At 39.7% G+C, this 57,671-nt stretch carries 56 protein-coding genes (2 of these 56 cut by a window edge); 26 read left to right on the plus strand and 30 right to left on the minus strand.

Annotated elements, in window-relative coordinates; translation table 11 throughout:
• From folK to DIZ80_14110, 4 genes are all read right to left on the minus strand, one after another.
• Positions 1-7, minus strand: the beginning of a protein-coding gene (gene folK / locus DIZ80_14095) for a 2-amino-4-hydroxy-6-hydroxymethyldihydropteridine diphosphokinase (protein ID RDH81691.1). Its footprint begins 494 nt before the window's first position; the window shows 7 of its 501 coding nt (coding positions 1-7); it begins with the start codon at positions 5-7; its stop codon lies off the left edge, out of view.
• Positions 8-35: 28 nt separating this feature from the next.
• Positions 36-1,331, minus strand: coding sequence for a polynucleotide adenylyltransferase PcnB (locus DIZ80_14100; GenBank protein RDH81233.1), 1,296 nt, complete (start codon positions 1,329-1,331; stop codon positions 36-38).
• Between the two features lie 226 nt (positions 1,332-1,557).
• A complete protein-coding gene (locus DIZ80_14105) occupies positions 1,558-2,859 on the minus strand; it encodes an ammonia channel protein (GenBank protein RDH81234.1) in 1,302 nt (433 codons plus the stop codon).
• A gap of 96 nt (positions 2,860-2,955) precedes the next feature.
• Positions 2,956-3,294: a P-II family nitrogen regulator gene (locus tag DIZ80_14110; protein RDH81235.1), complete on the minus strand. Its 339-nt coding sequence runs from the start codon at positions 3,292-3,294 to the stop codon at positions 2,956-2,958.
• Positions 3,295-3,763: 469 nt separating this feature from the next.
• Between DIZ80_14110 and DIZ80_14115 the strand changes: the two genes are divergently transcribed.
• Positions 3,764-4,273 carry a hypothetical protein gene (locus tag DIZ80_14115; protein RDH81236.1) on the plus strand — a complete coding sequence of 170 codons (510 nt, stop codon included), beginning with the start codon at positions 3,764-3,766 and terminating at the stop codon, positions 4,271-4,273.
• A gap of 132 nt (positions 4,274-4,405) precedes the next feature.
• Complete coding sequence (locus DIZ80_14120; protein ID RDH81237.1) at positions 4,406-5,308, plus strand: FAD:protein FMN transferase; 903 nt, start codon at positions 4,406-4,408, stop codon at positions 5,306-5,308.
• Between the two features lie 40 nt (positions 5,309-5,348).
• On the opposite strand, the gene DIZ80_14125 is transcribed toward DIZ80_14120, so the two are convergent.
• The 10 genes from DIZ80_14125 to DIZ80_14170 form a co-directional block, all read right to left on the minus strand.
• Positions 5,349-5,741 carry an RNA-binding protein gene (locus DIZ80_14125; protein RDH81238.1) on the minus strand — a complete coding sequence of 131 codons (393 nt, stop codon included), beginning with the start codon at positions 5,739-5,741 and terminating at the stop codon, positions 5,349-5,351.
• Positions 5,731-6,744: a hypothetical protein gene (locus DIZ80_14130; GenBank protein ID RDH81239.1), complete on the minus strand. Its 1,014-nt coding sequence runs from the start codon at positions 6,742-6,744 to the stop codon at positions 5,731-5,733. Before DIZ80_14130 ends, DIZ80_14125 begins: the two co-directional genes overlap by 11 nt.
• Positions 6,745-6,972: 228 nt before the next feature.
• Positions 6,973-8,883, minus strand: coding sequence for a molecular chaperone HtpG (locus DIZ80_14135; protein ID RDH81240.1), 1,911 nt, complete (start codon positions 8,881-8,883; stop codon positions 6,973-6,975).
• Between the two features lie 112 nt (positions 8,884-8,995).
• Positions 8,996-10,831: a hypothetical protein gene (locus DIZ80_14140; protein ID RDH81241.1), complete on the minus strand. Its 1,836-nt coding sequence runs from the start codon at positions 10,829-10,831 to the stop codon at positions 8,996-8,998.
• A 106-nt stretch (positions 10,832-10,937) separates the two neighbouring features.
• Positions 10,938-11,282 carry a 50S ribosomal protein L19 gene (locus DIZ80_14145; GenBank protein ID RDH81242.1) on the minus strand — a complete coding sequence of 115 codons (345 nt, stop codon included), beginning with the start codon at positions 11,280-11,282 and terminating at the stop codon, positions 10,938-10,940.
• A gap of 31 nt (positions 11,283-11,313) precedes the next feature.
• Positions 11,314-12,054 (minus strand): tRNA (guanosine(37)-N1)-methyltransferase TrmD, encoded by a 741-nt coding sequence (gene trmD / locus DIZ80_14150; GenBank protein RDH81243.1) that lies wholly within the window; start codon positions 12,052-12,054, stop codon positions 11,314-11,316.
• A complete protein-coding gene (locus DIZ80_14155) occupies positions 12,051-12,584 on the minus strand; it encodes a ribosome maturation factor RimM (GenBank protein RDH81244.1) in 534 nt (177 codons plus the stop codon). Before DIZ80_14155 ends, trmD begins: the two co-directional genes overlap by 4 nt.
• A gap of 30 nt (positions 12,585-12,614) precedes the next feature.
• Positions 12,615-12,869 carry a 30S ribosomal protein S16 gene (locus DIZ80_14160; GenBank protein ID RDH81245.1) on the minus strand — a complete coding sequence of 85 codons (255 nt, stop codon included), beginning with the start codon at positions 12,867-12,869 and terminating at the stop codon, positions 12,615-12,617.
• A gap of 281 nt (positions 12,870-13,150) precedes the next feature.
• The gene (locus DIZ80_14165) at positions 13,151-14,509 is read right to left on the minus strand and encodes a signal recognition particle protein (GenBank protein ID RDH81246.1); all 1,359 of its coding nucleotides are present in this window, start codon (positions 14,507-14,509) and stop codon (positions 13,151-13,153) included.
• A 35-nt stretch (positions 14,510-14,544) separates the two neighbouring features.
• Positions 14,545-15,315, minus strand: a complete 771-nt coding sequence (locus tag DIZ80_14170) for a 3',5'-cyclic-nucleotide phosphodiesterase (protein RDH81247.1) — start codon at positions 15,313-15,315, stop codon at positions 14,545-14,547.
• A gap of 240 nt (positions 15,316-15,555) precedes the next feature.
• Between DIZ80_14170 and DIZ80_14175 the strand changes: the two genes are divergently transcribed.
• From DIZ80_14175 to DIZ80_14215, 9 genes are all read left to right on the plus strand, one after another.
• On the plus strand, positions 15,556-16,362 hold the full coding sequence (locus tag DIZ80_14175) for a cytochrome C biogenesis protein (GenBank protein ID RDH81248.1): 807 nt from the start codon (positions 15,556-15,558) through the stop codon (positions 16,360-16,362).
• A gap of 5 nt (positions 16,363-16,367) precedes the next feature.
• A complete protein-coding gene (locus tag DIZ80_14180; GenBank protein ID RDH81249.1) occupies positions 16,368-17,684 on the plus strand; it encodes a magnesium/cobalt efflux protein in 1,317 nt (438 codons plus the stop codon).
• On the plus strand, positions 17,671-19,032 hold the full coding sequence (locus DIZ80_14185; GenBank protein RDH81250.1) for a DNA repair protein RadA: 1,362 nt from the start codon (positions 17,671-17,673) through the stop codon (positions 19,030-19,032). The genes DIZ80_14180 and DIZ80_14185 overlap by 14 nt, the downstream gene beginning before the upstream one ends.
• A gap of 204 nt (positions 19,033-19,236) precedes the next feature.
• Positions 19,237-19,530, plus strand: a complete 294-nt coding sequence (locus DIZ80_14190; GenBank protein ID RDH81251.1) for a hypothetical protein — start codon at positions 19,237-19,239, stop codon at positions 19,528-19,530.
• 226 nt (positions 19,531-19,756) lie between these two features.
• Positions 19,757-19,990 (plus strand): exodeoxyribonuclease VII small subunit, encoded by a 234-nt coding sequence (locus DIZ80_14195; GenBank protein RDH81252.1) that lies wholly within the window; start codon positions 19,757-19,759, stop codon positions 19,988-19,990.
• 3 nt (positions 19,991-19,993) lie between these two features.
• A complete protein-coding gene (locus DIZ80_14200; GenBank protein RDH81253.1) occupies positions 19,994-20,899 on the plus strand; it encodes a (2E,6E)-farnesyl diphosphate synthase in 906 nt (301 codons plus the stop codon).
• 11 nt (positions 20,900-20,910) lie between these two features.
• On the plus strand, positions 20,911-22,755 hold the full coding sequence (locus DIZ80_14205) for a 1-deoxy-D-xylulose-5-phosphate synthase (protein ID RDH81254.1): 1,845 nt from the start codon (positions 20,911-20,913) through the stop codon (positions 22,753-22,755).
• A 288-nt stretch (positions 22,756-23,043) separates the two neighbouring features.
• Positions 23,044-23,421, plus strand: coding sequence for a 6-carboxytetrahydropterin synthase QueD (gene queD, locus DIZ80_14210; protein ID RDH81255.1), 378 nt, complete (start codon positions 23,044-23,046; stop codon positions 23,419-23,421).
• Positions 23,422-23,434: 13 nt separating this feature from the next.
• The gene (locus tag DIZ80_14215) at positions 23,435-24,229 is read left to right on the plus strand and encodes a GTP cyclohydrolase I FolE2 (GenBank protein ID RDH81256.1); all 795 of its coding nucleotides are present in this window, start codon (positions 23,435-23,437) and stop codon (positions 24,227-24,229) included.
• Positions 24,230-24,443: 214 nt separating this feature from the next.
• Here DIZ80_14215 and DIZ80_14220 read toward each other — a convergent pair whose 3' ends face one another.
• The 4 genes from DIZ80_14220 to DIZ80_14235 all read right to left on the minus strand — a co-directional run bounded on the left by DIZ80_14220 (position 24,444) and on the right by DIZ80_14235 (position 28,642).
• On the minus strand, positions 24,444-25,400 hold the full coding sequence (locus DIZ80_14220) for an MBL fold metallo-hydrolase (protein RDH81257.1): 957 nt from the start codon (positions 25,398-25,400) through the stop codon (positions 24,444-24,446).
• 5 nt (positions 25,401-25,405) lie between these two features.
• The gene (locus tag DIZ80_14225; protein RDH81258.1) at positions 25,406-26,542 is read right to left on the minus strand and encodes a hypothetical protein; all 1,137 of its coding nucleotides are present in this window, start codon (positions 26,540-26,542) and stop codon (positions 25,406-25,408) included.
• A gap of 66 nt (positions 26,543-26,608) precedes the next feature.
• Positions 26,609-27,763, minus strand: coding sequence for a hypothetical protein (locus DIZ80_14230; protein ID RDH81259.1), 1,155 nt, complete (start codon positions 27,761-27,763; stop codon positions 26,609-26,611).
• Positions 27,764-27,766: 3 nt separating this feature from the next.
• Positions 27,767-28,642 (minus strand): 4-hydroxy-tetrahydrodipicolinate synthase, encoded by an 876-nt coding sequence (locus tag DIZ80_14235; GenBank protein RDH81260.1) that lies wholly within the window; start codon positions 28,640-28,642, stop codon positions 27,767-27,769.
• A 269-nt stretch (positions 28,643-28,911) separates the two neighbouring features.
• On the opposite strand from DIZ80_14235, the gene DIZ80_14240 reads away from it, so the two are divergent.
• The 9 genes from DIZ80_14240 (at position 28,912) to DIZ80_14280 (ending at position 36,759) form a co-directional block, all read left to right on the plus strand.
• The gene (locus tag DIZ80_14240; GenBank protein RDH81261.1) at positions 28,912-29,439 is read left to right on the plus strand and encodes a glycine cleavage system protein R; all 528 of its coding nucleotides are present in this window, start codon (positions 28,912-28,914) and stop codon (positions 29,437-29,439) included.
• Between the two features lie 191 nt (positions 29,440-29,630).
• Positions 29,631-30,104, plus strand: coding sequence for a peroxiredoxin (locus DIZ80_14245; protein RDH81262.1), 474 nt, complete (start codon positions 29,631-29,633; stop codon positions 30,102-30,104).
• A gap of 106 nt (positions 30,105-30,210) precedes the next feature.
• Complete coding sequence (locus tag DIZ80_14250; protein ID RDH81263.1) at positions 30,211-30,462, plus strand: hypothetical protein; 252 nt, start codon at positions 30,211-30,213, stop codon at positions 30,460-30,462.
• Positions 30,463-30,474: 12 nt separating this feature from the next.
• Positions 30,475-32,844, plus strand: a complete 2,370-nt coding sequence (locus tag DIZ80_14255; GenBank protein RDH81264.1) for a ferrous iron transporter B — start codon at positions 30,475-30,477, stop codon at positions 32,842-32,844.
• Positions 32,841-33,062 carry a sugar metabolism transcriptional regulator gene (locus tag DIZ80_14260; protein RDH81265.1) on the plus strand — a complete coding sequence of 74 codons (222 nt, stop codon included), beginning with the start codon at positions 32,841-32,843 and terminating at the stop codon, positions 33,060-33,062. Before DIZ80_14255 ends, DIZ80_14260 begins: the two co-directional genes overlap by 4 nt.
• 475 nt (positions 33,063-33,537) lie before the next feature.
• A complete protein-coding gene (locus DIZ80_14265) occupies positions 33,538-34,683 on the plus strand; it encodes a porin (GenBank protein ID RDH81266.1) in 1,146 nt (381 codons plus the stop codon).
• Between the two features lie 200 nt (positions 34,684-34,883).
• The gene (locus DIZ80_14270) at positions 34,884-35,405 is read left to right on the plus strand and encodes an FMN-binding protein (GenBank protein ID RDH81267.1); all 522 of its coding nucleotides are present in this window, start codon (positions 34,884-34,886) and stop codon (positions 35,403-35,405) included.
• Positions 35,402-36,172 carry a hypothetical protein gene (locus tag DIZ80_14275; GenBank protein RDH81268.1) on the plus strand — a complete coding sequence of 257 codons (771 nt, stop codon included), beginning with the start codon at positions 35,402-35,404 and terminating at the stop codon, positions 36,170-36,172. The genes DIZ80_14270 and DIZ80_14275 overlap by 4 nt, the downstream gene beginning before the upstream one ends.
• 101 nt (positions 36,173-36,273) lie before the next feature.
• The gene (locus tag DIZ80_14280; protein RDH81269.1) at positions 36,274-36,759 is read left to right on the plus strand and encodes a hypothetical protein; all 486 of its coding nucleotides are present in this window, start codon (positions 36,274-36,276) and stop codon (positions 36,757-36,759) included.
• 22 nt (positions 36,760-36,781) lie between these two features.
• Here the strand turns inward: DIZ80_14280 and DIZ80_14285 are convergent, their stop codons facing one another.
• The 3 genes from DIZ80_14285 to DIZ80_14295 all read right to left on the minus strand — a co-directional run bounded on the left by DIZ80_14285 (position 36,782) and on the right by DIZ80_14295 (position 39,230).
• The gene (locus DIZ80_14285) at positions 36,782-37,831 is read right to left on the minus strand and encodes an AI-2E family transporter (protein RDH81270.1); all 1,050 of its coding nucleotides are present in this window, start codon (positions 37,829-37,831) and stop codon (positions 36,782-36,784) included.
• Positions 37,828-38,175 carry a Crp/Fnr family transcriptional regulator gene (locus tag DIZ80_14290; protein ID RDH81271.1) on the minus strand — a complete coding sequence of 116 codons (348 nt, stop codon included), beginning with the start codon at positions 38,173-38,175 and terminating at the stop codon, positions 37,828-37,830. The genes DIZ80_14285 and DIZ80_14290 overlap by 4 nt, the downstream gene beginning before the upstream one ends.
• Before the next feature lie 155 nt (positions 38,176-38,330).
• On the minus strand, positions 38,331-39,230 hold the full coding sequence (locus DIZ80_14295) for a LysR family transcriptional regulator (protein RDH81272.1): 900 nt from the start codon (positions 39,228-39,230) through the stop codon (positions 38,331-38,333).
• A 180-nt stretch (positions 39,231-39,410) separates the two neighbouring features.
• On the opposite strand from DIZ80_14295, the gene DIZ80_14300 reads away from it, so the two are divergent.
• Positions 39,411-39,908, plus strand: coding sequence for a hypothetical protein (locus DIZ80_14300; GenBank protein RDH81273.1), 498 nt, complete (start codon positions 39,411-39,413; stop codon positions 39,906-39,908).
• Positions 39,909-39,911: 3 nt separating this feature from the next.
• Complete coding sequence (locus DIZ80_14305) at positions 39,912-40,250, plus strand: hypothetical protein (GenBank protein RDH81274.1); 339 nt, start codon at positions 39,912-39,914, stop codon at positions 40,248-40,250.
• 35 nt (positions 40,251-40,285) lie between these two features.
• Here DIZ80_14305 and DIZ80_14310 read toward each other — a convergent pair whose 3' ends face one another.
• From DIZ80_14310 to DIZ80_14325, 4 genes are read right to left on the minus strand one after another with little or no spacing between them, the layout of a single operon-like run.
• Positions 40,286-40,846: a hypothetical protein gene (locus DIZ80_14310; GenBank protein RDH81275.1), complete on the minus strand. Its 561-nt coding sequence runs from the start codon at positions 40,844-40,846 to the stop codon at positions 40,286-40,288.
• A 12-nt stretch (positions 40,847-40,858) separates the two neighbouring features.
• Positions 40,859-41,365: a hypothetical protein gene (locus DIZ80_14315; GenBank protein RDH81276.1), complete on the minus strand. Its 507-nt coding sequence runs from the start codon at positions 41,363-41,365 to the stop codon at positions 40,859-40,861.
• Positions 41,366-41,380: 15 nt separating this feature from the next.
• Positions 41,381-42,601, minus strand: a complete 1,221-nt coding sequence (locus DIZ80_14320; protein RDH81277.1) for a hypothetical protein — start codon at positions 42,599-42,601, stop codon at positions 41,381-41,383.
• 55 nt (positions 42,602-42,656) lie between these two features.
• Complete coding sequence (locus tag DIZ80_14325; protein ID RDH81278.1) at positions 42,657-45,422, minus strand: hypothetical protein; 2,766 nt, start codon at positions 45,420-45,422, stop codon at positions 42,657-42,659.
• A gap of 293 nt (positions 45,423-45,715) precedes the next feature.
• On the opposite strand from DIZ80_14325, the gene DIZ80_14330 reads away from it, so the two are divergent.
• A complete protein-coding gene (locus DIZ80_14330) occupies positions 45,716-47,323 on the plus strand; it encodes a methyl-accepting chemotaxis protein (GenBank protein ID RDH81279.1) in 1,608 nt (535 codons plus the stop codon).
• A 264-nt stretch (positions 47,324-47,587) separates the two neighbouring features.
• On the opposite strand, the gene DIZ80_14335 is transcribed toward DIZ80_14330, so the two are convergent.
• From DIZ80_14335 to DIZ80_14350, 4 genes are all read right to left on the minus strand, one after another.
• Positions 47,588-48,799, minus strand: coding sequence for an NnrS family protein (locus tag DIZ80_14335; GenBank protein ID RDH81280.1), 1,212 nt, complete (start codon positions 48,797-48,799; stop codon positions 47,588-47,590).
• A gap of 106 nt (positions 48,800-48,905) precedes the next feature.
• Positions 48,906-49,295 (minus strand): hypothetical protein, encoded by a 390-nt coding sequence (locus DIZ80_14340; protein RDH81281.1) that lies wholly within the window; start codon positions 49,293-49,295, stop codon positions 48,906-48,908.
• A gap of 11 nt (positions 49,296-49,306) precedes the next feature.
• Positions 49,307-50,500, minus strand: a complete 1,194-nt coding sequence (locus tag DIZ80_14345; GenBank protein ID RDH81692.1) for a Ni/Fe hydrogenase — start codon at positions 50,498-50,500, stop codon at positions 49,307-49,309.
• 201 nt (positions 50,501-50,701) lie between these two features.
• The gene (locus tag DIZ80_14350; protein ID RDH81282.1) at positions 50,702-52,582 is read right to left on the minus strand and encodes a hypothetical protein; all 1,881 of its coding nucleotides are present in this window, start codon (positions 52,580-52,582) and stop codon (positions 50,702-50,704) included.
• Between the two features lie 130 nt (positions 52,583-52,712).
• Between DIZ80_14350 and DIZ80_14355 the strand changes: the two genes are divergently transcribed.
• The 3 genes from DIZ80_14355 to DIZ80_14365 all read left to right on the plus strand — a co-directional run bounded on the left by DIZ80_14355 (position 52,713) and on the right by DIZ80_14365 (position 55,716).
• The gene (locus DIZ80_14355; protein ID RDH81283.1) at positions 52,713-54,419 is read left to right on the plus strand and encodes a proline--tRNA ligase; all 1,707 of its coding nucleotides are present in this window, start codon (positions 52,713-52,715) and stop codon (positions 54,417-54,419) included.
• A gap of 62 nt (positions 54,420-54,481) precedes the next feature.
• Positions 54,482-55,069: a transglycosylase gene (locus DIZ80_14360; protein RDH81693.1), complete on the plus strand. Its 588-nt coding sequence runs from the start codon at positions 54,482-54,484 to the stop codon at positions 55,067-55,069.
• Positions 55,069-55,716 (plus strand): Crp/Fnr family transcriptional regulator, encoded by a 648-nt coding sequence (locus DIZ80_14365; GenBank protein RDH81284.1) that lies wholly within the window; start codon positions 55,069-55,071, stop codon positions 55,714-55,716. The genes DIZ80_14360 and DIZ80_14365 overlap by 1 nt, the downstream gene beginning before the upstream one ends.
• Before the next feature lie 19 nt (positions 55,717-55,735).
• Here DIZ80_14365 and DIZ80_14370 read toward each other — a convergent pair whose 3' ends face one another.
• Positions 55,736-57,671, minus strand: partial view of a hypothetical protein gene (locus DIZ80_14370; protein RDH81285.1) — the 3' portion only. The gene runs 707 nt beyond the window's last position; the window shows 1,936 of its 2,643 coding nt (coding positions 708-2,643); its start codon lies beyond the right edge, outside the window — the gene reads right to left on this strand; the stop codon is at positions 55,736-55,738.

Here is a 57,671-nt window from a genome sequence, read left to right on the forward strand (position 1 = left end):
ACCGCATTGTTGAATTTAAGGGCATTAACCTGAACTCACTTATCCTTAGAGGCGGTTTTCTTTTTTCGCGCTTTAGCTTTTGCTGGTTTTAATAGAATATCCTGCTCCTGCGGCCCTAAGGTCTGTATCCGGGTCCACCATTCACAACTATCATCATTTACTTCACCCGCCTTACTTCTAATGCACATAAAGTCATAAGCTGCGCGAAATTTTTTATGCATTAATAATGATTTAGCACGTCGACCATGTCTAAATTTAAATCGATGCTGCATTTGCCAGATATCACGAGCAACCATACTAAAGCGTTTTGGAATGGTAATCGTTCTAACCTGTTGTGATAAAACCATCGAACTGGCATTTTGCATAGCAATCGTTCCTGGTTCACCCGACTGCTTTAAATCTTCTGAAAGTTTATCAACCGCAGCCCATAACATTGCCGCAAACAAAAATGCGGGAGTAACAGGTTTACCCTGATTAATCCGTTTATCTGTACTTTCAAGTGCCAGATGTATAAACGTTTCAAACTGCTCATTACCCTGCTTTAAGGCATCATCTGCTGATTTAAATAAATACTGCAATAAATCATATTTACGTAATAACTGTAGAGAAACAACACCCTGACCTGAGTGAAACAGTTTCAAAACTTCATCATACAGGCGTGCAGGTGGAATATCCGCTAACAAATGCCCTAGTTCAAATATAGGCTGTTCAGAATCATGATGTATTGTAAAACCGAGTTTTGCAGCAAACCGTATGGCTCTCAACATACGCACTGGATCTTCACGGTATCGAGTTTGTGGGTCACCAATTAATTGCAGCACTTTATTTTTTATATCATCCATTGCCGATGTGTAATCAACAATGGAAAAATCAGCTATATCATAATAGAGCGCATTAACGGTGAAATCTCTACGCCAGACATCATCTTCTAACTGACCGTAAACATTATCACGCAAAATACGTCCACTATCATCATGTGCTCTGTCTACTTCAATGTCATTCTTATTCTCATCTACCTGAGAAGCTCTGAAGGTTGCAACCTCGATTATGTCACGTCCAAAAAACACATGAGCCAGACGAAAACGCCGACCAATCAAACGGCTATTGCTAAAGAGTTTTTTAACGTCCTCAGGAAGCGCATCAGTCGCAATATCAAAGTCTTTTGGCGCATGACCGAGCAACAGATCACGCACGCCACCCCCAACCAGCATCGCACGATAACCCGCTTTATGCAGGCGATATAAAACCTTCAATGCAGTATCGTCAATATTATCCCTGGAAACAGCGTGTTCGGGACGGGGGATTATTTTAGGCTGGGTAATTTTTGCAATCTTTTAGTTAAATTATTCAGTGAGATATTAGCATAAGAGAAGTCATAAGTCGTAAATCGAAAGTCCTAAGTCTTAAGTCAAAAGCAAAAAAAGCTGTAATTCTGAGTATTTACGAAAAAATCTGATGTGACGCACTAACATTTAGCTTCGCTACATCAGATTCTTCATCTTCGCTCAGAATGACAGCTTTTTACTTACAACCTTTACTTATGACTGACGACTATCTTTATAAGTCATACCCTCTTTCTTCGTGAAGTACGATATCCAGACCTTCAATTTCTTCTTCTTCAGTAACACGCAGCCCAATCATGGCATCAATTACTTTAAGAATTACCCAGCTTACGACTGCAGTGAAAATGATAGTAGCGATGACACCAATAAACTGTACTTTAAGCTGACCCGCTATAGAGGTAATACCATCAGCGAAACCATAACCACTAAAAACACCCAGACTTGTCGCAGAAAATACTCCAGCCAATAATGTGCCTAATATTCCACCTACACCGTGAACGGGAAAGACATCAAGTGAGTCATCAATTTTCAATACGCGCTTAATATACTGAGTAGCTGTAAAGCACACGCCACCTGCAAGTAAACCTATAATTAAAGCACCACCAGGACCAACAAAGCCAGACGCTGGAGTAATTGTGCCTAAACCAGCAACCATACCTGTAACAACACCTAATGCACTCGGCTTACCAAATCGAAACCATTCAATCGCCATCCAGGTCATTGCACCGGTTGCAGCAGAAATATGTGTCACTAACATCGCCATGGATGCATTACCATTAGCAGAAAGCGCACTACCACCATTAAAACCAAACCAGCCTACCCACAACATACCTGCACCGGCAATCGCCATAGTCATATTATGTGGCATCATTGCCGTGCCGGGAAAACCACGACGTGGACCTATCACAATAGCCGCCACCAGTGCCGCAACACCTGCTGTTATATGGACAACTATACCGCCCGCGAAATCATACAATCCCATTTGGTATAACCAGCCACTTTCACTCCAGACCCAGTGTGTAACAGGAACATAAACCAGTAACAACCAGACACCACTAAATAACAACATGGCAGAAAACTTCATACGTTCAGCAAATGCACCAATAATCAATGCGGGCGTAATTATGGCGAAAGTCATTTGAAACAGCATAAACAATGATTCGGGTATAGTGCCCGAGACCGTATTACGCTCTAAACCAGATAACATGACCTTACTAAAATCACCAATAAACGCATTACCTTCACCAAATGCCAGGCTGTAACCCACCGTCAACCAGAGTATGGACACCATACCGGCAATGGCAAAACACTGCATTAATACTGACAGTACATTACGTGAACGTACCAAACCGGCATAAAACATTGCCAGACCCGGCAGTGTCATAAATAATACCAGTGCAGTAGCGGCCATTATCCAGCCTGTATCTGCACCATTCATAGCGTCTTCAGCAAATGCCGATACCGGCAATAAAAGCAGCAGACAGGTTGCAATAAATTTCGAATATGCTTTTTTCATATTTCATTATTTCCTAATACAAAAATCTAGAATAATACTTTTTATAGCTACTGTTTAAAGTAGCTATATAACTTTTTATTTAAATAAGACTCTTAACTAGATAGCTTCTTCACCAGATTCACCCGTTCGAATACGGATAACCTGCTCAAGATCAGATACAAAAATTTTACCATCACCGATTTTACCTGTGTTAGCTGCATCCCTTACTGCATCAATCACCTGTTCGAGCGCATCAGCTTTTATAGCGATATCAATCTTAACCTTAGGTAGAAAGTCCACTACATATTCAGCACCGCGATATAACTCAGTATGACCTTTTTGTCTGCCAAACCCTTTAACTTCCGTTACGGTTATACCTTGAACACCTATTTGAGCGAGTGATTCCCGCACTTCATCCAGCTTAAATGGCTTGATGATTGCTGTTACCATTTTCATATTTTGCCCTTATTTTTACTAAAATAAATAGAATGCACTACTTTTGAGCGTCTAACGCACCAAGCGAGCGCAATGCACCGAAATCTACCATATTTATAATATTTTTACAGCAATATAACTCCACCTATAACTCTCATGCTCTTAAAAATGCTCTAAAAACCCGTATCTTGCAAAAAAATAGAAAAACGAGATTATTCAATATGGTTGAGCGCCAGGCTTATTTCTTTAGCTTTCTTCTATCAGAATTTATATCAATATTTTTTGATTATCGAAATACACAATAACTGATGCACAACAACGGGTAATTTATAAAGGAATTCAGTATATTTGAGAGCGCTATCACAGTTCCACTGAAGACATTTGAAATCAATTAAATTGCAGCATTTAATGAAACCTTAAGGAAAGATAAACTAAAATACAAAAGCCACAATTTAAACAATCTTATATTAATGCATTCTTATGCAGCACAATGATTTGGAGAAATTTCATGTTTAATCCGCTCAGGTCTTTTTATAGCGTTATTACACTGCTATTAATTACCGTCTCGTCACAATCTTTCGCTCAAAAAGCACCGGATTTTTCACTCAATGGTGATAAAGGCAAGATACAGTTATCTAATTATAAGAATAAGGTAGTTTACGTTGATTTCTGGGCATCCTGGTGTAAACCCTGCCAAAAATCATTCAGTTTTATGAATGACATGCAGAGTCGATACGGAAAAAAAGGTTTTGAAATAATTGCTATTAACCTTGATAGCGATCGACCTGCCGCTAAAAAATTCCTAAAGAAAAATCCTGCTAAATTCAAAATTGCTTACGACCCTGAAGGTAAAACACCTGACATGTACAAATTAAAAGTAATGCCGACTTCCTATTTGATTGATCGAAGAGGAAACTTAGTAAATGTACATAAAGGTTTTAAAGACAATCAGAAAAATCAACTTGAAAAAACAATCGTTCAGGCACTAAACAAAAAATAAACACTTACAATATTATTAACAGCTGTTATTGAATTAACAGTTGTTAATAATAACTATACTTACAAAACATTCTATACACATCTCTACATTCTATGTAAGGTTATATCGCACTCATTCATTAACTCACTAGCTATGGCTGTTCAAGTGAACGATATAACAATAGAAATTAAAAAAAATCATAGTATTGGTCGCTTTAATGCAATGGCATGTCCTTGCGAAATTCTGCTTGAAACATTAGATAAAGAACTTATAACATTAATTACAAAACATGCTTATAACGAAGCTAAACGTATAGAAAATAAATTTAGCCGTTATAGAACAGACAATATTATTTACGCTATAAACAACTCTAATGGCACACCCGTTGACGTTGATGATGAAACCACATTAATGTTTAATTTTGCCGATCAGTGTTTTGAATTAACTGATGGAAAATTTGATATCACATCAGGAGTATTACGAAAAATATGGCAATTTGATGGTAGCGATAACATCCCTACACAAGAGCAGGTAAATGAAATAATACCTAAAATAGGCTGGAAAAAAGCGATCTGGAACCCCCCATCAATCACCCTGCCTAACGACATGGAAGTAGACCTGGGGGGCATAGGTAAAGAATACGCGGTGGATTCAACTGCTAAAATATTAAACAAATATACTGACCACAGTTTTCTGATTAATTTTGGTGGCGATATAGCCTGTAACAAACCAAGAAAAGAGAACACGCCCTGGACAATAGGCGTGGATAACCCCGAACATACCGGTGAAAAATCAGCTGGTAAACTAGCATTGTATAACGGCGGATTAGCAACATCCGGAGATGCAAGACGTTACCTTATTAAAAACAGGGTCCGGTATAGCCATATACTCGACCCAAAAACAGGGCACCCCATCCCAGATGCGCCTCGATCTGTTACCGTAATAGCTAACACATGTATAGAAGCAGGAATGATCTCTACATTTGCTATGTTGCACGGGAAGGATGCTGTTGATTTTCTTGAAGCTCAGAATGTTAAGTACTGGTGTATACCTTAAAAGGTATATTTTCATATCAGAAAAAATACAATGTGATTTTTTAGTTTTCTGTACGTTTTAATTTCACTATTTGCCTGCGTTGTTTTTTACTCGGGCGTTTTTCACTATAGGGCATATTTGCATTTAATATTTTCAATGATTGAGCCAGTTTACTTCGCTTATCAATACTTTCTTCACTTTCTGCATAAAGCATTTTAGCCTCAACAGAGGGTCTTCTATTTTTATTAAGCCCTTCTATGGTGATTGAAAACTCAAACTGCCCACGGGTAATTTGCAAGTGATCGCCAACTTTAATATTACGAGATGGTTTAACCCTGTCTCCGTTTAAATGCACTTTACCACCTGAAACTGCTTCCGCGGCTAATGAGCGTGTTTTAAAAAAACGAGCAGCCCATAACCACTTATCTAATCTTTGCTGACCATCAGTTTCCATAAGCAATGTGTTTTCTAAATATTGAAACAACTGGTGCTAATAATATCAACCATAGGACAGAACCAAAGAAGTAACGCTTTTTATCATCTTCGTTAGCCTTACCAAAAATTCCACTTGTTACTTCAATATTTTTTAAATCACTCTGAACATTAGCCAGATGAGCAGCCTCACCCACATTTAAAGCCAGTTTTTCTTTTTTACTTTTAAGATCAATTGCACCGCGATTAACCTTTACAAACAAACCTTTACTATTTACATCAAGACTACCATCACAACCATATTGCTGTAATACACGTATAGCATATTCTGTACCACGCACACCGACTGTAGCTAATGGTGTATGCATTTCATAAATATCGTCGGCCATTTTTCCAATAGTCCCTGTGATTTTTTTAACACTACCCTTAATTAGATAAATAACACTACGATTACCGCCACGTAATAACTGATAATCTTCTATTAACATTTCACTGTTACAGCGTAAATCTATTTTCGCCTCATCTATCATATTTAAACGAATAAAACCTTTAACACCCGTAAAAACCCTGTCACCAACAAATATTTCACTACCTATATCAAGATCTCGCTTTTTATTTTTATTAGAGATTACGAATGTTTTACCTCTGTTTTTTATAACCTGTCCGACTGCCTGTATTCGTTTAAAAGCAACTGGTTTATTGACTGATGGTGACTTAAAACCTGAAGAAGTGGCTGGTAGCTCAATACGTTCACCTACCTGAATTTTTGTAGCATCCGCACCAATAAATGCATGTGGATTTACTCGAACTACTTTTTTAATTATTTTACCCCATTGATCCTGCTGACCGGGATAGAGAACTTTAACAATGCTAAATATGCTCTGGCCTGGTTGCACATATAAATAGCGTTTCTGTGTATTGAATTTACCAGAGGCGGATACATTAAATGAAAGCAACAAACAAAGTAGCAACAACCCGGACAGGCCGCTTTTAAGAATAGAAAATAAGGTAGTAGATTTATACATTTTGACAGGCTAATAGTTTAAACATTTCCCTGTTAATCGTTTTAAGTAGCGAAATTATAGTTCTATCACCACTACTTTTCATCCACTTTTCCAAAGAAATGCTCATTTTGATAACTGGTAAACAAAAAATGCCCACCCTTTTGGGTGAGCATTTTAATTTCAATACACCTTTACTATTTTTATCTGATCCTAAAATTCATTCATCTCAGATAAAAACAAACAGTAAACCTATGTATTTAACATATCATTTACACGTTTAACATATGCGGCAGGATCTTCTAACTGACCACCTTCAGCTAACATAGCCTGATCAAATAGAATATGTGACCAATTTTCAAATTTTTCCTGGTCAGCCATATCTTTCAACTGCTTAATCAGTTTATGCTCTGGATTAATCTCCAGAATTGGCTGACTTGGAGGAACATCCTGGCCTGCTGCACGCATAATTTGCTGCATCTGCATACCCATGTCATTTGAATCCAGAACCAGACAGGATGGAGAATCGGTTAGTCGATGCGTGATACGAACTTCTTTGGTTTTGTCTACAAGCTTTTCTTTCATTAGCTCAACAATACCTTTCAAATCTCCTTCAGCTTTTTCCTGAGCTTTCTTTTCTTCTTCATCTTCAAAACTACCCAGATCAAGATCACCCTTCGCAATATTCTGTAATGACTTACCTTCAAAGTCCATCAAATGCTGAACTAGCCACTCATCTATGCGATCTGATAATAACAGCACCTCCAGCCCTTTACCTTTAAATACTTCCAGATGAGGGCTGTTTTTGGCTGATACATGACTATCGGAGGTGATGTAATAAATCTGCTCCTGACCTTCTTTCATACGGCCAATATATTCTTCCAGGGAAACCGTCTGCTCTGCACTACCTGTTTCAGTAGTCGCAAAACGGAATAACTTAGCAATGCGCTCTTTGTTTGCAAAGTCCTCTATAGGGCCTTCTTTCATGACATTACCGAATGCTTTCCAGAAAGTGGCATATTGCTCAGCATCATTCTTTGCCATTTTTTCAAGTAAACCTAACACCTTTTTAACAGATGCAGATTTAATTTTATCAATCACTTTATTGTGCTGTAAAATCTCACGGGATACATTTAACGGCAGATCATCTGAATCAATCACACCACGAATAAAACGTAAATATTGAGGCATTAGATGATCGGTATCATCCATAATAAATACACGTTTTACGTATAATTTAATTCCCTGCTTACGATCACGCTCATACATATCAAACGGTGCTTTAGCAGGAATATATAATAGTGAAGTATATGCCTGACTCCCTTCAACCTTATTATGACTCCACGTCATAGGCGCCTCAAAATCATGAGCTATATGTTTATAAAACTCATGGTATTCTTCATCCTTAATTTCACTTTTTGCACGCGCCCATAATGCAGAAGCTTTATTAACGACTTCATTTTCTGGAACAACTACTTCATCTTTAGTTTCTTCATCTTCTGAAACAGGCTCCGGATCTTTAGGCATAGTAATAGGCAGAGAGATATGATCAGAATAAGTGTGAATAATTGTTTTTAAACGCCAGCTATCAAGAAATTCTTCTTCAGCTTCACGAATGTGCAGAATAATATCCGTACCACGTGCATCTTTTTCTATCGTTTCCAGTGTGTAACTACCTTCACCTTCAGATTCCCACAAAACTGCCTGATCAGCAGCCTGCCCAGCACGGCGAGACTTAACTGTTACCTTGTCAGCAACAATAAAAGTTGAGTAGAAACCCACGCCAAACTGACCGATCATATGAGAGTCTTTCATCTGGTCGCCGGTTAAAGAATCCAGGTATTTTTTAGTGCCTGAGTTTGCGATTGTACCGATATTATCAACAATCTCTTCACGAGACATACCAATACCGTTATCAGAAATCGTAAGTGTTTTCGCTTCTTTATCAAATTCGATATGAATTTTAAGCTCTGAATCACCCCCATAAATATCATCATTACCCAGTGCTTCAAAACGCAATTTGTCACATGCATCTGATGCATTTGATACCAACTCACGTAGGAATATTTCCTTGTTTGAATACAGAGAGTGAATCATCAGCTTAAGCAGCTGTTTCACTTCTGCCTGGAATTCGAGGGTTTCTTTATAGGCTTCGACGCTCATTAGGGACTCCGAGAAAAATCATTAATATTAAATTTATAAACTGCTCTCTCAGATGGGGGGGTATAAGGCAAAATTCAACCCCTGATTTTTTTAATATTGATATACAAAGATATTAAGACTGACGTTGTAGCTGAATTGCCTGTAAACGCTGCCCTATCACCGCTTTTCGCGCCGCATTTTGAGTGATTTTCAGCAAATGTAAATATCGTTGTTTTGCATCTTCATATAATCCTGCCTCAAATAGACTTTCCGCAGCTCTAAATGTAGCTGTGTGATACCAGGGGTCATATATATTATCAGGTGAACGAGCTGATTTAAGGAACAGAAATGCTGCCTGATCATATTGTTTCAGGCCATGATATGACTCAGCTTTCCAGAACATAAGCTCACGGTTTAAACGAACATCATCTACTCGTTTTTGTAATTGATTAAATAAATCTAACGATATCTGATGCTGTTCAACCGCCTGCAAATCAAATACGACCTGTAAATATTTTTCTGCCTGAAATGATTCAATTTCATCATGACTTAACATTTCACTTAAAACGTTAGCCCCTTGTTTAAATGAACCACTTAATATTAGCACCCTCGCTCGACGAAGGCTCCAGTCAAACTGAGGCTGGTCTTCTGGAGGCTGTTTAAGATCTGACATTAAAGCAGCTGCTGCTTTGACATTTGAGCGAGAAAGATTGAAATCGATCAAACGATAACGCACCTCGGGAACCACATCAGATATATTCGAAATATATTCTGATTGAGTAAAAAGATGATTAACCAGTGTTAAGGGCTGCTGATTAATATCGATTAATTTTACAAGTTGTTTCATTGAAAGCTCACGATGCTTTTTTTGCCCTGCTTTTATTGACAGCACTGCAAACAATGACTTGGCCGTTAATGGATCAGACTGAAATAAATTACTACCTAGCGCATACCAGCTAACATCATCACCTTTTAACAGGCCTTTTTTATTCGCTACTAAATTACCTTTCTTAAAATAAAGCTCCCATAAGCTATCTGCATTTATATTAATACCGCCTATACGAATTAAAGAGTCAGAAAGACCAGACTGCTGTTGCGGCAACAAAACTTCAAGCATTATTATAGCCTGATCAATTTCATCAGCTGCAAGGGCAGCAACAAGAGCCACATACTGAAATAAACTCTTGCGAATTTCATCTTCACTAATACTTGCAAGAACCAGTTGTGCACTGTCCAGTGCATTTAGAGGAGATATCATTTTTGCATTTATTTTTGCCAATAATGCCAGCGCCTGTGCTTCAGGCTTATCAATCTGTTTTAATAATAAAATAGCTTCTTTATATTGCTTTAACTGAATCAACAACTCTGCCTGTAACTGCAACCAGCTTACACCATCTTCGTTTTGTAATTCACCATAGTCCTGCTGATAACGGCGCATGGCAATTTGTGCATCTTTTGTATTGGATTGATTTAAATATATCTGAATAATAATACGTCGCCATGCAGCATATGTATTGGTACGCACCAGACTACTGGCATTCCATAATAACTGACGCGTTTTTGAAAGAGCGAGCTGATATTGTTTTAATTCTATCAATGCTCGTAATTGCTCTGTTAAAAACCAGTTTCTATCTGCTGTAGCTACTTTGAAACTGGCAAGATTTTTACTTTGCTGATTTACACGTGCATCTATAGCTTTCCATAGATGCATATATTTTAATAATGAAACACGTTTCTGCTCCCAGTAAAGCCAGCTCAACGGAGCTTCCTTATTATATTCAGGTTGTTCACGCCTGATATAATTTAACGCAAGCCCAGGCGCACGCAAACTGACTAACTCATCTATATTTTCAAAGTGCTTAAGTCTTTTTTCCTGTGTTTTGTCTTCTAATACATCCTGACTTTCTTCAGCAAGCAGGGGCTGAAGAAACAATAGAAACATGAAAAAAAATAGTTTGATACTTTTCATAAAAGCAGTACAAATAATCCTGTAGGCTCAAGGTTTAAAAATATAACGGGCACAAAAAAAGGGACACACAGCCCCTTTTTTTATATCACCTGTCGCAAAAAGAAACTTATAACTTTTCTTTAATACGTGCAGCCTTACCAGTAAGACCACGAAGATAATAAAGCTTGGCACGACGTACTTTACCGTGACGCTTAACTTCAATTTTGCCAATCATTGGGCTGTGTGTCTGAAAAACACGTTCAACACCTTCACCGTTCGAAATCTTACGAACTGTAAATGCTGAATGCAGACCACGGTTACGCTTAGCAATTACAACACCTTCAAATGCCTGTAAACGCTCACGATCACCTTCTTTAACTTTAACCTGTACGATAACGGTATCACCTGATGAAAATGCAGGGATATCTGTTTTCATCTGTTCCGCATTAATTGCTGCGATGATGTTGCTCATGGTCTTACTCCACCAATATATAAAATTTATGTTAAGAGTTGCTATGTTCCTGTTGAAAGGCTTCTAACAACTGCTTCTGTTCATCTGTCAGGTTTAAGGCGTCTATTAAATCCGCTCGCCTTAACCAGCTTCGCCCCAGACTCTGCTGCAATCTCCACCGATCTATATCTCGATGATTTCCACTAAGCAGTACCTGTGGCACTTTACGACCATCAATCTCTTCTGGTCGCGTGTAATGAGGGCAATCTAACAAGCCCTGCATAAACGAATCCTGTTGTGCTGAATTTTCATCCCCCAATACACCGGGAATCATTCTAGCTATCGCATCTATCAACACCAGTGCGGGTAACTCCCCTCCACTTAGTACATAATCCCCAATCGACCATTCTTCATCAACATGGGATTCGATAATACGTTCATCTATTCCTTCATAGCGACCGGCGATTATAATCAAACCCGGTTGCTCAGCGAATTTCACTACATCCTGCTGAGTGACTTTTCTGCCCTGTGGGCTCATGTAAATCACCCGACTATTCGCCGCTTTCTTCTTCGCACCCTCTATTGCTAACTTAAGTGGTTCCACTTTCATTAACATGCCGGGACCACCACCATATGGGCGATCATCAACGGTGCGATGTTTATCTTTTGTATAATCTCTCGGGTTCCAGCTATTTAACTGAATCTGGCCGTTTTTAACCGCCCTGCCCAAAACACCTACATCCGCAACGCTCTCCACCATTTCTGGGAACAATGTTACGACATCAAATCTCAAAACTCTGGATCCCAGTCAACAGTGATAATCTCTGTTAAGAGGTCTACCTCAATAACGGCATTACCTACGGTAAATGGGATTAATCGTTCCCTGTCACCCTTAACGACCAATACATCATTGGCGCCGGTTTCAAGCAAATGATGAACTGAGCCTAACTCAACACCTTCTGTGGTCACTACTTTCAGCCCCGTCAGTTGATGCCAGTAATATTCACCCGGTTTCAGCTTATCTAACTGATCTGGGTAAATAGCAATTTCATCACCCTGGTAAAGCATTGCTTCATCACGATCATCTAATCCGGCTATCTTGGCAACAACGGTTTTACCCTGACGTTTTCCGCCAGCAAGTTCTACTTTGCGCCACTTTCCCTGGTGTTTTATTTGCCAGGTGCCGTATTTGACTATTTTCTCTCTCGGGTCGGTAAAAGAATGCACCTTTACCCAGCCCTTCACACCAAAAACGCCGGATATATTACCCAGCGAAATTAGTCGATTTTCATCAGACCCATCGATTGTAGCCTGCTCAGCCATTAGCTTGCCTGCAATACAACCAGAAAGATCTTAAGCAGCAGTTGCTTTACGCGCTTGCTTGATCAGGTTTGCAACGCGATCTGACGTGCCTGCACCCTGGCCAACCCAGTGATCAATACGATCAAGGCTGATTTCAAGGTTCTTTTCAGCACCTTTTGCCATAGGATTAAAGAAACCTACACGTTCGATGTAACGACCATCACGTGGCATACGTGAATCTGTTACAACTACATGATAAAAAGGCTTTTTCTTAGCGCCGCCGCGTGATAAACGAATGGTTACCATTAGTATCTATCTCAAAATTAGTTAATCTGTGTCCACAAAATGACCTTCCGGTCACGGGAAAAGCGGGATTTTAGTGGTTTTTGGGGATGTTAGCAAGTGCTAATTGACTCTTTTTTCAGGACTCGCTTTCAAAACAAAAAAACACAGAAGAAAAAGAAAACACAAATATACGAAAAAAACAGCAAAAGCCCTTTATAGCGCAGTATGCCGCAGACATACAAACAAAACATTCGCGTTTATTAGCCTGTATTTGTGTTTTCGTGTTCTTTTGACTTTAAAGATTACATGCCCATGCCAGGCGGCATCTTACCCTGCATAGCACGCATCATTTTTTTCATGCCGCCGCCTTTCATCTTCTTCATCATTTTTTTCATCTGCAACTGCTGCTTCATTAGTTTATTCACATCCTGCACCTGCACACCAGCACCTGCAGCAATACGTTTTTTACGAGAACCTTTGATAACATCAGGAAACGCTCTTTCCTGCGGAGTCATAGACTGGATAATAGCAATAAGACGCTTGATATCTTTATCATTAACTTTGTCTTTTATAGCACCCATTTTGCCACCCATACCCGGCATTTTATCTAGCAGACCTCCCAGCCCACCCATATTCATCATTTGCTCCATCTGTGCTCTCAGGTCATTAAAATCAAAACCTGTGCCTTTTTTAAATTTGCTCGCGAGTTTTTCAGCTTCTTTAACATCAACACTTCGCTGAACCTCTTCTACCAGACTCAGCACATCACCCATACCGAGTATTCTGGATGCCAGACGATCAGGATAGAATGGCTCTAAAGCATCAACTTTTTCACCCGCACCTAAAAACTTAATCGGTTTACCCGTAATCTGTCGTATTGATAAAGCCGCACCACCTCGTGCATCACCATCCGTTTTGGTAAGCACAACACCCGTTAATTCCAGTGCGTCATTAAATGCTTTAGCCGTATTCGCCGCATCCTGACCTGTCATACTATCAACAACAAACAGGGTCTCTACCGGGTTAACTGCCTGATGGATTTGCTGTATTTCACCCATCATTTCTTCATCAATATGTAATCGACCGGCGGTATCAACTAACAGCACATCCTGAAACTGCTTTTTAGCTGCATCGAGTGCCATATTAGCTATATCAATCGGGCTCTGTTCTTTCTCACTGGGAAAAAAGGTAGCACCAACCTGATCAGCAAGGGTGTGCAATTGCTTGATTGCCGCAGGGCGGTAAACATCACAGCTCACAACCATGACTTTCTTTTTGTGTCGTTCCTGTAAAAGTTTGGCCAACTTGGCTACGGTAGTTGTTTTACCCGCGCCCTGTAATCCGGCCATCAATACTACCGCGGGAGGCTGTGCCGCCAGATTGAGCTCTTCATTAGCCGCACCCATGGTTGCGACCAGCTCATCATTAACTATTTTAATCAGCGCCTGACCCGGAGACAGACTGCTCATAACCTCCTGACCAACCGCCCGTGTTTTCACCCGGTCAACAAAGTCTCGCACAACAGGCAATGCAACATCCGCTTCAAGCAGCGCCATACGCACATCACGCATCGTGTCTTTTATATTATCTTCGGTAATTCGACCCTGACCGCGCAGGTTTTTAATCGTTTTGGAAAGACGATCACTTAGGCTATCAAACATGGTATTAAACGTGTCTTAGTGTAAGAAAGTGGGGATTATATCTGAAAATGATCGTCACTGGCTAAATGACATAACTCATGCTCGTTATTTACTTCATTGCAACACTGTTTAAATATGTGTTCTTCATCTCCTGGTTTGAGATGAGAGACGCCAATTCGTGTTTTATGTTTCAGCTTTTTAAGGTCCTGCGCCAGCAAACTGGGGCAATAATGCTTAGCCAGTCTGGCCAGTTCTATTTCTTCTTCAGAAAAAGCCGTTTCAACTATCATGAAATCAAGGCCTGAATACTGATTTAACCTGTCCCATAAATTATCGTTAGTTGTTGTGTCTCCTGAATAAGCAAAAACCCTGCTTGCAGATTCGACGATATAGGCGGATGCCGGGACAGTATGATTAACATCGACCATCTCTATGTGCCGCTCACCCACACTTACAACATCACCAGGATTCATTTCTATCAATTTTAATGAAGGATTTTCTTTACTGGGTAATTCTGTAAAATCTGGCCAGAGCTGCCAGTTAAAAATATGTTCTTTTAATGTTTTTATCGTTTCAGCCCGCGCATAAACCAGCAGTGGCTGATCCTGTAAGTCTGAAAATAAAGTATCAACTAATAACGGGATACTTAATACATGGTCCATATGACTATGGGTAATAAATATGTGTTTCAACTGATGCATTTCCTGCAGCGACAGATCACCCACACCGGTGCCCGCATCCAGCAAAATATCGTCATCAATCATATAAGATGAGGTATGCAGTCCCTGGCCAATGCCACCACTACACCCCAAAACACGTAATTTCATAGGGTCTCCCTAAGGACCATAATTTCAAAAACACCTAAGACTTTATTAGATGCTAGCACGACACAGCAAATTTGCAGTGAAAAAAGGCTGTAAATTGATGAACTTAACGGTTTTTTCACGATTATGTCCATTAACTGCTCATATAGTGAACACTACCTGGAATCTTAGCTTTCCACTCATCCTTTCTTTACCTTATAATAAGCACACGTAATAATTTAAATGAGTTAATTTTTAAACTTAATGGACGCAATTACAGGGCTTATTGCTTTTACACTTTATCTGGTTTCCACTCTGGGGCTATTACTGCGCCTGAAGGGTCGTGCCTTTTTCACACAGAAACCCATCGCTTATTTATTACTGCCCGGTTTTGCTGCAGTTACCTTACATAGCATTGTTCTTTATAAAAACCTGATAGGGATTAATGGCTTTCAGTTTGGTTTTTTTGAAGCCGCTTCATCAGTGGCCATGGTCATCAGCTTACTGATATTACTAATTTCCATAAAACGTAGAACAGAAATTCTGGCTATCGTAATTTTACCCATTGCGGCTATTACATTATTAACTCAAAGCATATCACCTTCCAGCTACATGCTGCCTTACGATGCACCACAAGGCCTGAAGATTCATGTGCTGGTATCTATTATTGCTTATAGCCTGCTGGGCTTTGCAGCCAGTATGTCAATTGTCTTATCACTGCAAAACCGCATGTTACATAACCACCACCCGGGTGGTTTAATGAAAAAATTACCACCATTGCAGGTAATGGAAAAACTTCTATTTGATTTCATCTTTGCAGGCTTTATTGGTTTAACACTGGCGCTATTAAGTGGCTTCGTATTTTTAGACGATCTGTTTGCTCAACATCTGGTTCATAAAACCGTACTCAGTATTGTTGCCTGGCTGGTGTTTGCTATTTTGCTGGTTGGTCGTTTTACTATTGGCTGGCGTGGCCGCACAGCAATACGCTGGACATTAAGCGGATTTGCCAGTTTGATGCTGGCTTATTTTGGCAGCAAATTTGTTTTCGAATTCATTGTAATGTCTTAACTTAAATGGATCATATTTCTTCCGGCACTCTGTATATCGTCCTGAGTCTGCTTATTTTACTCTCTGCTTTTTTCTCCAGTTCAGAAACCGGGCTGATGTCACTGAATCGACATCGCTTAAACTATCTGGCAAAAAATGGTAACCGCGGTGCAAAACTGGCCAGACAACTTCTTAATCGCCCGGACCGTTTACTCGGCCTGATTTTACTCGGCAATAATTTCGTCAACATTCTGGCATCTGCCATCGCAACCATACTGGCGCTGAGATATTTTGGTGAAGCAGGCATTGCAATTGCCACTGGACTTTTAACATTTGTAATATTAATTTTTGCAGAAGTTGCACCAAAAACATTAGCCGCCCTTCATCCTGAACGAATAGCCTTTCCTGCTGCGTATGTTTACACACCTTTATTAAAAATAACCTACCCTCTGGTTTATATTGTTAACCTGATTGCTAATAGCCTGTTACGAATAGTCGGCGTTAGCCCCGAACAAAGACAGAGTGAAGGCGTTAGTGTTGAAGAATTACGCAGTGTTGTTATGGAAACCAGTCAACTAGTGCCACAAAAACACCAGGATATGTTACTGGGCTTACTCAATTTAGAACACACCAGCATCGATGACATTATGGTGCCACGAAATGAAATCACCGCACTTGATTTAAATGAAAGCTGGGATGAACTGGTTGATGATTTAACCACCTGCCAACGTACTCGATTACCCGTTTACCGTGATGACATCAATAACATTATTGGTATTATTCACATGCGCAGAGTCATTAAATTATTAAGCCGAAATGAATTAACCAAAAAAAATCTGGAACTACAAATTCGTGATGCTTATTTTATTCCCGAAGGCACATCTTTGTATCAACAACTAATTAATTTTCAAAAAAATAAACGCCGCACCGCACTTGCAGTAGATGAATACGGTGACATACAGGGACTGGTTACGCTGGAAGATATTCTGGAAGAAGTTGTAGGTGAATTTACCACTGACTCACCCATAAATAATAACAACATAATTAAACAAAATGATGATAGTTATTTAATTGCGGGCAATACACATATTCGTGAAATTAATCGCAGCTTAAATATCTCTTTACCTAGTAAAGGCCCGAAAACACTCAACGGCTTAATACTTGAGCACCTTGAGTCTATACCTACCACCGGAACCAGTTTTTTAATAGCAAATCATCCGATAGAAGTTATAAAAATTCAAAACAATGCCGTTCAAATGGCTCGTTTAATGCCTCGTTTAAATGAAGATAATAATACAGAACATGAAATTACAAATAGTGATGATTTAGATGGCAAAAACTAAACTTCAATATTTATGTAGCAGTTGCGGGTCTGTCCATAATAAATGGGCTGGACAATGCGGCGACTGTGGCGAATGGAATTCACTTGTTGAAAGTGTGTTTGAAAAAGAAAACAACAATACCAGCCCTCGCTTTACCGGTTATGCCGGAAAAGCGTCTGTGCAGAATATGTGTGACATTGAATTACAGGAAGAACCTCGAACACCTACGGGCATTACTGAACTAGACCGGGTTTTAGGCGGTGGCATGGTACAGGGTTCGGTTGTTTTAATGGGTGGTAATCCGGGCATTGGCAAATCAACATTACTAACCCAGACTCTAGCCACACTGGGTGAAAAAATGAACGCCCTGTACGTAACTGGTGAAGAGTCATTACAGCAGGTTACCTTACGTGCCCGCCGTTTGAATTTAGGTGATGACAAATTTCAGTTGCTTGCTGAAACCTGTGTAGAAAGAGTTTTACAACTGGCAAAACAGGCCCGACCTCAGGTTATGGTCATTGATTCCATACAGACTATTTATACCGAATTATCACAGTCTGCTCCCGGCTCAATAACACAGGTAAGAGAAAGTGCTGCTCAGTTAGTCCGTTTTGCAAAACAAACCAATACTGCATTGTTTCTGGTAGGCCACGTAACAAAAGAAGGTACTTTAGCGGGGCCACGCGTACTAGAGCACATGGTCGATACGGTACTCTACTTTGAAGGTGATTCCGGCGAGCGTTATCGAATGATTCGTGCGATAAAGAATCGTTTTGGCGCTGTAAACGAGCTCGGTCTTTTTGCCATGACAGAAACAGGCCTGAAAACAGTTAGCAACCCTTCAGCTATCTTTCTATCACGCCATGATGAGCCGGTAGCAGGCAGCGTAATAACGGTTACCCGTGAAGGCAATCGACCACTTTTAATTGAAGTACAGGCACTGGTTGATGAATCACACCTGGGCAACCCGAGACGAGTAACTCTGGGACTTGATCAAAACCGTTTATCAATGTTACTGGCTGTTTTACATCGCCATGGTGGTCTGGCCATGTATGATCAGGATGTATTTATCAATATAGTTGGTGGGGTTCGCGTCACTGAAACTGCAGCAGATACTGGCATGTTACTGTCTATTCTCTCCAGCTTCAGGGATCGACCTTTACCACAGAAGTTATTCACCTTTGGTGAAATCGGACTGGCTGGTGAAATTCGACCAGTACCTAATGGTCAGGAGCGCCTTAAAGAAGCGGCCAAACATGGTTTTACTCACGCTGTCATACCCAAAGGCAATATGCCCAAACCTCAGGACATACCTGATGATATGGAAATTATTGCCGTAAGCAGGGTGAGTGAACTTCTTGATATTTAAAAATCAACAAAATATAGCTATGTAAATTTTGTCGAAAACACTTACAAAATATTTTGTTATGAAAAAAATACTCACTAGACAACCGTCTAGTTTTAATCGCTATCCTTCTGGTTATCATAGATTTATTTTTCTATGGCAACAGTATTGCTTTAATATTTACGCTATTACTTACTTTTTACTTATACAATCTTTTCAGGTACAAAAATGATAAAAACTAAAAATACCCCTCTATGGGTCTTTCTTGCATTCTCAGCCATTGAAACACGTAAAGGCGCATTACTATTAATATGGTCCTGTGCAATATTTTCTATTTACTGCCTTCCCTGGAGTTTGATGTTAGGCGATTCCATAGGCGAACTGGGTAAACAGATTTTAGTTATCGATGACTGGAGCTGGATAGCCATGATGGCGCCAATGACCCTCTGGTACATCATCAGCCTGATATGGATGGACAAGAACGAAGGCTGGTTAAGTCGACCGGCTGGTGCCAATCCGTAAAACGGCAAAAATCACCGCGAAACTATTTCAGTTCATCCACCTGTAACCACCAGCGTAACAGGTGGATTGCTCTAATTCGTCACATCGACAGTTAAAGAACCCGAAAAATATAAGCTATTTCTAGCTAAAGCCTCTCTTTCAACAACTAAAAAGCACTACCGCTAGCATCAACTCGTTGAAACCAGTAATATACGTCCTCTTAATAACATCACCATGAATACCCTATATGGCACGCAAATCACCGGTTAATTTTGAAAAAGCCATGTCACAACTTGAAGAGCTGGTTGAAGACATGGAGCAGGGAGAGCTTCCACTTGAAGATGCTCTCAAGCACTTTGAAAAGGGCATCTCACTAGCAGCTGACTGCCAGCAGGCTCTCAGTAAAGCGGAGCAGAAAGTCACTCAGTTAATTGAAAAAAATGGTGAATTGCTAGAAAAACCTTTCGAGATTGACGATTAAAGAATGCCTGTTGATTCACAATTTAAAACCTCGCTTAAAGTTTATTGCGAGCGCGTAGACCATCACCTCAATCTCTGGTTGCCAGAGCCCGCTGGCCCTGAAGCTCGACTCCAGGAAGCCATGCGATACTCTGTGGTTGGAGGCGGAGGAAAGAGGGTACGCCCTATCCTTGTCTATGCAGCCGGCCAGGCCCTTAATGTAGAGCCTGAACAACTGGATGCTTGCGCCTGTGCAGTTGAAATTATTCACGCCTACTCTCTGATTCATGACGATCTACCGGCAATGGATGATGATGACTTACGCCGTGGCCGCCCTACCTGCCATGTTGCATTTGATGATGCCACTGCCATTCTTGCAGGCGATGCCCTGCAGGCTTTTGCGTTTGAAGTATTAGCCTCTGATAGCGCGATGCAAACCAGTGCTGGAAATAGAATAGAAATGATTAAATTACTGGCCCAGGCCAGTGGTTCAGTTGGTATGGCTGGCGGTCAGGCTATCGATCTGGGTGCAGTTGGCAAATCACTGGTACTCGAAGAACTGGAAAACATGCATTTACTGAAAACCGGTGCACTGATTCGAGCCAGCGTATTACTCGGTGCTATGTGCAGCCCTAATATTCAGGCAGCAAAACTCGAAGCACTGGATACATACGCACGCTGTGTAGGTCTGGCTTTTCAAATTCATGATGACGTATTAGATGTAACAGCCGATACGGAAACTCTGGGCAAACCACAGGGCTCTGATGAACAGCAAAACAAACCCACCTACCCTGCTTTACTGGGTATAGAGGGAGCCAGAGAAAGAGCTCTCGATTTACATAAACGTGCCATCAAGGCACTTGAAAGCTTTGATGACTCTGCAGATGTTTTACGCCAGCTTTCTGCTTATATTATTGAACGCGGACATTAATAGATAGAAACATGCCGGATACCCAATTCTCATTACTAAAAACCATATCATCACCGGACGATGTGCGTAATTTACCTGAAACCCAACTTCCTCAGCTGGCAAAAGAACTACGCGAGTTTGTTATTCAGTCTGTTGCACAAACCGGCGGACATCTGGCAGCTGGATTAGGTACTGTAGAATTAACACTGGCTCTACACTATGTTTACAATACGCCTGAAGACAAACTCGTCTGGGATGTAGGTCATCAGTCATATCCGCATAAAATCATTACTGGTCGCCGTGAGCAGATGAGCAGTATTCGTCAGCATAATGGTTTAGCCGGTTTCCCTAAACGGGAAGAAAGCCCTTACGATACTTTTGGTGTCGGTCATTCCAGCACCTCAATAAGTGCCGCACTGGGCATGAGCATGGCTGCAAAAATGCGTGGCAGCAATCAGAAAACCATCGCTATTATTGGTGATGGAGCCATGTCAGCGGGCATGGCATTTGAAGCACTCAATCATGGCGGTGATACGGATACCGATCTTCTGGTTATTCTAAATGACAATGAGATGTCTATTTCACCAAATGTAGGCGCATTATCAAAACACCTCTCCAAAATCATGTCTGGAAAAGTGTATTCAACTATGCGCAGCGGCTCGAAACGCGTATTAGAAAAAATTTCTATGTGGGATTTAGCCCAGAGAACCGAAGAGCATGTAAAAGGTATGGTCATGCCTGGAACCCTGTTTGAAGAACTGGGTTTTAACTATTACGGCCCGGTTGATGGCCATGACTTACCAACTCTTATTACCATGTTACAGAATCTGCATTCTCAGCCTGGCCCCATTTTATTGCATGTAATAACGAAAAAAGGCAAAGGCTTTAAACCTGCTGAAGAAAACCCGTGCCTTTATCATGGCATAGGCAGTTTTGACCCGGAAACAGGTGATAAACTGGATACTTCATCTGGAAAGCCAACCTATACACAGGTCTTTTCAGACTGGGTATGCGATATGGCTGAAAAAGATAACAAGCTAGTCGCAATAACCCCTGCTATGCGTGAAGGTTCTGGTCTGGTCGCTTTTTCAGAAAAATTTGCTGACCGCTACCATGATGTCGGTATTGCCGAACAACATGCCGTTACTCTAGCCGCTGGTATGGCCTGTGAAAAAGCCAAACCGGTTGTCGCCATTTACTCTACTTTTTTACAACGCGCATACGATCAGCTAGTGCACGATGTTGCTATTCAAAACTTACCCGTCTTATTTGCCATTGACCGAGCCGGGCTAGTCGGAGCTGATGGACCAACTCATGCGGGTAATCTGGATTTAAGTTATCTGCGCTGTGTGCCAAACATGCTGATAATGACACCATCAGATGAAAATGAATGCCGTTTAATGCTAACAACAGGTTATCAACATAATGGTCCAGCAGCTGTGCGTTACCCTCGAGGTCAGGGCCCAGGTGTTGAAATAGATAATAAATTCAAAGTTCTGGAAGTCGGTAAAGCTGAAATACGTCGTAAAGGGCAGGGTATTGCCCTGCTGGCTTTTGGTAGCATGTTAACTGAAGCATTAATTGCGGCTGAAGAAATAAACGCTACCGTAGTAAATATGCGATTTGTGAAACCTCTGGACACTGAAATGCTGAGATCAATTGCCAGCTCACATGAAACAATTGTTACTATTGAAGAAAATGTTGTTGCCGGCGGTGCAGGCAGTGGTGTGAATGAATGGCTGCTTGCAAATAAACTGAATAACCCTGTAATTAATTTAGGTTTACCGGATCGTTTCGTTGAACATGGCGCGACACACCTGCTTCTTGCCGAATGCGGTCTGGACGCAGACGGCATTATTCAGTCGATTAAGACATAGAACATCATACTCATTAACTTGACGTAATCGGGGTAAGGTCGTTGCTTTGTGTGCTCTGCCCCTGTGGTTACTCCGATCAGATTGGCAGGGTAATTCTCGACTCCGTAAAACTCTTGATGGTATCAATAAGGGGACGGAGCGCAAAAACGCGGTCCATCCCCGATGGAAATACTCCTAAGCAGGGCACTTAATCTCCTAAGAGCCATTAGAGATTGCTAATAATACTAAAAACCGATAAAATCCTGCGGTTTTTACAAGTCATTTTTCAGATATAATCTAAACCCTGTTATGCCAGCTAAATATACATTAAAAATAGTTACAGATTTTGCATCTGCACATACACTCCGTGATTATCCCGGAGCATGTAGTCGTATGCATGGACATAACTGGAAAGTGGAACTGGAGCTTGAATCCAGCCAACTGGATAATGTCGGCATGGCTATCGATTTTAAAGCCATGAAAAAAGCGACTAATGACGTATGTGACAAGCTGGATCATCGTTACCTGAACGAGATTGAACCCTTTACAGAGATTAATCCTACAGCAGAAAACATGGCAGCCTGGATATTTCAGGAAATTGCTAAAAAACTTAATACTGATACCTTACGCGTAAGCTCTCTCACATTATGGGAAACTGAACGCGCCTGTGTAACCTACAGCGAATAGCGAAGAGATAAAGATGACCGAAGCAAAGACAATGCCCGATGTACAAAACAGCCAGGACAAACGTCATATTGCCATTAACAAAGTCGGCATAAAAGATATTCGCCATCCTGTACAGGTTAAAGATCGCTCAGGTCATGTGCAACATACGGTTGCTAATTTCAATATGTATGTAGACTTGCCACATAATTTCAAAGGCACACATATGTCTCGATTTGTGGAGATTCTAAATAGCCACGATCATGAAATCACAGTTAAAACTCTGCGTACTATGCTATCTGAAATGACTGAAAAGCTAGATGCCGAAAATGGCCATATAGAAATGAGCTTTACCTATTTTGTAAATAAAACAGCTCCAGCATCTGGCGTACAAAGCCTTTTAGATTATGAAGTTACTTTCTATGGCGATAGAGTTGATGGCAAAAATCATGTAACAGTTAAAGTGGTTGTACCGGTTACCAGCCTGTGCCCATGCTCTAAAAAAATATCTGAGTATGGCGCGCACAACCAGCGCTCACACGTAACGGTTAATGTTAAAGCTGATGATTTTATCTGGATTGAAGACTTAATTGATATTGTAGAACAGGAAGCGTCATGTGAGCTATATGGCTTACTGAAACGCCCGGATGAAAAGATTGTCACTGAACGCGCTTACGACAACCCCAAGTTTGTGGAAGATATGGTACGTGATGTCGCAGCCCGTTTAAATGAAGATGATCGCATTCGTTCATATACACTTGAATCAGAAAACTTTGAATCAATTCATAACCACTCAGCGTATGCATTGATTGAACATAATAAAGACGCTTAGAAATTAAAAGACTTGCTATAGAAAGATTGCACGGGAACATCTCCCTCGGGGAAAGAGCGCGCTTTTTGCACTCTGTCCCCTGTATTGATGCCATCAAGAGCTTTAAAAAGTAGACTCTCTACAATATCCGCTTTTAGTGGTGTCAAAACAGGGGACAGACATCAGAAAGCAGATATCTGTCCCCGAGAGAGATGTTCCTAAACTAAGTTACATTCTACTCAAACTCTGCTTTCTCAACTTCCAGCTTAGCCAGGCTAATGTGCTTGCCTAACTCTTCATCAAAACCATCCCAGTCTTTATACTCACTTAAAGCCTTTTCAATCATGGGTTTCATTTCAAAATCTTCCAGCCCTTCTTCGTAGTACTTTTCAACCTGAGTATATAAAATATTAAAATATTCACGCTGCGACTGGACTATCTTCACATCACCTGATGGGCCATGCCCCGGAATATAATGTTTCTTTTTCAGACTTATCGCTCTGTCCAGTGCTTTTATTACATCCCTGAAACTGCCATCACTCATACGTAAAATTCTAAGATAACCTACATTATCACCGGTAAAAAACGTAGAACCCTCAACATATTCAATCATAATATCAGTATCACTATGTGCGATACCCACTGAATGAATATTAAAATTAAGTCCGGCTACTTTTAACTGCTTACCATCACTCACTGCCGTATCAGGATAAGCTATTTTAGTGCCTTTAGTTGCCCCCTCGGTCATTGTGAGCATATTATCAAGCCATGTTTGAGCAGCACCTGCTTTAGCTTTTTTGATCATTCTAGGATCAGCAATAATTTCTACCGAAGGGTAACGTTGTTTAATAATTTCATTAGCCAGCCAGTGATCACCATGCACATGGGTATTAAATATATGCGATACAGGTTTGTCTGTGATTTTTTTTATTTCACGTAAAACCATAACACCAGAATGATGACTTGAACCAGGGTCAACAACCACAACACTTTTATCAGCAATGATAAAAGCTGGATTATTCATAAAACCACGATTTGCAGCAGTAGGTAATTCACGGGGACCGTGTATAACATAAACAGTCGAATTTATTTTATCTGCACTGAATCCATCGAAAAATTCATCGGCCATTAAACCAGGAGAAGTGAACAATAAAACAGAAAGCAAAAACATTTTTTTCATAATGGATCTCATAATAGTTAAATGTCAGGTAAGTCTTCCACCTGAACAGCAGGTTGTTTTGCTGATTGTGTTTGAGTTTTGTTATCAGTTGAATCAACAACTGAATAGGTTTTTTCCAGTTTCGATATAACCTCTACAAAATTTTCATCCAGAACAAATGATTCCATTAATACTTTACTCAGGGATTTTTTACCCGAAGCTAGCATTGAATTTAATTTCTTCTTCTCCACTTCATCAAGTTTCGAATGTGCAATGGCTTCTACGAGCCCTTTGATAAATGCATTTTGAACAGCATTTGTTTTTCTTATCTGGTCGCCAATTCCCTTACTTATATTTTCCATCGCATGGTGAGTGCCTTTTACAATTTTATACAGATTCTTTCTTTCATTGGTTAACTTTATTTTCGAATCAATTGAATCGACAATACTATTAGCCCCAGATGCCAGAACCACCAGATTATCTTTTATACGTCCATATTTTTCAATATCATCCTGAGGCAAATTGCTAATTAATAAGCTTATCTTTTTGTAATTGATACAGATAAGTCCATTTTCTTCAATCAGTCGCCCCTGCAGTTTTAATCTTGTAATTATTGCTGCCTGTTCATCTTTTACGTTTTCATCATAACTAAAAACCAGCTCATCATTATTACAACGAATTTCAACGCTAATACCACAACCATAACTACTGCCGGCTGCAAACAGCATCTTAACCATACTTTCATAATCTGACGCTGAACCACTGTCTCGAAAAAAGTCAATTATGGCACTATATTCTCCCGCAGTCGTCATAGACAGCATGGCCATATTATTAGCGCTCTGTAATTCTTCTTTTAGGGAATCTATATTTTCAACGGTTTGAGTATCACCGGTATCATCTAACTGGGCAGCGGGTGATTCAACATCACTGGAACTATTTAACTGACTTTCTAACTCGCTGAATTTACGACGTTCTTCAACCAGGTCCTCCTGAAGAGTAAAAAACATCTTCTTGAAAACCTCAAGATTTTTCAGCCTATCAGAAAGATAAGTGATCTCGTGCCTTAGCTTTTCTTCATCTGCAAACTGCAGGTCATCTAGTTGTTCTTTCTCTTCCAGCATTTCGGGCCATATCTCGATAACTATTAATAGCTTAGCAGATATTTCCAGAAACACACATAAGAGGAAAACCTCTCATAACGATCAAAGGGTATGTATATAAGTAAACATACCCTTAACTAATTACTTCAATTGCTTCAACAACGCATCTCGAAACAATCTGGCAAGCCCACTTTCGATTTCACGACCATCTTCATGCTGTATTTCAATCTTACTAGAGGACTCACTTATTACTTGAGTCAACTGCAGCGTAATCTGGTCTTCAGGTGCAACGATACTCGGCTGAACTTTGTATTCCTGTGTTTCAAAACCGTCATCTTCATCGACTTCAATATCTTTACCACTAAATAAACCACTGAACCAGCCACTTTCATCTTCAGCAGGTTTCTCTTCTAACTTCATATTACCGACGCGTACACGCATTGTGCGAGACGCCTTATCGGTATTTAATACATCTACACCCAGTCGATCCATAGCTACTTGTATACGTAACCAGATTGTATCTGCCTCACCTTTAACATCAATCTCGCCAACAGTATCACTCTCTTTATTTACACGTGGCTGATAACTGTCATATGAAGCCAGTAATTCGGTAGCACCGGTTTTGCTTACACCACCAAATAGAACAAAACGGTACATAATTTCCCGCTCTAGAAACGGCTCTGAATCACGTTGTACCCACTCTGTTATGTCAGTAGCAACGCTGATCTGTAAACCACGATGGCTTACATACAGTCGTGTTGTGTTTTCAGCCTCACCCGCTTCAACCCTGATTCTGAATCGGTCTTTATAATCAGGTGAAAAACCGCTGAACCAGCTACTAGAGTCTTCTTCATTATAAGAAATCTGATATTCACTCATCCAGGCCGTATCAACAAAACCTAACAGCTTCTCAATACGTTCAACTTCGATTCCTTCTGAAGCCAGAAAACCCGGTAACATGCCCCAAACTTCATTTACCGGCAACTCTATTTCAAGCCAGTATAGTCGTGAGTCATTTTTCAACTCATAACCACTAAACTCAGGTGCAATCACCTTACTTTCAGTAAAACTCCCCTCGCCTGACTTAGCATTTCTAGATGGTTCAGGTAAACGAAGTGCTCCCTGTGTATCAGGCATCGACAGCTTTGGTGGTATTTCAAGAGCCTGCACTGATATCGCACCCTGATATTCTGGGCGTTCTTCCCCATCTGAGCTACACGCGCTGAGAAAAATAGACAGAACAGTGGTTAATAACAAAGTGGATGTTAATTTTTCAGACAATAGTTTTATACACATAATTTAAAGCACACCTGCCTGACGCATCGCGTTACGCAGTGTTTCATGGTATTGCTCGGATAAAGTGGTTAAAGGTAATCGAATACCTGCTGGCATCTTTCCCATTTCGGTTAAAGCCCATTTTACCGGTATCGGATTAGCTTCAACAAACAGGTCATTATGCAGACCGGTTAAAGGCTGGTTTAGTTCCAGAGCTTTTTCTCTATCGCCTGCAAGAGCCGCTGTACACATATCGGCCATAGCTTTAGGTGCTATATTATTGGTAACTGAAATAACCCCGTCACCACCCTGCAGCATAAATTCGGTTCCCGTGTCGTCATCACCAGAGAAAATATCAAAATTATCTCCACACAAATCACGAATCTGAGTCAGACGAGATAGATCACCTGTCGCTTCTTTAATACCAATAATATTTGATACTTCTGACAATCGAGCAACGGTTTCAGGCAGCATATCAACCGCTGTACGGCCGGGCACATTATATAGAATCTGCGGTACTGGAACGGTTTCGGCAATCATTTTATGATGCAGATACAGGCCTTCCTGAGTGGGCTTATTGTAATAAGGAGTAACTAACAGACAGGCATCTGCACCCGCCTGCATTGCACACTTAGTCAGGGTAATCGCTTCTGTTGTTGAGTTTGCACCGGTACCCGCGATAACAGGAATACGTTCATTCGCCATTTCCACTGTACGGCGAATAACTTCGCAATGCTCTTTCTCATCTAATGTAGCCGATTCACCCGTAGTTCCCATTGAAATAATAGCGCTTGTGCCATTTTCAATATGAAATTCAACCAGTTGACTCAAACTGTCAAAATCGACCGACCCATCAGGGTGCATGGGTGTTACCAATGCCACCATACTGCCACGAAACATGATTATTGCCTTTATGAAATTACGAATTGAAACCAACAGGTATATGTAAGATACCAGTCGGCTAAATCAAGCCGGAAATAGTACTTTGTAGGGCCTTTATTTACAAGCCAAAGAACGCAATAACTCACTGATTAGCACTCTTTTATTTCAACAGATATCAGCAATAAACTGATGACATTAATTAAAATTACACATTCAATATTACATTTGCCTTTTCTTTTCCTTTTAGCTTTAATAACCTGTATCAAACAACTTTAAAAAGATAACAAATGAACCAGTCTCTCGTAATTACCGCCATTGGCGCAGATCGTCCCGGAATTGTTAATGAACTTACTGAAGTATTACTTAACTCGGGCTTAAATGTTGAAGATAGTCGCATGAGTGTGCTGGGTGGAGAATTTGCGGTTATGTTACTCGTCACGGGTAACGAAGATGCGATCAACTCGGTTAAACAACAGACAGATAAACTGGCTACATCACTTAATTTAAGCCTGTTATGCAAAGAAACCTCCTCACACGATGAAAATCAGGAACACTCTGCTTTCACCATCAATGTAGAAGGTATGGATAACCCCGGGATTGTGCATAAACTTGCAAGGTATTTATCACAACACAGTATTAATATTGTAAATATGCATACTGAAAGTAAACACGCACCGCATACCGGTACACCAATATTTAGCGTGAATATGCAGGTCAATATTCCAGCTGAGCAAAATATTGAGCAAATTGAAGCTGATTTTAGCGTTTTATGTGATGAAATGAATATGGATGCTGAATTTAAGCCCGCGACCTAGCACTATCTAGCACTTCTCCCTCGGGGAAAGGTCGCTGCTTTTTGCGCCCTGTCCCCTGTTATGATGCCATCAAGAGTTTTATGCAGTCAACTCACTACATTATCAGCTTTTAGTGGTCTCAAAAAAGGGGGCAGAGGAAGAGGTGCTCAGACAGTGTAAAAAACAACCCCCTTCTCAAATGGAAAAATCTTATGCCTTTAACTCTTAACAAGAAAGCCCCTGCTTTTAGTGCAGCAGCTACCGGTGATCAAACTCTCAGTCTGAAAGATTTCAAAGGCAAAAACCTGATCATATACTTCTATCCTAAAGACAATACACCCGGGTGCACTCAGGAAGGTCAGGATTTTCGCGATAATTACACTAAATTCAAACGTGCAAAAACATTAGTATTGGGCGTTTCACGCGATTCTGTTCGGGTTCACACTAATTTCAGAGCCAAACACGAATTCCCCTTTGATCTTCTTTCCGACCCGGATGAAACGCTGTGCAAACTTTTTGATGTTATTCACCTGAAGAAGAATTATGGCAAAGAATATATGGGCATAGTGCGCAGTACTTTTCTGATTGATTCCAAAGGAATATTACGAGAACAATGGACAAACGTCAGAGTGAAGGGACACGTAGAAGAAGTTCTCGCAACGGCTAAGCAATATAAACCTGAATAACATCGTTTCATGACTTGTATCAATAGTAATGATAATAATTATCATTGCCAACTGCGTTTGTTTGAATTAAAATGCACTTATTAACTAATCCTGAGTGATTTCACACATGACGCAGACTGCACAACAAACTGATTCAAGTTATTCTCTGGCCCATGCCAGACCAGGTGATCTGGTGCGTGTAACCTGTGTAAACGCGGATAACCAGCTAAAAAAACGCCTGGTTAGTATGGGTGTATCCATTAATTCTCGCCTGCATATTATTCAACGCCGCGGTAGTGCTACTGTTGTTGGCTTTGACGCCAGCCGTATTGCCATTGGTGGCGGTATGTCCAGGCAAATTATGGTGTGTGCGGTTTAGTCCGAGTCAGTCATGAGTAAAGAATGCTGCGACACGAATCAGGGTACACCTGATGACTCCCATTACACTATTGGCTTACTGGGCAACCCTAACTGCGGCAAATCAACCCTGTTTAATACACTTACCGGTTCTCGCCAGAAAATTGGCAACTGGCCGGGTGTAACGGTTGATCGCAAAGTTGGACAGTTTGAGTACAAAGACATCCCTTTTGATGTTGTTGATCTTCCCGGTGTGTACTCATTAGATAATAGCGCCCGCTCTCTTGATGAGAAAGTGACCCGCGATTACATCCTGTCATCTGAACCTGACTTAATCGTCAATGTACTAAATGCATCTAATCTGGAACGCAACCTCTACTTAAGTGGCCAGCTACTGGAAATGCAGGTCCCCATGGTCATTGCGCTAAACATGATGGATTTAGCCGATTCTCATGACATAGAAATAGACCAGATAGCACTGGCTGAAAAGTTTGGTTGTCCCGTTATCGCTATTGCCGCACATAAAAGTATTGGCATTGAAGACTTAATGCAGGTTGTGCTGCAGGCCTCTCAGAATCATCAACCTCCCACGAAACAACTCCCCTACTCAGAAGATATTGATCAAGCGGTTACTGAACTGCTTTCCTCATTACCCGAAGATCACCCGCAATGTGAACATGTCAACTGTCGCTGGATGGCAGCACAGGTTTTAGATGGTGATACCGGGGTAAAAGATTTTAAAACCATTGAGCAACCCATTCTCGATCATGCTCAGACACTACGTGAAAAAATAGAACAAAAGAACAACGAAGACATTGATATTCTACTGGCAGATTGCCGTTATGGTTTTGCCCGTGAAGTGACTCAACTTGTGGTTTCACGCCCGGATGATTATAAGTACTCCCTGTCTGACCGTATTGACAACATTGTTTTAAACCGGTTTCTTGGTATCCCTATTTTCCTCAGCGTAATTTACCTGATGTTTTTATTCACCATCAACCTGGGTGGTGCTTTTATCGACTTTTTCGATATCGCAGCAGGTGCAATTTTTATAGATGGTTTTGGTGAGATTCTCAGCGCTTTAGGCTTTCCTGACTGGTTACGGGTCATATTTGCAAACGGACTCGGCGGGGGCTTTCAGGTCGTTGCTACCTTTATCCCTATTATTGGATTTTTATACCTGTTTCTTTCCTTCGTTGAAAGCACGGGTTATATGATGCGCGCGGCTTTTGTTGTCGATCGTTTCATGCGTACTTTAGGCCTCCCCGGAAAAGCATTTGTACCCTTAATTGTTGGTTTTGGCTGTAATGTACCGTCTATTATGGCAACACGAACACTGGAAAATCATCGCGAACGTATTATCACCGTTATGATGGCCCCCTTTATGTCCTGCGGTGCACGCCTTTCAGTATATGCATTATTTGCTGCAGCTTTCTTCCCTGAAGGTGGTCAAAATATTGTTTTCTTACTCTATATAGTCGGCATTCTATTTGCCATATTCACTGCATTTATCATCAAATCGACTTTATTGCCGGGTGAAGCATCCCCATTTTTAATGGAGCTACCCACTTATCACATGCCCAAACCACGTGATGTATTAATACGCACCTGGTCACGCCTGAAAGGTTTTCTGCTGGATGCAGGGAAAATTATTATATTAATGGTCCTTGTTATTAACTTCCTTAACTCCTGGGGTACCGACGGTAGTTTTGGTAATGAAGACCAGAAAGACTCCGTATTAAGCGCAATAAGCAGAAGTATTACACCTGTATTTTCACCTATGGGTATAGAAGAAGACAACTGGCCAGCAACCGTCGGCATATTTACCGGGGTATTAGCTAAAGAAGTGGTTGTTGGTACACTGGATGCTATCTACTCACAAATGGATCAACCGGTGATAACAGCAAGTGAAGACGTTGAGTTTTCACTGAGTGACTCACTAAACGAAGCAATACAAACTGTCCCCGCTAATTTGTTAGATGTATTAAACAACCTCACCGACCCACTGGGCTTCAACGTACTGGACAGTACATCAGATCAAAGTGCCGCAGCAGATGAACAGGGTGTAGACAGTGCGACGTTTGGCGCCATGGTAAAACGCTTTGATGGTCAGGTAGGTGCATTTGCATATCTGTTATTTATTCTACTTTACGCCCCCTGTGTCGCAGCAACTGCCGCGATTTATCGTGAAGCAGGTGCTCGCTGGATGTGGTTTGCATTAGCCTGGAGCACAGGCATGGCATGGTCAGCATCTACCCTGTTTTATCAGCTTGCAAGATTTAACCAGCACCCGGTATCGTCTGCGCTCTGGACGGGATCAATTTTGTTTGTTGTCATTATTGCCATCAGTTATATGCGATATGCGGGACGCAGCAAGCAAAAACTCACCGAGGCATCAGCATGATTCTGACTGAAATCAGAGACTACCTGAAAATTAAAGGACAGGCTCCTTTACGAGATATGGCACTGGAATTTAATATGGAACAGGATGCCCTGCGACCTATTCTTGAACAGTGGGTACACAAAGGAAAAATAACAAAACTTCCTCAAGGTACAGCCTGTGGCGGTGGTTGCCATAGCTGTGAACCCGAAGCAATTGAGCTTTATCAGTGGATTGATTAAAAGATAGTCATTAGTCTTAAGTCAGAAATCGTAAGTCCAGATCAAAAGCAAAAAGCTGAAGCCCAGCTTCCACACCTCCAGACTCTATATAACTAATCGCAAGATTCATAACTCTCGGGGAAAGAGCATCTTCCCCGCTCTGTCCCCTGTCGTGATGCCATCAAGAGTTTTACGGAGTCAAATTACTACTCTACCAGCTTCTAGTGGTATCAATTAGGAGACAGAGCGCAAAAGGCAGCGGTCTATCCCCGATGGAGATGTACCGTAGCAGGCCATTACCCCAAACATTCACTCCTCAACTAGCAACAAATAATAATTTTTCTTCCATAATTTTGATTCATAACAAGAATCACTCTCAATTTGTATATCTATATGAGAATTATTTGCATTTGCGTTTGTATTCATTATAATAGCCCCACATTGAATTTACAGGGCCTGTTTTTAAATTCAGGTAATTATTTGGAGATTAACTAGAATGACTTTACGTAAGACTTTAATTGGCGCATCAGTAGCCGCTGCACTAACTTCAACCAGCTCATTTGCTACCGATCTGGACAGTTTGCAAAAACAGATCGATGAACTCAAAGCTGAGAACAGCCAGATTCTAGCTAACCTTGAAAGCACTTCTGATTCATATAGTGGCTCCAACGCTACAACGATTGGTGGTTACGGTGAATTGCATTACAACAACTTAAGTTCTGATTTAAGTAATACAGATAAAAAATCAGTTGATTTTCATCGCTTTGTTTTATTCTTTGCTCACGAGTTTAATGATGACATCCGTTTCTTCTCTGAATTTGAATTGGAGCACGCTTTAGTTAAAGATACAGATGATGGCTCAAATGGCGGTGAAGTAGAACTTGAACAAGCATATATTGAATTTGATACCAGTGATAATTCAAATGTTAAAGCAGGTGTATTCTTAATTCCTGTTGGACAAATGAATGAAACACATGAGCCACCCGCATTTTATGGTGTAGAGCGTAATCCGGTTGAGAAAAACATCATACCTGCAACCTGGTGGGAAGCAGGTGCAATGTATTCTGCACACACAGATAATGGCATTAGTTATGATTTAGCTATCCACTCTGGTCTTGCTGATAATTCGGGTAGCGTTCGTAGCGGCAGACAAAAAGTATCAAAAGCAGCAGCAGATTCTCTTGCTTACACAGCTCGCATTAAATACACAGGTATAACCGGCCTTGAGCTTGCGGGTACGGCTCAATATCAAAGTGACTTTTCACAGGGTACCGGTACTACAGGTGATGCAGAAGATGGTACTTTACTTGAAGCACATGCTGTTTATACAACTGGCGGTTTAAAACTAAGCGCATTATATGCAAACTGGGACATCAATTTTGACGGTGGCACTACAACTGGTAAAGATTCTCAAAATGGTTCTATTGTTGAAGCATCTTATAAATTAAACAGTAAGTGGGGCGTATTTGCACGCCAGAACAACTGGACTAATGACGATGGTGCAACAGATAAAGCACAATCTGATTTTGGTTTTAATTACTGGCCACATGAAGATGTAGTGTTAAAGGCGGATTACCAGGCACAGAATGATGATGCTGGTGATTTTGACGGTATTAATCTGGGTATTGGTTACCAGTTCTAGTATTAAGACTCCTGCCAATATAAATGGCACTTCGTAAGTTGGTCTTTACGAAAAACTTACTGGAACATTGGGAAGCACTTTTTAAGTGCTTCCCTTTTCTAGTTTTTAATATTTAAATTATTCTTACTACCCCGACCAACAGAACTAACGATAGAGCTACTAATACTAGCTTTAGTTCAAACACCTGATAAAATTCAACGATGATTTATAAATTAATATTTTTATTTTTGATAATAAGTGCTGGCAGTAGTTATGCCAAAGGCACCTATCAACAACCAGAAGAATTTGTAAGTGAAGCATTCACTAAGCAACCAGAGCCTCAGGTTGTGTGGATTAAAGGTGAGCTACGCGCTCAAATTGAAAATATTCTTCAGCACAAATATAAAGCTAAACGCATTCGTTACTGGCAGTTTGATAAACGCAGTGTCTGGGTTCTTGAAGAAATAGGAAAAAAGAAACCTATCACTGTGGGCATTATTATTGATGATAATAAAATCAGTCAATTAAAGGTACTGGTTTTTAGAGAAACCAGAGGCTGGGAAGTGCGTTACCCTTTTTTTACCAAACAGTTTAATCAGCTTTCACTTAAAACTGACAATAGTTTAAGTGAAACAATTGACAGCATCTCTGGCGCAACACTCTCTGTGCGCGCACTGCGTAAACTTGCACAGATAGCCCTGTTATTAAATAAAAACACACAGCAATCGGCTGTTAATAAATGAGCCGTCGAAAGAAACCCTTTGCATTTTTTCTGTGGCATAGAAGACTCGGCCTGGCGGCATTGATTCTGGTTTTTATTTTATCTATCACCGGTATTATGCTCAACCATACTGAAGGCTTCAAACTGGACGAAACAACCATTGAATCTGATTTCATTCTAAACTGGTACGGTATTAACCCTGAAGGTTCACCGACAAACTACAACTCAGATGAAGTCTGGGTTAGCCAATGGAACCAGCAAATTTTCTTCAATGGAAAAAGCATTTATTCTCATAAAGAAAAACTTCATGGTATTGTAATCATTGATGATATTATTGCACTCGCGTTAGAAAATTTTGTTTTACTACTTGATGAGAATGGAGAACTGATTGAACTTATGTCAACAGGCACTCAGTTTCCAGTCAGTAAGATAGGTGTAGTAAATAAAAAAATCGCTCTTATTGATATTCGGGATAATATCTATCTTTCTGATAGTGATTTCACCGTATGGCATAAACATAATGAGTCACCTGCTTACTGGTCTTCCGCTCATAGCCTACCTGAAAACAGAATATCAACGCTTCAACAGGCTTTTCGTGGTAAAGGCCTAAACCTTGAGAGAGTCATTCTTGATTTACACTCTGGTCGAATTTTTAATGCCAGATGGGGAATCTATATAATGGATGCCAGTGCCATTGCAATGATACTACTGGGTATCAGCGGCATATGGGTGTGGTGGTCACGCAAGCTAAAAATGCGTAAAAAAAGACATTATAAAAAACGCCATTAATACAGCATTTAACAGAACAAGCAAAAAAACATTTATACGACTAAACTTAGGAATAGCTGGTAATTAGCCTTTAAATACCGAGTATATTGAGACAGTCTGTAATGATTAATACGCAGCTTCAACAATGGTTAAAAATCAATCCTGACCCATCTGCTACCGGCAAATGGATGACGCAAATTCTAAAAGCGGGTATTGATTATTACAATCTTGAAACAGGCATTATCAGTCGTGTTGATAACCGGGATTACCATGTACTTCAGGCCGTCTCTAAAATCGGTAAGATTGTATCACCTGGTGAGCGCTTTAAACTCAATAACACATATTGTGAAGCTGTAGTACGCCAGCACAAAACCATTACCTATATACAGATTGATAATATTCCTGAAATGCGACTACACCCTATCTATCAATCCATACAACTTGAATCTTATATTGGTACGCCAGTAATGGGTAAAGAAGGTGACGTTGTAGGCACCGTCAGTTTTACTTCTCATAATGCACGAGCAATGAATTTTTCACCCGATGAAATACAGTTTATTGAAATTTTAGCTGGAAGACTGGGTGAAGTACTGGATTTTACTGAGTAGTTAAAAAAACAAGTTACCTCTTTTATGCTGTCACTTCAGGCCAGGCATTGATTACTGCCTGTATCAGAGTTGCTAACGGTATTGCAAAAAATACCCCCCAGATACCCCACAACCCACCAAACACTAATACAGACATAATAATTGCAGACGGATGCATATTAACAACCTCAGAAAAAAGCAGTGGAACCAGTAAATTACCATCCAGAAACTGTATTATCAGATAAGCCAGCATAATATAAAAAAACTCCGAGCCCATACCAAACTGGAAATAGGCTATTAATGCAACCGGAATAGTAACTGCGACTGCACCAACATATGGAATAATGACAGAGAGCCCAACAAATAAACTTAACAGTGCAGCATACTGAAGATCAAATATTTTCAAAGGTATATATGTTGCTATACCAACAACCCCAACTTCAAATAACTTGCCTCTGATATAACTACCAATTTTTTTATCTACATCTCTCCATACTTTCGTCGCAAGACCATCTTCTTTAGGTAAAAATCGGCTAAGCCAGTTGAGGATACTGTCCTTGTCTTTTAAAAAGAAAAAAACCAGTAAAGGCACAACCACCATATACACCAATACCGTAAATAAATTAACGACTGATGATAAAGACCTGGAAACGACCAGCTGACCTACAGAGGCTAACTCAGTATTGATGTGTGAAACGATATCCTGAATCTGGGTTTCTGAAATAAAGGGATATTCTTTGGGTAAGCTAATCAGAAGGTTTTGCCCCTGAGTCAGCATACCTGGCACTTCAAGGAAAAACTGCGTTAATTGTTTCGATATCAAAGGTGAAAGGCCAAGCATTAAAATAAGCAAGGTAACTACAAAACTAACCACTACAAGACTAACTGCAAGAACATGAGGAACCTTGAAGTTGCATAATCTGCGCACCACACCTTCAAGTACGTATGCAATAACAACTGCTGCGATCACAGGCGTCAGTACATTACCCATAAAGGCAATCAGTGCAAAACCAAATATCAACATCAGAGCAAGTATAACTGCCTGAGGATCTGAAAAGTGTCGGTTATACCAGACTCGTAAAACCTCTATCACTCTTTAATACCTATCTTTATTTTATATCTGCTTTCAAACAGTATCTCCAGATCATCTATAACATCAGGTGCAGATTTACCCTGCATCATATGCTGCATCATGAACTCTGAGGTTTCATTGAGCATTTCTTTTTGAGACACCATCGGGTAATTTTTTTTCAGACGTTTAATCGCCGCAACCACACTTTCTTCATCAGGTCGAACAAGACCCAGTGGTTCTGTAACTTTTGATTCAGGTTCAGGTGCACGGGATTTTAAAAATTCTGCGAATTCAAATAATGTATTTTGATCTTTCTCAGGAAGATCTTCAAAAATTGAAGTGAGAGACTGGGCTGAGGGGGTCAAAGTGGTACTCCTGAATATATACGTATTATTATAGGCAATATTGTAACAGGAAATTTATGTCGGGTTTAAACTGTGATTTTCTTTAAAAAACCTGATGCCTCATCACCCCCCCATATAAGCATGCCAGGGGTTACAATGAGGACACAATAAACAGATTATTTAGGATGAGAAATACAGTACTGCTTGGCAAATTCTAGCAACTCTTCCATCGCACGAACCTTAAATTTGTGACGTTGATGCACAAATGAGAATGGTCTTTCTAAAGGAGGCTCCAGTGGAATGGCGACAAGCGTATTCAGTTTGATTTCTTTTTGCACGGTTGACTGGGACATAATAGAGATCCCCATACCTGCTTCTACTGCGCTTTTAATAGATTCCGGGCTGCCCAGCTCAAGACAAACATTGGGCTCTTCCTTAATACCGGTTTCCTGCAGGTATTCAGCTATAACTTCACGTGTCCCTGAACCTTCTTCACGGCATATAAATGGGTGCGAAACTATTTGTTGGCCCGTGATAGCATCTAAACCAGCTAACTCATGATTTGGCGGCATAATGGCAACCAACTGATCCATACGGCACACATCTACCTGTAAGTTTTTATTGCTGACTGAAGCTTCAACAATACCTAAATCAATAATATTGTTTTCAACCATTGAAACAATACCATCGGTATTAGATACCTTCAGACGAATGTTTACTTCCGGGTTTTTAGATTTAAAATCACCTAATAAAAATGGCAACATATATTCGGCTATTGTCGTACTCGCACCCAGAGTGACAACACCACTGACATCACCTGTCATTTCACGAATGGAATGCTCCATTTCGTCATAGAGCTCAAAAATACGACCTGAGAAACTATAAACACGCTGACCTGCTTCAGTCAGGCTAACCCGGTTATGTGTTCGATCGAATAAACGGGTATTAAAATACTCTTCTAACTGACGAATCTGAAAAGTAACCGCCGGTTGAGTCATATGTAGAGCATCCGCTGCCTTGGTAAAATTCAATAGCTTTGCTACTGTATGAAACACTTTTAGTCGTCTATCTGCCATAACATTTACTTATAGGGGCTCTAAGGAGGCGTTATAGTACCAAGATCAGCACCCCATATGCAAAGATTATGTTGTCATATATCTATTGAATAGCAAAAATTTAACTGACTCTTATGGCACTTCACTCTAAATCTACTATAAAATCAGTTAATAACCTTTAATAGCGATAAGCGAAACACCATGATTTTAAACAGGGAAACTCTAAAATTATCCTTTCACCAAATTACATTTATCAGTCTACTCACCCTGAGTAGTACACTCTGCTTTGCAGGTATCTATAAGTGGGTTGATGCTGAGGGCAATACACATTATGGACAACAACGTCCTGCCGATGCTCAATCAGAGTCGATGAATGTTCAGATGCATGCTCCTGTAAACCAGTCAACCTATCAAAAATCAGGCGCAGAAAAGTCCGATGATCAGACAGGAACACAGGAAGATGGTGCGGAACAAAAACAGGAAACCACGGCTAAACCCGAAGAGAAAAAAGAAACATCGGCTGAAAAACAACGTCGTTTAGCTACCTGCGCTAAAGCACGAAAAAGTTTGGCCGCAATGAGCTCACAGGGGCGTGTCAGAAGCAAAGATAAGGATGGTAATATTACCTATCTTTCACAACAGCAAAAAGACGCTAAAATAAAAAAGCATAAAAATCTAGTTGCTAAACACTGTAAATAAACCATGCCTCTTTTGACTATAAAAACAAACATTCAGCTTGAAAACAAAATATCAATAGCAGAACTTGCTTCAGAACTAACCACTCAAATACTTGGCAAACCTGAAAGTTATGTCATGGTAAATATAGAAGATAATCAGTGTTTAATGTTTGCTGGTGATCATCAGCCTTGCGCACTCGTTAAACTAAAAAGCCTGAATCTACCGGAAACAACGACAACTGATTTTTCATCCAGCCTGTGTGATTTTATCAATACACAAACTGGCATAGACACGTCTAGAATTTATATCGAATTTTCTAACCCTGAAAGGCATATGTGGGGATGGAACAAACGCACTTTTTAATCTAAATTGATAAAAAATGTGCGTCAAACACCCTCTTAATTAAAGCTATCAATCTTTGCTTTTAAATCGTTTAATAATTTTTTATAGTTTTCATCATCAGTTTCTTTAAGCAGAGAATCAATCATTAACTGAGCATCCGCCACCATCTGTAACTGATTACTTTTCCTGTCACGCAAAGCAGACAACATTTCTTTAAATGAATTAGCCAGTGCCGTTAACTGATCTGCTTTACGTAGAGAGGAAACAGGTTCGTAATTTCCACGTGAAACCTCATCACAAATCGTCTGTAATCGATACATCGGACCGGCTATTTTATGGCTTTGATAAAGTACTGCAATAGCGGCAACGACCCCTGTCACTATTACGGTTATTATATTACCAAATATAATGGCCGGAGCCAGACTATCCCATGTATTTTGAATTTGCTGATGAGCAACCTGAAGCTCACTACTCAGCTCATTTGAAAGAAGAAAATACAACATGATGCCTGATAAAAGACCCGATGCAGCAATAATGCCAACAACGGTTACTATTGAACGCATCTGAAATTTTTTCTGTATAAATACAGTATTACGTTTTATATCGGAATTACTCATAAATATTGCTCATTATTTACTATGACAGGCAAGGCACATATCGCCTTCCGCATTGTTTCGTCGAAGAATATAACTTTTATTTAAACGTTCACGATTAAAAATGTGATCCATAAAACTGGTACTCGCCATTGGTTTATCACTTTCAAGACTACCATGCACGTAATGACAGGTTAAACAGGTAATCTGGTCATTAACATCCAGCGGCAAATCTGCTGGCACGGTGTAGCCCGGCGTAATACCCACGATATGACTTGAACTGCTATGACAATCACTACACATTTCAACTTCACTTTTATTAAAACTATTCATAACAGGAATAATATGCTTTCCATTGAAATTAGCCTGTTCTAATGGTTGTGTTTTGTGACAGCTAAGACACTGTACACCATCATTTTCACCCGTTTTGCTTTCATAATGTGGATTAAACCCTGAATCTGCACGCACTGACATTGTATATATACAAATAAAGAACAAGACTGAGTATTTTAAAAGGCACTGTATATTCGTTTTATATTTCATATATTTTATACACAGTTAAAAACTGGCAACCATTTGAAAAGTTAATTTACGTTTTTCGAAATCGGGTTCTGCTGTTGCAGTTTCCAGATGACTTAGATACTCAAGTTTTATTTGCACATAATCTCCAATCAGATAACGTCCACCTATGGTTACTCGATTCAATTTATCCACAGCGTAACTGACACCTGGATCATCAGCATCAAGTACCGAAGTATAATCGGGGTCCCATTCGCCGTAACCAATAAAAAAGGCCATAGGCTCAAAATCTATCAATACTCTTGAATTGTAGCCCTGCTCATCTGCGGGACCAGCTGAACCACCACCGGGTAAAATGACAGTATCAACACTATTCAGATTTATATACTCCAGGATTAACTCTACAATTCCATAACGCCAGGTAATATCAACCGCCTGTAATTCGTTTCTTTTTTCTTCATCAGCATCCATATCATAAAGCCATGACATACCAACGATAAAATCACTCTGAGTTTCACGGTTATGTATACTATATGGGTCTCTACCCGGGAAGAAACCAATTCGTGTACCTATGCTATTACCTTCATCTTCAAATAAGGAGTTGGTCCAGTAAACAGCATAATCTATCTTTGAAATACTCCCGTATGCCCTTATTCCATCTCCATTAAAGCCATCGTTTTGAATACGTTGAGTCGTTAAAGGAGCGGTCACATTGGGACGATCAGGCGCTGCAAAAAACTCATAATCTATACCGAAGGGTATATCAAAGCGACCAAACTGAATATGATACCCTGACTCACCAAATAAACGCCCACGTGTTGGTACATTGTGGGTATTAGCGTGATAATCAAGAACAGCTACTGCCACTTCTGCCGCATCACCATCCCATACTAATGCGGTGCTCACTGAAATATTTTCATTCTGATCAAACTGTAAATCCAGTTCAAAACTACCCAGGTCAAAAGGATGATCACTGTTATCAGCAGAATGTGCAGTGACATCAAAAAAACCTTCAAGCTCAAGCGATGGTTCTTCGCTTATTTTTTCCTCTGACGTCTCATTCTTGTTTTTAAGATCATTAATCTGTAACTGTTGCTGTTTCAGCTGTTGCTCAAGCTGATCAATTTTATGGTTATTAATCTCTGCCGAATTAGCATGTAGTAACAAAGGGTTTACATTTAGAAATAAAAATCCAAAACAAAAAATAGTTTTTGGCAATTTAAGTTTCGATACAGGTTTTATAAAATTATTTTTTTTCATAAATCACAGTTAATCATAAAATATGTTAAAGATTATAGTCGCAAATTTAAAAAAGTTATTTAACACTTAACAACTTCTCAATCTCGTTAGCAGGTAGGGGTTTGCTAAAATAGAAACCCTGAACCTCGTCGCAGCCTTGTTCTTTTAAATAAAACAACTGCTCTCTGGTTTCTACTCCTTCAGCCAGAACCTGCAGCTTCATACTATGCCCAAGTGCAATAATTGACATAATCATTTCAGCATCATCTGTATTTGTAGTGATATCCCGCACAAATGAACGATCAATTTTCAACATATCCAGCGGGAAACGAGACACATAACTTAATGATGAGTACCCGGTTCCAAAATCATCAACAGCCAGTCTGACACCCATATCATGAATATCATTCAGGGTTTTTATAACAACAGATGTGTCATGCATTATAATCCCCTCCGTTAGCTCAAGCTCGAGATCAGCCGGCTTCAAATTGAATTCCTGTAATATATTTTCTATAACTTTATCAAGCCCTGGTTTCCAGAACTGACGTGCAGACAAATTGACAGCCATGCGAATTGAAGTATAACCAGCATCATTCCATTGCTTTAATTGCTGACAGGCCGTTCTTAATACCCATTCGCCTATTGGTATTATCATTCCGGTTTCTTCTGCAACAGGAATAAATTTAGCTGGACTTATCATGCCCATTTCAGGATGATCCCAACGGATCAACGCTTCTACGCCAATTATTTTCTCATTACACAAAGCATACTGTGGTTGGTAATGCACACAGAACTCATTTTTTTCAAGCGCTGATCGCAAACTGTTTATTATTTTAAGACGCTCTGATGCTTCTTCTGTCAGAACAGGGGTATAAAATTGATAGTTGTTTCTACCATCAGCCTTTGCTTTATACATTGCCGAATCTGCATTACGTAAAAGCACATCTGTATCATCTCCATCATTGGGATACATACTAATACCAATACTTGCGCCAATAAAAACATTCTGACTTTCAATTAAGAATGGTCTGGAAAAAATTGACAGAATGTTATCAGCAATATGGGCTGCATCCTGACGACTTTGCAATGATCCAAGAGTGATAACAAATTCATCTCCCCCAAGACGTGCAATAGTATCCTCTTCCCTGATATGATCTTTTAAACTCTTCCCCACCTTTTGTAACAAGACATCACCCTGCGCATGCCCCATTGAATCATTTACAACTTTGAACATATCAAGATCAATAAAAAGCACAGCAACCAGACTTTTGCTCCTTTTCGCTACCTGTAACTTATGATCTATACGTGCATGACACAATAAACGATTTGGCAAGCCTGTTAGCTGATCATGATGTGCCAGATATTCGAGTTTACTTTCAGTTTCTTTTATATGACTTATATCAGTAAACACACCGATATGATATGTCAGCTTTCCGTTAAAGTCCCTGAACGTATTAACACTAAGAAGCTCTACATATGTCTCTCCATCTTTGCGCCTGTTAATTACTTCACCACGCCATTTACCTGCACCATCTATAGATGCCCACATGTTTTTATAAAAGCTTTCATCATGGTGACCTGATTTCAAAATTGATGGATTTTCTCCTATCACCTCATCTTCACTATATCCTGTAATTTCGCAAAAAGATTTATTTACGCTTACTATTTTATGACTGGCATCAGTAATAAGAATACCCTCTGAGGTATTATCAAAAACCACTGATGCCTGTTCGAGATCATGATGATTATGCTTAATTTCATTTACCATATGGTTGAAACCGTCAACCAGCACACTTAGTTCCACAAACGATGAGTTAGTCTTAGATGGAGAGTAATCCTGTTTTCCCACTCGTTTAAAATCAGCAGAGATCGCATCAATTGAAGTAATTACTAGATGTAAAATGCGCGTACCCAACCAAAGAAAAATTAATACAAATATCATCGCGACTAGCACTAATTTTGCTAAAAACTTAAAAATTGGCTGTAAAATATAACCACGATTTACTTCTGTGATCACTCCTACTCCTATATTTTCTACTCGCGACAAACTTCCAAAGACTTTTTTTTCTTTTAACCCGACATAGACCTCATCGTCATTCCAGTAACTTTCTGTAACAAAAGATTTCACAACAGGTATATGTATTAATGAATCGCCAATTCTATATACTATGTCAGCTGGCATTGTTAACAACAAACCTTTTGAATCTATTAGGTAACTACTAATTTGATTTTGTTGTAAATGAGGCTGGAGGTCATTCCATAAAATATTGGCATCAATACGAGCCAACAATACAGCAAGCGGTTTATCCGGTGGTCCTACCGGAACAGAGAGCGTAAAGAATACACCTTCAGGTTTAATACTTACATTACTGACAAAACGACTCCCCTTAAGCGGAACCGTAAATTCTTCAGAAAAGCTCCCCTCTAATGACTGCCAGTGAGCATACAATCCTCCTCTCTCTTCAGATGGGGAAGTTCGGTCATCATAAGATTCCAACCCCGTAAGAATCTTTCCATCTGTGCCTATTAATAACAGCACATGAATTGCCGGTTCTCGTTTCAGTGCATTGTGAAGCAACTCATCGACAAATTTTAAATTAATATCGTTAGTTAATGTATAAGCAATAGGATCACTCTTGTTTTCAAGCAAAGTTGCCAGACGCTCCACTTCCTGTTTAACGTGATCTACTGACAATTCACCAATAAACACTTCCTCTGACAAATGTTTTTCTAACAATAACTGGTAGTATAAAAAACCACCCCAGATTAACATCAACAATGCTGGGACAACTGCTACAAGCAATATCAGGCCATACCAGGTTTTTTTAAGTGACAGACTCAATTATGATTCTCTAAAACATCCACTCATAAAGTATATTAAGTTCTTAAATATAAATTGTAACAATTTGTAACAATTCGAAGAATAAAATAAACAACATCAATTTACTTTATAATTCACTAAATTGTATACAAGATAAAGATCTTCTTCTAATGTAAATTAAATATTTTTAGGTATCAAAAAGCACATAAAATCACTATTACTTTTAGAATATAAATTCACACTTGCTAATTCATTAATATAATACTATATCAGTGTATGCCGGTTCTAAAACTCCTAACTAAAGGAATTCGTACATGCCCAACATAGGTTTAAGGAAAAGCTTTCTTATTTTGATTTCAATTTTAGCTGTAATTGGCCTTGTACAAGGAATTCTTGTTTTTTCAAAAAACTCTATTATTTTTGATCAAACCCAACAGCTCAAACATAGAGGTATTCCGATTCTAAATAAAACCCATGAGTTAAAGCTTACTGTTGTTCAGGTACAACAGTGGTTAACCGATATCAGCGCTACCCGGGCACAGAATGGCTTAAATGATGGTTTTGATGAAGCGGCCAATAACGCAAATAAATTTAAAACACTCATTCAGGAGTTAACTGAATTAGATAATGAGAATGCTGATGTATATCTAAATATGCTGCCTATTTTTGATTCATATTATGAAACAGGGAAATCAATGGCACAGTCATATATCGATAATGGCCCAGCTGGCGGCAATGTTATGATGGGCGAATTTGATAAAGTTGCAGCTGATATGTCCAACAGTGTGGATAACCTGTTAAAAAATGCCATCAACACAATGAATAGCGCTTTAATCGATCAGGAAAAAGCTGAGATTCTTTCCAGAAATTACTTTTTTGCAGGCAGTTTAGCTATATTTTTAGGTATCGCTTTACTCTTTTTTGTAATGAACCGCTCTTTATCAACACTACCTACTGCTGTTAAAAAAATTCATGAGGTTGCTAAAGGAAATTTAACAGCTCAAATAATTTCTGGTAGTAATGATGAGATAGGTCAGTTATTACAATCAGTTGAGGACTTAAGAGTACATCTTGTAGATATGATTTCTCAAATTTCCAGCTCAACACAGCAATTATCACATTCATCAAATAACATAATACAGATTACACAGGACACTGACGGCTACACATCAGCTCAACAATCAGAAACACAACTGGTTGCAACAGCTATGACTGAAATGACATCGACTATTCAGGAAGTTGTCAGAAACATCAACGTAACGGCTGAAAAAGCCCGCAACACCAGTAACGATGCCAATACGGGTAAACAGGTTATAAATCAGGCCACCTCTCAGATTCAGGAATTATCCTCTCAATTAGAAAATGCTGGTGAAACGATTCATCAGCTTCAGCAGGATACCGAATCGATTACAACTATACTGGATGTTATCAGAGGAATTTCTGAACAAACTAATTTATTAGCCTTAAACGCTGCTATTGAAGCTGCCCGTGCGGGTGAGCAAGGCAGAGGTTTTGCTGTTGTTGCTGATGAGGTTCGCGCACTGGCAAGTAGAACTCAGGAATCTACTGAAGAAATCAACCATATGATTGAAAAATTATTAAGCGGTTCTCGACAGGCCGTTGATGTCACAAACATATGCAGGGACCAGGCTAAAAACGCGGTTGATCAAGCAACTACGGTTCGAAGCACATTAGAATCAATTACAGATTCAGTTTCTGAAATAAGTGATATGAGCAATCAGGTAGCAACAGCTACTGAAGAACAGGCTGCCGTTTCTGAAGAAATAAATCGAAACATTGTAAGTATTGAGGAAATGAGTGGCAATATAGTGGGGCGAATATCTGAACTCACCAGTTCCAGTGATAATCTCACCGGAGAGGCTTATACGCTAAGTAATATCGTGAATCACTTTAAAGTATAAGTTAGACCTTGTTTTAACACTTACAACTTCCTTTTTTAAAAAGGGAAGTTGTAGTGAAACAAATTCAGTTTATTATTTCTTTTCACTTTCTTTATCCGAAGCCTGACTAGACTCCTGCTCTTTTTCTTTATTTTTATCCTGATCATTTGGCTTGTCAGCGTCCTGACCTCCACAGCTACCACAACAACTCATCTTTCTGACCTCATATTAAATTCTATAAGCTGTCATAATAATTGAGCTATTAACAAATATAATTGACTTTTGTTAACCGGGACGACCATCAGCCCGTTCTGTAACCAGCATAGGTGCATAAAAATACATATATATAGTAAATGCTAACACCCATAACACACCCGCTATACCAATTGCCCAGAGAGTTAACTCAGGCAGCCATGCGGGAATTGTTACACGCACAATTGTTGCGAATAAAATAAATAAATAAGCCGTAGTTATTAAACGCGGTGGATTTAGCTGACGCCCCGTATGACCTAATGTCACTCTTGATATCATTGCCAATATCATTCCACCAATGGCTCCCACCGTAATACTGTGTAAAGCAGTACTAATATTACCCATTAAGCCCAGACTATAAAGTGCCAGCAGACCAAACCCCAGGGGTATGAATATATACGCCATATGTAATGACCATAATAAAGGCTCCGATTTACAGTGCTGAAATCCCCACCGGGAAAAACGCCAGCCATTTGCCAGTGCAGCTATAACTGACGTTATCAGTAAAAACATCGGTGGCACACTATCAAAACCAGTGAATGCGATAATCAGTAATAGAATAATGCTCAGAATGCTTATTATTTCCAGCCCTTTGATCGGTGGTTTTTTAATACAACGCGTTGTATTAGCTGTAAACGCGGGTATGACCCGGCCACCTAATATAGTAATAATTAAAGAGAATAGAATAATAGTCCCGTGTAATGCATGAATAGCGACATCCGGTTGATTATAGATAACCGCCCAATGACCACTGGCATTCAGTAAACTTAAAACAAATAATATGGGTACAAACATCAAATTGCGCCACTGCTTTACTTTTATGACCGGATAAGCCATTGCGAGGGTCGCGAGTAATAGAAAACTAACGTCACCCAGCGCTATCGCCCAATCGGCTATACCATAAGACGAACCAAATGCCAGAAGCAAGCGCCCCAGCAACCAGCTTAAAGCTAATACGGCAAGTGGTTTACCTCTTACACCAATGACACCCGTCCATGACTGCACTGCTGTTAATAAAAACCCGACAACGATAGCCGAGCCAAAACCAAACAACATTTCATGCCCATGCCACCAGACGGGGCCTCCATGCGGCATCCAGGTGGAAGGGCTTACCCAGAAGTAAGTCCACCATCCAATAGCGATAATAGAGAACAGGACGCCACCCAGAAAAAGCGGTCTAAAAGCCAGGCGTAATAAGGGAGGAATAGCTAATGCAATACGGCTGTCATCAATATTTAAGGGCATGGGAATGATATATCCATGAAAAAACTAGAGTTTACATAATGTTTTTTTGACTGAACAGGATAAAAGTCAAGAATGATCGGTGCCACTATTGGTTGTAAATAGCGGTTTACTTCTGCCCTCCCCTATAACGATAGCGTCTGTGCTTTTGAAGACGCAGATTTAAGGCACTAATCATTTCATCTTCATTTATGAATCCATCCTTATCACTATCAACTTCTTCAAATCTTAATAGAGGTAATGACTGCTTTTTTTTTCCTCTTGCAAGTTTTACTTTATCCTCAATATGCTTCTCAAAATAATAATACTCATCCCTACTTAACAATCCATTTTTATCAACATCATAAATAGAAAAAGCACGCTCACCCCGTTTCATTTTTTTTGTTGATACAGGGTCATTGTTTTTAGCTAATACTTGCTGTTCAACTTTATGTACAGAGCAGGATATTAATGAAATTATTGATATAATCATTAAGCATTGATAAAAATGAATATTCATACTTACCCCTGTTACTTTGTTGACTTTAAATACGCTTCCAGAATTTTAATCTGATCGTTAGAAAATTCGAGTCGTCGATGTGCTCGAATGCTGTTGTCACGAAGTAATTTAGAAATATTTTCAGCATCAACTTCAAACTCAGAAGCATTAGTAGAGTGACAATAAACACAATTATCCTGATAAAGATTACGACCTTCTTCTACTGCACTATCAGTTGTTTCATTCACAGGTTTAAAAGCAAATGCAATATCATCCATACTTTGATATAAACCGCCCCTGTCCCAGAAATCAGGTTCAGAACAACCTATACAGGGATGGCCTGACTCAACAGGAAAACTGGTTCCCTTATTCCATTTATGAACTGCACAGGCATTATGAGTAACCGGACCTTTACATCCTAGCTTATACAAACACCAGCCTTTACGCGCACCTTCATCATCAAAACTTTCAGCGAATTTCTCTTCTTTATAAAAATGATATCGGGAGCAACGCTCATGCACTGTATTACCGTAAAAATTAACAGGGCGTTTCAACTCATCCAGAGCAGGAAATTTATCAAAAGCAAGATAGTGAGCCAGCACACCACTAATTGCGACAGGAAGTGGTGGGCAACCGGGAATATTAACTAAGTATTTTTCTGCAATAAGTTTCATATCCATCAGACTCGCTACACTTGTCGCACCTGTCGGGTTTGGCTCCGCCGCGGGTAAACCTCCAAAAGCAGCGCAACTTCCAACAGCAATTACAGCAGCAGCCCCTGCGCTACATTCTTTTAAAATATCCAGATTCGTTCTACCGGCAATGGTTGAGTAGACACCACCATTAGCAATGGGAATCGATCCATCAACTATCAATAAATATTTTCCATATGAATGATTCATTGTGTCTATTCGGGCCTGTTCAGCTGCCTCACCCGAAGCGGCCTGCAAGGTATGGTGATAATCAAGCGAAATGTAGTCAAACATCAATTCTTCGATGGTGGGTGCATGTGAGCGAGTAAGTGACTCGGTACAACCCGTACATTCCTGAAAAGAAAGCCAGATAACGGATGGACGAACAGCATGACGCAGTTTTTCAGATAAGGCGGGAATTGCGCTAGCAGGCAGTGCGAGTAATGAAGCCATTGCAGCACAATATTTCAGGAACGACCGGCGACTTACTCCCTGTTGAGAGAGATAACTTTCAAAACTGACTGACTTAGACATTGTATCTATTTTCATAGGTCACAACTAATATTCAGTAATTTGACGTGTTAAACAGAAAGCGCATAGACAGATAATGGCTCTACCTGTTTACCTATACACGCTCATTTTATAATATGCATTGTTATTCAACTAAACATATAACAATAATTTTTAATAAATATGACATGAATCAATCAGCATTTTCTAAACCATAAACCAATGTTAGAAATAGATTAAATAGCTCAGTTTCAGCTCTTTTACTTCAAATTTTTCATAATCAGTCATTTCATATTCAAATCTCAATGCATGATCATCTACAACATTAAACTGAGCCCCCACATTCAATTTTTGAATACCTCCCTCTTCACCTGATACATCGCCAGATAATTGATATTCTATTTCTGTTTGCCCTGAAAATACTGAGTTATCAAACTCCCACAAGAGCCCAGTATTAAAACCTAAATATAATGCATGATTATTTTCTAATTCAGTAGCATATTCAAATTGGGTCTGCGCCAGTGCATACATCAAAACACTTTTAACTTCTGCGCTATATCCCATTGCAAACTTAAATTCAAATTCTGTAATCTCACTGTCTACAGTTAAATTTCGTTGTTTAACCTGAAATGATATTTTTTTTGAAATCGGCGTAGCCCAGGGACTCACGGCAACAATTGACTGAAGTGAAAATAAATTTAATTTTTCCAGTTTCAGCTTTTCCTGCCGTTGATACCAGCGAAACTGAGCTTCTAAAATGCTAATCGATGCACCATTAACAAACCCATCAGATTTATCTAACAGGTCATGAAATACAGGGCGTATTCCGATTTCATAAAATGGCTCAGTCTCTTTATTTCCTACATCATATTCTCCTGCTGATAATTGTAAACGTGCGGACAGGTGAGATGATTCTGGCGGAATAGTATCAAAATTAAACTTATGTTTTTTTATCGACAAATGACTACGTGAACTTAATATATCAAACTGTAAAGACTGTTGTTCAGCAGAAGGTTCTTTAAACTGATCCAGAACGACATCTGCTAACTGGTATACCTGTACCTGTTGATCTTCTGAATATTTATGCGATATATCAGAAATTGTTATTTCATTTTTAGCCAGTGCAAAAGCATCATCCCTCACACTTTGATCAACTTGCTCTGACATTTGAGAAATTTTATTATGAACAGCTGGTCGATAATGACTTTCTGAAATCAAACCTGCCTGCTCAATATCCCGTACCGTATCAACAGGCGCGGCATAAATCGGATGAGCATCAATACTCATATTTATATTTTCCCTTGCCACATCTAGCAGTGCTAATAGTCGATATGAGCAATTTTCACGGAAAAAGAAGTAATCAAAATGAATCCCCCTAACCTCCCATAAATGTCTAATTAACTGATCTATTTCCTCTTTATTTAAATTTAATTTATATTCCCAGATATCCCGTTGCTCAATATCACTGTATTCCTGTAACGTTTCATAATATGCCTGTAAAAAGAACCGCCCCTGATACCCACCTGTAATACCTTTCCATGAATAGACCAGTAGATTATCTGACTCAACGTGTGATGCGGCATAACTTAAAGTCTGGCTAAGCAGATGGTTATTATCAGGACGATCAAAACGAATGAAGGTATGACCAAACATAGATGCCGGGTTTTCCAGATACATACTGGGAAATAATAAGGTAATCTGTGAGCCTTTGATTTTTTCCTGCCAGTTTTTCAACTTCCCGCATTCCATTTCAGGCAATAAATGACTGAAATTCAACCGGGCATCTAACCAGTGAAATCTGGCTGGAAACAGGCAACGAGGATGAGCTGATGTTTTATAACTAAAGAAACCACGTATGTCAGCCTCTAACTCAGCCTGGGCATCATAAGCGCCATTTTCAGCGAGAAAGAAATCACGCCCATCAACCTGACTTTCATAACCGCCCAAAAAAGTACTTTTATAATGCAGTAGATTCAACCAGGCTGTTTTTTCACTCAACTTCTGCTTTCTGGCTTTCTCTATAAAAATTGCTGCCGAATCAATTTCTGTCACTCCATATGAAGTAACTGGCATAAAAAGCACGTAAAATAGCAATATTATCCACATAAGCTGTAGATTCTTATTCACGACACCCCAATAGTTTTGTAAAATCCCCTGCAATTCAAATATCCTGATTTGATTACTGTTTATTATGGTAATTTAAGTAGGCATTTTATCCAATTACAGGTCAAGCTCAATGCGCGTATCAAATTTTCCACTTTCAACCCTTAAAGAAACTCCTGCTGATGCCGAAATTATCAGCCATCAGTTAATGTTACGAGCCGGTCTGGTTCGTCGTCTGGCGTCTGGTTTATATACCTGGCTTCCACTGGGTATTCGAGTATTACGTAAAGTCGAAAATATCGTGCGTGATGAAATGGAAAAAGTTAATGCTCTGGAAGTACTGATGCCCGGTGTTCAGCCAGCTGAGTTATGGCAGGAGTCTGGCCGCTGGGATGAATACGGTCCTGAACTTTTACGTTTACATGATCGTCATCAGCGAGAATTTTGTCTGGGCCCTACCCACGAAGAAATTATTACTGATCTGGCACGTCGTGAACTATCCAGTTATAAGCAGTTACCGATTACCTGGTATCAGGTACAGGCTAAATTTCGTGATGAAATTCGCCCACGCTTCGGTGTAATGCGCTCCCGTGAGTTTATTATGAAAGATGCCTACTCTTTTCATATCAATCAGGAATCATTACAGCAAACTTACGATCAGATGCATCAGGCCTATACCAATATCTTTACCCGATTTGGACTGGATTTCAGACCGGTAATGGCTGACTCGGGCTCCATTGGCGGCTCTGGATCACATGAATTTCATGTACTTGCAGATTCCGGCGAAGATGCTATCGCATTTTCCAGTGGTTCAAATTATGCCGCTAACATAGAAAAAGCCACTGCGCTTCCTCCACAGGATAAACGAGCGGATGCCAGTGAAGAGAAAACTGTCGTTGATACTCCCGGCAAACACAGTATCGAAGAAGTATCTGAATTTCTGGGTATAAATGCCAGCCAATGTTTGAAAACACTCTTAGTTGAAGGAACTGAAGAAAATTCAGTCGTTGCTCTGGTGTTACGTGGTGATCATGAACTCAATGAAATTAAAGCCGAACACCTGGAACAGATTGCCTCACCATTAAATTTTGCTACCGAAGAGCAGGTAAAAGCAGCAGCCGGTTGCGCACCTGGTTCGGTTGGTCCTGACCTGAAAATCACCGTTATTGCAGACCATAATGCGGCACATGTCGCAAACTTTGTCTGTGGTGCCAATGAAGATGGTAAACACCTACAGGGAGTAAACTGGGGTCGCGATATTGCAGAACCCATTACGGCTGATTTACGTAATGTCGTCGCAGGTGATAACAGCCCGGATGGAGAAGGCACTCTTTCCATTGTTCGAGGCATTGAAGTAGGACATATATTTCAATTGGGTGATAAATACAGCGAAAAACTACAGGCTACTGTGCTTGATGAAAATGGCTCAAAGAAAACAATGACTATGGGCTGTTATGGTATAGGTATAACTCGTGTTGTAGCTGCTGCGATTGAACAGAACAATGATGATAACGGCATTATCTGGCCACAGAACATAGCACCTTTCGATGTGGCTCTAGCACCAATTAATATGCAGAAATCTGAACGATTAAAAGATGCAGCGGAAAAGTTATATAAAGAATTATCCGATGCAGGATTAGAAGTACTGATGTTTGATCAGAAAGAGCGTCTGGGTTCAATGCTGGCTAATATTGAATTAATTGGTATACCTCATCGTCTGGTATTAGGTGAACGCGGTCTGGATGATGCTAAAATAGAATACAAAGGTAGAACGGATGAAGACAAACAGGAAGTTGAGCTGGATAACATTGTTGAATTTTTATTAAACAAAAAACAGTAATATTAAGGTAATCAGAGAAATACAACAAAAGTGTAATGACGTATTTAAATAAAATTAATTTTATGAACGCCGGATTTCGTAACAACGTGTTCCGGTTATTTTTACTTTTTTTTATTTTTACTCTGGCATTACCAAATGCAAATTCGACACAAGTCGTTGACCCGGAACTTCGCAAGCGCCTTATTTCTGCTATCAACCAGTCTAGTAGCTTCGAAGACCGATTTCATGCCGAAGTCTGGTTACTTGATATGTCGACACGATTAAAAATTCGCATTGAAGACTCAAAAACCCGTTTAAAACTACTTCGCAGCATACACCGTGAAGCCAGCCGTGTTGCTTTACCACCTGAATTAATTATTGCTTTAATCGACATTGAAAGCCGCTTCGACCACTTTGCTATCTCCCGGTCCGGTGCTCAGGGCCTGATGCAGGTTATGCCTTTCTGGTTAAAAGAAATTGGTCACCCACAAGACAACCTGATGGACATAGATACCAATTTACGCATGGGATGCACTATTCTTAAGTATTATATGGATATAGAAAAAGGAAATATTCGTCGTGCCCTGGCCCGATATAATGGTAGCCTTGGCTCATGGGTTTACCCGGACAAAGTGATGACTGTGTTAACTAAACACTGGTATAGAAGTTAATGACTGATATTGATATTTCACTTGAAGAATTACTTCAACAAAAAGAGTTTGAGTATATAAATAGTCAATCTCAAAAAGTTACCGTACCTGCAAATAGCACGGTTTTTCGTCAGGGAGATTCGTGTAAAAATTACTTACTGGTTTTAGATGGCTCAGTTAAAGTATTTAGTCGTGCAGAGAATGGTCGTGAAATTATTTTATATCGTGTAAAAAAAGGTGAATCGTGCACGTTAACCACCGCCTGTTTATTCGCAAGCAACCCGTATCCTGCAGAAGGCGTAACTGAAACTGATTCCACTGCACTGATGATTCCTCTGCCCGTTTTTAATAAAGCTCTGGCTGAGTCTGATAAATTCAGAAAAATAATTTTTGATCAATATGCTCAGCGGCTCAGTGACGTCATTAATCTGGTTGAAAACTTAAGCTTTGGCCATATAGATATTCGCCTTGCACGTTTATTATTAAATTTAAGCACCAATTCAGAGACCATTGAAACAACCCATCAGACACTGGCGACTGAGTTAGGTAGTGCTCGGGAAGTGATTAGCAGACAGCTAAAAGAGTTTGAACGCAAAGACATAATTTCTCTTCAGCGAGGAAGTATAAGAATAACCAATAAGAGTGACTTACAGAAAATAGCTGAATAGCTCATGTTCAAAAACTGCTTTATTTATCATCCAGCTTCGTACGTATTGTTTTCAACAACTCAACAACATCAACCGGTTTAACCAGTTTCTGCTTATACAAATCAGTTACTTCTGAAGAAAACTCCTGATCATCATCATAACCACTTAATATCTGAATTATGACTTCTGGATATAGTTTTTGAACCAAAGACGCTAGATGATAACCATCCATATTAGGCATAATCACATCTGAAAGCAGCAAGTCCACTTTTTCTTTTTTTAGTATTTCTAACGCTTCTTTCCCGCTATTAGCGATTAATACACAGTATCCATGTGATGACAATATCTCTCTATTAAGCAAGCATATAGATGATTCATCATCTACCACTAAAATAGTTTCATCCCCCTTACCTGGCATTACTGCAGCAACAGAAGAAGAATCTAAACTTGATAGTGTCGATTGTTTAGCGCGAGGAAAATAAATTAATATTTCCGTTCCTCTATCTATTTTTGTATTTACATTAACCAGGCCTTTAGCCTGTTTAACAAATCCATAAACCTGACTTAATCCCAACCCTGTCCCCATATCACCCTTTGTTGTGAAAAATGGATCAAACATATTCTCACGCGTTTTATCATCCATTCCTGTACCGGTGTCTTTTATTACTAATAATACATATTCACCCGGCATTACATCAAAGCCACTTACATCTGAAATTTCAAGTTTTATATTCTTCGTTGATATAGTTAATGTTCCACCTTCAGGCATGGCATGCATCGCATTAATACATAAATTAAGAATCGCGTCCTCCAGGCTTCTTTTATCCAGTACAATCGGCCAGATAGACTCCTCGAGCAGCAGATCAAGATGAATACGAACAGTTAACGTTTTCGCTAACATATTTTTATCATCGTGAAGTAACTGATTAAGATCAACTAATTCTTCAGTGGCTGCTTTTTTTCTCGAAAAAGCAAGTAGATTACCCGTCAGTTTTTTAGCTCTTTCACCTGCCGTGTTAATTTCCTTGATGTACCTGTATTCTGTTGATGATTCATTAATTACATTTTGTAATAATTCTGAATAACCCAGAATAACACTTAACATATTATTAAAATCGTGAGCAATGCCTCCAGTCAGTTTACCCAAAGCTTCCATTTTTTGACTATGCCTTAAGAGTTCTTCCTGCTGTTTAAGCCTTGTAACATCATGACATGAAATAATATAACGCTGCTTTTCTCCGGCAACTTCAGATAAATCTGTAACAGAGCAAAGAATACGAAGGTTTTCACCTTTTTTGTTTTGAGTTATTACCTCTAAACCAGACTCAGAAATATAATCACCGGATTTATTCAGGTAATGTTTAATCACATCTACATCTGAAATCAGATACTTTAACTCCTTATTCTTTAATTCCTCATTGTCATAACCGAACAAAAGTTCACCTGCATGGTTAATATTTTGTATATCTCCATTTTCATTCACAGTTATTAAAGTTTCGAGCATGGACTCGATAATATGCTGTTGTTCAAGTTGTTGCTGGTGTATTAACTTTTCAGCCTCTACACGTTTTGTAATATCAACATGTGTTCCGCTCATAAGTTTAGGCGTGCCATCTTTATCTCTTTCCAGTTCACCACGAGAAAGCACATAAACCCAGCTTCCATTTTTATGTTGCATACGAAATTCAACTTCAAATTTACGTGCAAGCCCATCCATACATTGTTTAATTTTTGACTTAACCCTTTCTATATCATCAGAATGAGTCAACCTTTCCCAGGTTTCAAAAGTATATTCCAGTTCATCGTCGTCATAACCCAGCATACTTTTCCAGCGCGGTGAATAATAAACATAGTCTTCAGGAATATTCCATTCCCATAAACCATCATTTGAACCACGAAGAGAGCGAGAATATCTTGCCTCACTTTTATGTAATGCATTATGGGTAGTAATAATTTCCTTTTCACGTTGCTCTAAG

The organism is endosymbiont of Galathealinum brachiosum, from assembly GCA_003349885.1.
Lineage (GTDB): Bacteria > Pseudomonadota > Gammaproteobacteria > SZUA-229 > SZUA-229 > SZUA-229.

Coding starts and splice junctions, on each gene's coding strand:
- DIZ80_14105 (RDH81234.1), bottom strand. CDS start 2,859: ATGAAAAAAGCATATTCGAAATTTATTGCAACCTGTCTGCTGCTTTTA.
- DIZ80_14110 (RDH81235.1), bottom strand. CDS start 3,294: ATGAAAATGGTAACAGCAATCATCAAGCCATTTAAGCTGGATGAAGTG.
- DIZ80_14115 (RDH81236.1), top strand. CDS start 3,764: ATGATTTGGAGAAATTTCATGTTTAATCCGCTCAGGTCTTTTTATAGC.
- DIZ80_14120 (RDH81237.1), top strand. CDS start 4,406: ATGGCTGTTCAAGTGAACGATATAACAATAGAAATTAAAAAAAATCAT.
- DIZ80_14125 (RDH81238.1), bottom strand. CDS start 5,741: ATGGAAACTGATGGTCAGCAAAGATTAGATAAGTGGTTATGGGCTGCT.
- DIZ80_14130 (RDH81239.1), bottom strand. CDS start 6,744: ATGTATAAATCTACTACCTTATTTTCTATTCTTAAAAGCGGCCTGTCC.
- DIZ80_14135 (RDH81240.1), bottom strand. CDS start 8,883: ATGAGCGTCGAAGCCTATAAAGAAACCCTCGAATTCCAGGCAGAAGTG.
- DIZ80_14140 (RDH81241.1), bottom strand. CDS start 10,831: ATGAAAAGTATCAAACTATTTTTTTTCATGTTTCTATTGTTTCTTCAG.
- DIZ80_14145 (RDH81242.1), bottom strand. CDS start 11,282: ATGAGCAACATCATCGCAGCAATTAATGCGGAACAGATGAAAACAGAT.
- DIZ80_14155 (RDH81244.1), bottom strand. CDS start 12,584: ATGGCTGAGCAGGCTACAATCGATGGGTCTGATGAAAATCGACTAATT.
- DIZ80_14160 (RDH81245.1), bottom strand. CDS start 12,869: ATGGTAACCATTCGTTTATCACGCGGCGGCGCTAAGAAAAAGCCTTTT.
- DIZ80_14165 (RDH81246.1), bottom strand. CDS start 14,509: ATGTTTGATAGCCTAAGTGATCGTCTTTCCAAAACGATTAAAAACCTG.
- DIZ80_14170 (RDH81247.1), bottom strand. CDS start 15,315: ATGAAATTACGTGTTTTGGGGTGTAGTGGTGGCATTGGCCAGGGACTG.
- DIZ80_14175 (RDH81248.1), top strand. CDS start 15,556: ATGGACGCAATTACAGGGCTTATTGCTTTTACACTTTATCTGGTTTCC.
- DIZ80_14180 (RDH81249.1), top strand. CDS start 16,368: ATGGATCATATTTCTTCCGGCACTCTGTATATCGTCCTGAGTCTGCTT.
- DIZ80_14185 (RDH81250.1), top strand. CDS start 17,671: ATGGCAAAAACTAAACTTCAATATTTATGTAGCAGTTGCGGGTCTGTC.
- DIZ80_14190 (RDH81251.1), top strand. CDS start 19,237: ATGATAAAAACTAAAAATACCCCTCTATGGGTCTTTCTTGCATTCTCA.
- DIZ80_14195 (RDH81252.1), top strand. CDS start 19,757: ATGGCACGCAAATCACCGGTTAATTTTGAAAAAGCCATGTCACAACTT.
- DIZ80_14200 (RDH81253.1), top strand. CDS start 19,994: ATGCCTGTTGATTCACAATTTAAAACCTCGCTTAAAGTTTATTGCGAG.
- DIZ80_14205 (RDH81254.1), top strand. CDS start 20,911: ATGCCGGATACCCAATTCTCATTACTAAAAACCATATCATCACCGGAC.
- queD (RDH81255.1), top strand. CDS start 23,044: ATGCCAGCTAAATATACATTAAAAATAGTTACAGATTTTGCATCTGCA.
- DIZ80_14215 (RDH81256.1), top strand. CDS start 23,435: ATGACCGAAGCAAAGACAATGCCCGATGTACAAAACAGCCAGGACAAA.
- DIZ80_14220 (RDH81257.1), bottom strand. CDS start 25,400: ATGAGATCCATTATGAAAAAAATGTTTTTGCTTTCTGTTTTATTGTTC.
- DIZ80_14230 (RDH81259.1), bottom strand. CDS start 27,763: ATGTGTATAAAACTATTGTCTGAAAAATTAACATCCACTTTGTTATTA.
- DIZ80_14235 (RDH81260.1), bottom strand. CDS start 28,642: ATGTTTCGTGGCAGTATGGTGGCATTGGTAACACCCATGCACCCTGAT.
- DIZ80_14240 (RDH81261.1), top strand. CDS start 28,912: ATGAACCAGTCTCTCGTAATTACCGCCATTGGCGCAGATCGTCCCGGA.
- DIZ80_14245 (RDH81262.1), top strand. CDS start 29,631: ATGCCTTTAACTCTTAACAAGAAAGCCCCTGCTTTTAGTGCAGCAGCT.
- DIZ80_14250 (RDH81263.1), top strand. CDS start 30,211: ATGACGCAGACTGCACAACAAACTGATTCAAGTTATTCTCTGGCCCAT.
- DIZ80_14255 (RDH81264.1), top strand. CDS start 30,475: ATGAGTAAAGAATGCTGCGACACGAATCAGGGTACACCTGATGACTCC.
- DIZ80_14260 (RDH81265.1), top strand. CDS start 32,841: ATGATTCTGACTGAAATCAGAGACTACCTGAAAATTAAAGGACAGGCT.
- DIZ80_14265 (RDH81266.1), top strand. CDS start 33,538: ATGACTTTACGTAAGACTTTAATTGGCGCATCAGTAGCCGCTGCACTA.
- DIZ80_14270 (RDH81267.1), top strand. CDS start 34,884: ATGATTTATAAATTAATATTTTTATTTTTGATAATAAGTGCTGGCAGT.
- DIZ80_14275 (RDH81268.1), top strand. CDS start 35,402: ATGAGCCGTCGAAAGAAACCCTTTGCATTTTTTCTGTGGCATAGAAGA.
- DIZ80_14280 (RDH81269.1), top strand. CDS start 36,274: ATGATTAATACGCAGCTTCAACAATGGTTAAAAATCAATCCTGACCCA.
- DIZ80_14295 (RDH81272.1), bottom strand. CDS start 39,230: ATGGCAGATAGACGACTAAAAGTGTTTCATACAGTAGCAAAGCTATTG.
- DIZ80_14300 (RDH81273.1), top strand. CDS start 39,411: ATGATTTTAAACAGGGAAACTCTAAAATTATCCTTTCACCAAATTACA.
- DIZ80_14305 (RDH81274.1), top strand. CDS start 39,912: ATGCCTCTTTTGACTATAAAAACAAACATTCAGCTTGAAAACAAAATA.
- DIZ80_14310 (RDH81275.1), bottom strand. CDS start 40,846: ATGAGTAATTCCGATATAAAACGTAATACTGTATTTATACAGAAAAAA.
- DIZ80_14315 (RDH81276.1), bottom strand. CDS start 41,365: ATGAAATATAAAACGAATATACAGTGCCTTTTAAAATACTCAGTCTTG.
- DIZ80_14320 (RDH81277.1), bottom strand. CDS start 42,601: ATGAAAAAAAATAATTTTATAAAACCTGTATCGAAACTTAAATTGCCA.
- DIZ80_14330 (RDH81279.1), top strand. CDS start 45,716: ATGCCCAACATAGGTTTAAGGAAAAGCTTTCTTATTTTGATTTCAATT.
- DIZ80_14335 (RDH81280.1), bottom strand. CDS start 48,799: ATGCCCTTAAATATTGATGACAGCCGTATTGCATTAGCTATTCCTCCC.
- DIZ80_14340 (RDH81281.1), bottom strand. CDS start 49,295: ATGAATATTCATTTTTATCAATGCTTAATGATTATATCAATAATTTCA.
- DIZ80_14345 (RDH81692.1), bottom strand. CDS start 50,500: ATGTCTAAGTCAGTCAGTTTTGAAAGTTATCTCTCTCAACAGGGAGTA.
- DIZ80_14350 (RDH81282.1), bottom strand. CDS start 52,582: ATGTGGATAATATTGCTATTTTACGTGCTTTTTATGCCAGTTACTTCA.
- DIZ80_14355 (RDH81283.1), top strand. CDS start 52,713: ATGCGCGTATCAAATTTTCCACTTTCAACCCTTAAAGAAACTCCTGCT.
- DIZ80_14360 (RDH81693.1), top strand. CDS start 54,482: ATGAACGCCGGATTTCGTAACAACGTGTTCCGGTTATTTTTACTTTTT.
- DIZ80_14365 (RDH81284.1), top strand. CDS start 55,069: ATGACTGATATTGATATTTCACTTGAAGAATTACTTCAACAAAAAGAG.